Annotated in this window: 54 protein-coding genes (1 of these 54 cut by a window edge); 17 read left to right on the top strand and 37 right to left on the bottom strand. The window is 70.9% G+C overall.

Annotated features, from left to right (window positions below; translation table 11 throughout):
* Both VMD91_18600 and ychF read right to left on the bottom strand, forming a co-directional pair.
* Positions 1 to 1,116 carry the 5' portion of a Glu/Leu/Phe/Val dehydrogenase gene (locus VMD91_18600; GenBank protein HTW86088.1) on the bottom strand. It extends 162 nt beyond the left edge of the window, so only the first 1,116 of its 1,278 coding nucleotides appear in the window; the start codon lies at positions 1,114 to 1,116; its stop codon lies beyond the left edge, outside the window.
* 239 nt (positions 1,117 to 1,355) lie between these two features.
* On the bottom strand, positions 1,356 to 2,450 hold the full coding sequence (gene ychF, locus VMD91_18605; protein ID HTW86089.1) for a redox-regulated ATPase YchF: 1,095 nt from the start codon (positions 2,448 to 2,450) through the stop codon (positions 1,356 to 1,358).
* A gap of 36 nt (positions 2,451 to 2,486) precedes the next feature.
* Between ychF and VMD91_18610 the strand changes: the two genes are divergently transcribed.
* The 3 genes from VMD91_18610 to VMD91_18620 all read left to right on the top strand — a co-directional run bounded on the left by VMD91_18610 (position 2,487) and on the right by VMD91_18620 (position 4,719).
* Positions 2,487 to 2,987, top strand: a complete 501-nt coding sequence (locus tag VMD91_18610) for a bifunctional nuclease family protein (GenBank protein HTW86090.1) — start codon at positions 2,487 to 2,489, stop codon at positions 2,985 to 2,987.
* Positions 2,988 to 3,173: 186 nt separating this feature from the next.
* Entirely contained in the window at positions 3,174 to 3,983 is an 810-nt protein-coding gene (locus tag VMD91_18615; protein HTW86091.1) for an S-methyl-5'-thioadenosine phosphorylase, read from the top strand.
* A gap of 10 nt (positions 3,984 to 3,993) precedes the next feature.
* A complete protein-coding gene (locus VMD91_18620) occupies positions 3,994 to 4,719 on the top strand; it encodes a hypothetical protein (protein HTW86092.1) in 726 nt (241 codons plus the stop codon).
* Here VMD91_18620 and VMD91_18625 read toward each other — a convergent pair.
* Positions 4,716 to 5,729 carry a DNA polymerase III subunit gene (locus VMD91_18625; protein ID HTW86093.1) on the bottom strand — a complete coding sequence of 338 codons (1,014 nt, stop codon included), beginning with the start codon at positions 5,727 to 5,729 and terminating at the stop codon, positions 4,716 to 4,718. The genes VMD91_18620 and VMD91_18625 overlap by 4 nt on opposite strands.
* Entirely contained in the window at positions 5,726 to 6,343 is a 618-nt protein-coding gene (tmk, locus tag VMD91_18630) for a dTMP kinase (GenBank protein HTW86094.1), read from the bottom strand. Before tmk ends, VMD91_18625 begins: the two co-directional genes overlap by 4 nt.
* 60 nt (positions 6,344 to 6,403) lie before the next feature.
* Here tmk and VMD91_18635 point away from each other — a divergent pair, with 60 nt between their 5' ends.
* Complete coding sequence (locus VMD91_18635) at positions 6,404 to 8,533, top strand: methyl-accepting chemotaxis protein (GenBank protein HTW86095.1); 2,130 nt, start codon at positions 6,404 to 6,406, stop codon at positions 8,531 to 8,533.
* Positions 8,534 to 8,554: 21 nt separating this feature from the next.
* Here the strand turns inward: VMD91_18635 and VMD91_18640 are convergent, their stop codons facing one another.
* The gene (locus VMD91_18640; protein ID HTW86096.1) at positions 8,555 to 8,935 is read right to left on the bottom strand and encodes a hypothetical protein; all 381 of its coding nucleotides are present in this window, start codon (positions 8,933 to 8,935) and stop codon (positions 8,555 to 8,557) included.
* 347 nt (positions 8,936 to 9,282) lie between these two features.
* Here VMD91_18640 and VMD91_18645 point away from each other — a divergent pair, with 347 nt between their 5' ends.
* Positions 9,283 to 12,057 carry a BTAD domain-containing putative transcriptional regulator gene (locus tag VMD91_18645; GenBank protein ID HTW86097.1) on the top strand — a complete coding sequence of 925 codons (2,775 nt, stop codon included), beginning with the start codon at positions 9,283 to 9,285 and terminating at the stop codon, positions 12,055 to 12,057.
* 72 nt (positions 12,058 to 12,129) lie between these two features.
* Here VMD91_18645 and VMD91_18650 read toward each other — a convergent pair whose 3' ends face one another.
* The gene (locus VMD91_18650) at positions 12,130 to 13,713 is read right to left on the bottom strand and encodes a R3H domain-containing nucleic acid-binding protein (protein ID HTW86098.1); all 1,584 of its coding nucleotides are present in this window, start codon (positions 13,711 to 13,713) and stop codon (positions 12,130 to 12,132) included.
* Positions 13,714 to 13,918: 205 nt separating this feature from the next.
* Here VMD91_18650 and VMD91_18655 point away from each other — a divergent pair, with 205 nt between their 5' ends.
* Entirely contained in the window at positions 13,919 to 14,371 is a 453-nt protein-coding gene (locus VMD91_18655; GenBank protein HTW86099.1) for a MaoC family dehydratase, read from the top strand.
* Here VMD91_18655 and VMD91_18660 read toward each other — a convergent pair.
* The 7 genes from VMD91_18660 to VMD91_18690 form a co-directional block, all read right to left on the bottom strand.
* A complete protein-coding gene (locus tag VMD91_18660) occupies positions 14,349 to 15,323 on the bottom strand; it encodes a nitronate monooxygenase family protein (GenBank protein HTW86100.1) in 975 nt (324 codons plus the stop codon). The two genes, VMD91_18655 and VMD91_18660, sit on opposite strands and share 23 nt — an antisense overlap.
* Before the next feature lie 34 nt (positions 15,324 to 15,357).
* Complete coding sequence (locus VMD91_18665; protein HTW86101.1) at positions 15,358 to 15,603, bottom strand: hypothetical protein; 246 nt, start codon at positions 15,601 to 15,603, stop codon at positions 15,358 to 15,360.
* A 158-nt stretch (positions 15,604 to 15,761) separates the two neighbouring features.
* Complete coding sequence (locus VMD91_18670; GenBank protein ID HTW86102.1) at positions 15,762 to 16,205, bottom strand: cytochrome c; 444 nt, start codon at positions 16,203 to 16,205, stop codon at positions 15,762 to 15,764.
* 25 nt (positions 16,206 to 16,230) lie between these two features.
* Entirely contained in the window at positions 16,231 to 16,683 is a 453-nt protein-coding gene (locus VMD91_18675; GenBank protein ID HTW86103.1) for a hypothetical protein, read from the bottom strand.
* Between the two features lie 26 nt (positions 16,684 to 16,709).
* Positions 16,710 to 17,627: an NAD(P)-dependent oxidoreductase gene (locus VMD91_18680; protein HTW86104.1), complete on the bottom strand. Its 918-nt coding sequence runs from the start codon at positions 17,625 to 17,627 to the stop codon at positions 16,710 to 16,712.
* Positions 17,628 to 17,643: 16 nt separating this feature from the next.
* On the bottom strand, positions 17,644 to 18,480 hold the full coding sequence (locus tag VMD91_18685) for a transporter substrate-binding domain-containing protein (GenBank protein HTW86105.1): 837 nt from the start codon (positions 18,478 to 18,480) through the stop codon (positions 17,644 to 17,646).
* Positions 18,477 to 20,306, bottom strand: coding sequence for a methanol/ethanol family PQQ-dependent dehydrogenase (locus VMD91_18690; protein HTW86106.1), 1,830 nt, complete (start codon positions 20,304 to 20,306; stop codon positions 18,477 to 18,479). Before VMD91_18690 ends, VMD91_18685 begins: the two co-directional genes overlap by 4 nt.
* A 143-nt stretch (positions 20,307 to 20,449) precedes the next feature.
* Here VMD91_18690 and VMD91_18695 point away from each other — a divergent pair, with 143 nt between their 5' ends.
* The gene (locus VMD91_18695; GenBank protein ID HTW86107.1) at positions 20,450 to 21,148 is read left to right on the top strand and encodes a response regulator transcription factor; all 699 of its coding nucleotides are present in this window, start codon (positions 20,450 to 20,452) and stop codon (positions 21,146 to 21,148) included.
* A 36-nt stretch (positions 21,149 to 21,184) separates the two neighbouring features.
* On the opposite strand, the gene VMD91_18700 is transcribed toward VMD91_18695, so the two are convergent.
* The 8 genes from VMD91_18700 to VMD91_18735 form a co-directional block, all read right to left on the bottom strand.
* Complete coding sequence (locus VMD91_18700; protein HTW86108.1) at positions 21,185 to 22,696, bottom strand: aminotransferase class I/II-fold pyridoxal phosphate-dependent enzyme; 1,512 nt, start codon at positions 22,694 to 22,696, stop codon at positions 21,185 to 21,187.
* A gap of 55 nt (positions 22,697 to 22,751) precedes the next feature.
* On the bottom strand, positions 22,752 to 23,183 hold the full coding sequence (locus tag VMD91_18705; GenBank protein HTW86109.1) for a hypothetical protein: 432 nt from the start codon (positions 23,181 to 23,183) through the stop codon (positions 22,752 to 22,754).
* Positions 23,180 to 23,365: a hypothetical protein gene (locus tag VMD91_18710; protein ID HTW86110.1), complete on the bottom strand. Its 186-nt coding sequence runs from the start codon at positions 23,363 to 23,365 to the stop codon at positions 23,180 to 23,182. Before VMD91_18710 ends, VMD91_18705 begins: the two co-directional genes overlap by 4 nt.
* Positions 23,366 to 23,392: 27 nt before the next feature.
* Complete coding sequence (locus VMD91_18715; GenBank protein ID HTW86111.1) at positions 23,393 to 23,923, bottom strand: HNH endonuclease; 531 nt, start codon at positions 23,921 to 23,923, stop codon at positions 23,393 to 23,395.
* Between the two features lie 185 nt (positions 23,924 to 24,108).
* Positions 24,109 to 24,717 (bottom strand): pyridoxal 5'-phosphate synthase glutaminase subunit PdxT, encoded by a 609-nt coding sequence (gene pdxT / locus VMD91_18720; GenBank protein HTW86112.1) that lies wholly within the window; start codon positions 24,715 to 24,717, stop codon positions 24,109 to 24,111.
* 2 nt (positions 24,718 to 24,719) lie between these two features.
* Positions 24,720 to 25,625, bottom strand: a complete 906-nt coding sequence (gene pdxS / locus VMD91_18725; protein ID HTW86113.1) for a pyridoxal 5'-phosphate synthase lyase subunit PdxS — start codon at positions 25,623 to 25,625, stop codon at positions 24,720 to 24,722.
* Between the two features lie 80 nt (positions 25,626 to 25,705).
* Positions 25,706 to 26,143, bottom strand: a complete 438-nt coding sequence (locus tag VMD91_18730; GenBank protein HTW86114.1) for a hypothetical protein — start codon at positions 26,141 to 26,143, stop codon at positions 25,706 to 25,708.
* A 15-nt stretch (positions 26,144 to 26,158) separates the two neighbouring features.
* Entirely contained in the window at positions 26,159 to 28,591 is a 2,433-nt protein-coding gene (locus VMD91_18735) for a hypothetical protein (protein HTW86115.1), read from the bottom strand.
* A 79-nt stretch (positions 28,592 to 28,670) separates the two neighbouring features.
* Here VMD91_18735 and VMD91_18740 point away from each other — a divergent pair, with 79 nt between their 5' ends.
* The 4 genes from VMD91_18740 to VMD91_18755 all read left to right on the top strand — a co-directional run bounded on the left by VMD91_18740 (position 28,671) and on the right by VMD91_18755 (position 32,353).
* Entirely contained in the window at positions 28,671 to 29,543 is an 873-nt protein-coding gene (locus VMD91_18740; GenBank protein HTW86116.1) for a hypothetical protein, read from the top strand.
* Positions 29,540 to 30,307 (top strand): nucleotidyltransferase family protein, encoded by a 768-nt coding sequence (locus tag VMD91_18745; GenBank protein ID HTW86117.1) that lies wholly within the window; start codon positions 29,540 to 29,542, stop codon positions 30,305 to 30,307. Before VMD91_18740 ends, VMD91_18745 begins: the two co-directional genes overlap by 4 nt.
* A 32-nt stretch (positions 30,308 to 30,339) precedes the next feature.
* Entirely contained in the window at positions 30,340 to 31,011 is a 672-nt protein-coding gene (locus VMD91_18750) for a hypothetical protein (protein HTW86118.1), read from the top strand.
* Positions 31,012 to 31,165: 154 nt separating this feature from the next.
* On the top strand, positions 31,166 to 32,353 hold the full coding sequence (locus tag VMD91_18755) for an NAD-dependent epimerase/dehydratase family protein (protein HTW86119.1): 1,188 nt from the start codon (positions 31,166 to 31,168) through the stop codon (positions 32,351 to 32,353).
* Positions 32,354 to 32,404: 51 nt separating this feature from the next.
* Here the strand turns inward: VMD91_18755 and VMD91_18760 are convergent, their stop codons facing one another.
* Positions 32,405 to 32,974, bottom strand: coding sequence for a UbiX family flavin prenyltransferase (locus tag VMD91_18760; protein HTW86120.1), 570 nt, complete (start codon positions 32,972 to 32,974; stop codon positions 32,405 to 32,407).
* Between the two features lie 88 nt (positions 32,975 to 33,062).
* Here VMD91_18760 and VMD91_18765 point away from each other — a divergent pair, with 88 nt between their 5' ends.
* From VMD91_18765 to cysQ, 5 genes are all read left to right on the top strand, one after another.
* Positions 33,063 to 34,901 carry a PD-(D/E)XK nuclease family protein gene (locus tag VMD91_18765; GenBank protein ID HTW86121.1) on the top strand — a complete coding sequence of 613 codons (1,839 nt, stop codon included), beginning with the start codon at positions 33,063 to 33,065 and terminating at the stop codon, positions 34,899 to 34,901.
* A 378-nt stretch (positions 34,902 to 35,279) separates the two neighbouring features.
* Positions 35,280 to 36,323 carry an Ig-like domain-containing protein gene (locus VMD91_18770; GenBank protein ID HTW86122.1) on the top strand — a complete coding sequence of 348 codons (1,044 nt, stop codon included), beginning with the start codon at positions 35,280 to 35,282 and terminating at the stop codon, positions 36,321 to 36,323.
* Between the two features lie 108 nt (positions 36,324 to 36,431).
* Positions 36,432 to 38,654: a UvrD-helicase domain-containing protein gene (locus VMD91_18775; GenBank protein HTW86123.1), complete on the top strand. Its 2,223-nt coding sequence runs from the start codon at positions 36,432 to 36,434 to the stop codon at positions 38,652 to 38,654.
* Positions 38,655 to 38,715: 61 nt separating this feature from the next.
* Positions 38,716 to 39,681, top strand: coding sequence for a GNAT family N-acetyltransferase (locus tag VMD91_18780; GenBank protein ID HTW86124.1), 966 nt, complete (start codon positions 38,716 to 38,718; stop codon positions 39,679 to 39,681).
* A 7-nt stretch (positions 39,682 to 39,688) separates the two neighbouring features.
* Positions 39,689 to 40,510, top strand: coding sequence for a 3'(2'),5'-bisphosphate nucleotidase CysQ (gene cysQ / locus VMD91_18785; protein ID HTW86125.1), 822 nt, complete (start codon positions 39,689 to 39,691; stop codon positions 40,508 to 40,510).
* Here cysQ and dinB read toward each other — a convergent pair.
* The 10 genes from dinB to VMD91_18835 form a co-directional block, all read right to left on the bottom strand.
* Positions 40,473 to 41,513 carry a DNA polymerase IV gene (gene dinB / locus VMD91_18790; protein HTW86126.1) on the bottom strand — a complete coding sequence of 347 codons (1,041 nt, stop codon included), beginning with the start codon at positions 41,511 to 41,513 and terminating at the stop codon, positions 40,473 to 40,475. The two genes, cysQ and dinB, sit on opposite strands and share 38 nt — an antisense overlap.
* 19 nt (positions 41,514 to 41,532) lie before the next feature.
* The gene (locus VMD91_18795) at positions 41,533 to 41,844 is read right to left on the bottom strand and encodes a PilZ domain-containing protein (GenBank protein ID HTW86127.1); all 312 of its coding nucleotides are present in this window, start codon (positions 41,842 to 41,844) and stop codon (positions 41,533 to 41,535) included.
* Positions 41,845 to 41,856: 12 nt separating this feature from the next.
* Complete coding sequence (locus VMD91_18800) at positions 41,857 to 42,165, bottom strand: PilZ domain-containing protein (GenBank protein ID HTW86128.1); 309 nt, start codon at positions 42,163 to 42,165, stop codon at positions 41,857 to 41,859.
* Positions 42,162 to 43,016 (bottom strand): deoxyribonuclease IV, encoded by an 855-nt coding sequence (locus VMD91_18805; protein ID HTW86129.1) that lies wholly within the window; start codon positions 43,014 to 43,016, stop codon positions 42,162 to 42,164. Before VMD91_18805 ends, VMD91_18800 begins: the two co-directional genes overlap by 4 nt.
* A gap of 7 nt (positions 43,017 to 43,023) precedes the next feature.
* Positions 43,024 to 44,277, bottom strand: a complete 1,254-nt coding sequence (locus tag VMD91_18810; protein ID HTW86130.1) for a DEAD/DEAH box helicase — start codon at positions 44,275 to 44,277, stop codon at positions 43,024 to 43,026.
* A complete protein-coding gene (gene scpB / locus VMD91_18815; protein HTW86131.1) occupies positions 44,274 to 44,954 on the bottom strand; it encodes an SMC-Scp complex subunit ScpB in 681 nt (226 codons plus the stop codon). The genes VMD91_18810 and scpB overlap by 4 nt, the downstream gene beginning before the upstream one ends.
* Positions 44,944 to 45,702 (bottom strand): segregation/condensation protein A, encoded by a 759-nt coding sequence (locus tag VMD91_18820; GenBank protein HTW86132.1) that lies wholly within the window; start codon positions 45,700 to 45,702, stop codon positions 44,944 to 44,946. The genes scpB and VMD91_18820 overlap by 11 nt, the downstream gene beginning before the upstream one ends.
* Positions 45,703 to 46,188, bottom strand: a complete 486-nt coding sequence (locus VMD91_18825) for an NUDIX hydrolase (protein HTW86133.1) — start codon at positions 46,186 to 46,188, stop codon at positions 45,703 to 45,705.
* A gap of 87 nt (positions 46,189 to 46,275) precedes the next feature.
* Positions 46,276 to 47,583, bottom strand: coding sequence for a M56 family metallopeptidase (locus tag VMD91_18830; GenBank protein HTW86134.1), 1,308 nt, complete (start codon positions 47,581 to 47,583; stop codon positions 46,276 to 46,278).
* Positions 47,584 to 47,612: 29 nt separating this feature from the next.
* Positions 47,613 to 47,987 carry a BlaI/MecI/CopY family transcriptional regulator gene (locus VMD91_18835; protein HTW86135.1) on the bottom strand — a complete coding sequence of 125 codons (375 nt, stop codon included), beginning with the start codon at positions 47,985 to 47,987 and terminating at the stop codon, positions 47,613 to 47,615.
* A gap of 301 nt (positions 47,988 to 48,288) precedes the next feature.
* On the opposite strand from VMD91_18835, the gene VMD91_18840 reads away from it, so the two are divergent.
* Positions 48,289 to 51,375 carry an AAA family ATPase gene (locus tag VMD91_18840; protein ID HTW86136.1) on the top strand — a complete coding sequence of 1,029 codons (3,087 nt, stop codon included), beginning with the start codon at positions 48,289 to 48,291 and terminating at the stop codon, positions 51,373 to 51,375.
* Here the strand turns inward: VMD91_18840 and VMD91_18845 are convergent.
* From VMD91_18845 to gcvT, 5 genes are all read right to left on the bottom strand, one after another.
* Entirely contained in the window at positions 51,361 to 52,917 is a 1,557-nt protein-coding gene (locus VMD91_18845; GenBank protein ID HTW86137.1) for an ABC transporter substrate-binding protein, read from the bottom strand. The two genes, VMD91_18840 and VMD91_18845, sit on opposite strands and share 15 nt — an antisense overlap.
* Before the next feature lies 1 nt (position 52,918).
* Positions 52,919 to 54,427 carry an aminomethyl-transferring glycine dehydrogenase subunit GcvPB gene (gcvPB, locus tag VMD91_18850; GenBank protein ID HTW86138.1) on the bottom strand — a complete coding sequence of 503 codons (1,509 nt, stop codon included), beginning with the start codon at positions 54,425 to 54,427 and terminating at the stop codon, positions 52,919 to 52,921.
* Positions 54,408 to 55,832 carry an aminomethyl-transferring glycine dehydrogenase subunit GcvPA gene (gene gcvPA, locus VMD91_18855; GenBank protein ID HTW86139.1) on the bottom strand — a complete coding sequence of 475 codons (1,425 nt, stop codon included), beginning with the start codon at positions 55,830 to 55,832 and terminating at the stop codon, positions 54,408 to 54,410. The genes gcvPB and gcvPA overlap by 20 nt, the downstream gene beginning before the upstream one ends.
* Before the next feature lie 16 nt (positions 55,833 to 55,848).
* Complete coding sequence (gene gcvH, locus VMD91_18860; protein ID HTW86140.1) at positions 55,849 to 56,238, bottom strand: glycine cleavage system protein GcvH; 390 nt, start codon at positions 56,236 to 56,238, stop codon at positions 55,849 to 55,851.
* A 61-nt stretch (positions 56,239 to 56,299) separates the two neighbouring features.
* Complete coding sequence (gcvT, locus tag VMD91_18865; protein HTW86141.1) at positions 56,300 to 57,412, bottom strand: glycine cleavage system aminomethyltransferase GcvT; 1,113 nt, start codon at positions 57,410 to 57,412, stop codon at positions 56,300 to 56,302.

Raw genomic sequence — 57,412 nt, forward strand, 5'->3', positions numbered from 1 at the left:
TTTCCAGAAGTAGCCCTGGCGGTCTTGAACCCACTCGAAGTACGACACGGTCACGCCGCCGGCGTTGGCCACGATGTCGGGGATGACGGTGATGCCGTTGCGGGCGAAGACGTGGTCGGCTTCGGGCGTCGTCGGCCCGTTGGCACCCTCGACGATCAGCTTCGCCTTGACGCGCGCGGCGTTGTCGACGGTCAGCACCTTCTCGAGCGCGGCCGGCACGAGCACATCGCACGGCACCTCGAGCATCGCTTGGTTCGACATCCGCTCGCCGCCGCGATAGCCGTCCAGCGAGTGGTGCTCTTGCGCGTACGCGATCGCGCCGGCGACGTCGACGCCCTTCTCGTTGACGTAGGCGCCCGTCACGTCGCTGATGCCCACGATCGTGCAGCCGGCGTCGGCGAACATCTGCGCCGCGATCGAGCCGACGTTGCCGAAGCCTTGTACCACGATCTTCGCGCCCTTGGGATCGATCCCCAAACGCGCCATCTCGTCGAGTGCGACGATGCTCACGCCGCGCCCGGTCGCCTCGACGCGACCGCGCGAGCCGCCGATGTCGAGCGGCTTGCCGGTCACCACGCCCGGCACGTTCATGCGGTGGTGCATCGAGAAGGTGTCCATGATCCACGCCATGTGCTGCGGCGTCGTGTTGACGTCGGGCGCCGGAACGTCTTTGTCGGGACCGATTACTTCGACCAGCTCAGCGGCGTAGCGGCGCGTGATGCGCTCGATCTCGGAGGTCGAGAGCGTGCGCGGGTCACAGGTGACGCCGCCTTTGCCGCCGCCGAACGGCAGATCGACGACGGCGCACTTCCAGGTCATCCAGAAGGCCAACGCGGTGACCTCGTCGAGCGTCACGCCGGGATGGAAGCGGATCCCGCCCTTGGCCGGCCCGCGCGCGAAGTTGTACTGCACGCGGTAACCCGTGTAGACCTCGAGTTGGCCGCTGTCGCGCTGGAACGGTATCGAGAAGATGATTTGGCGCGATGGGTGGGTGAGGATCGCGCGCATCCCGGGATCGAGGTTGAGCAGCGCCGCCGCTTCGTTGAAGTACGCGATCGCGTCGCCGAAGACGCTGACCTCGCGAACGGCGGTAGTACCCGGTACGGCTGTGGACATGAAGAGAATGGCCTCCTGAGCCGTCCTGCGTCTTTAGGACATTTAGCGAAAATACCTTGACCGCGACTCGCCATTTGGACCACGACGGCCCGGGTCGGAACCCCACGTCCCAGCGAATCAGGCGACGCTCGCTTTGCTCGCCGAAGCGTGCGTCCACGTTCATGGCCCGCCTGGGCACCTACTCGCTCTTCGCCGGGTTGCCTTACAGATCGGCCTGATTCGCAACTTCCTGATCCGGTCTAGACGTTGAAGCGGAACTCGACCACGTCGCCCTCTTGCATGACGTAGTCCTTGCCTTCGGACCGCAGCTTTCCGGCGGCGCGGATCGCGTCCATCGCCTTGAGGGTCACGTAATCGTCGTACGAGACGATCTCGGCGCGGATGAAGCCGCGCTCGATGTCGGTGTGGATCTTGCCGGCCGCTTGCGGCGCTTTGGTTCCCTTGGCGATCGTCCAGGCCCGGGTCTCCTTCGGGCCGGCGGTCAGGAACGTCATCAGGCCCAGCAGGTCGTACGCCTCGACGATCAGCCGGTCCAGCCCGCCGGCCGTGATCCCGTAGTCGGCCCGGAACATCGCGACGTCGTCCTCGCTCATCCCGGCGAACTCCGACTCGACCTTGCCGTTGAACGCGATGGCCCGGCTGTTCTCGGTCCGCGCGTGGGCCATCACCGTCTCGGCCATCGGCCCCAGCGTCGCGATTTGCCCCTCGTCGACGTTGGCGACGTAGAGCATCGGCTTGGCGGTCAGCAAGAACGACTCGCGGGCCAGGCGCAGCTCCTCGGAGTCGGGCGGGAAGGCGCGGGCCGGCTTGCCGGCCTCCAGTGCGGCGACCAGGCGCTCCAGCGCCTCCAGCTCGGGAGCCTGCTTGGGGTTCGCGCGGACCTCGCGGGCCAGCTTCTCCCGGCGGCGCTGCAGGGTGCCCAGATCGGCCAGCGCCATCTCGATGGCGATGATCTCGATGTCGCGCAGCGGGTCGGGCGCGCCCTCGACGTGGGTGACGTTGTCGTCGGCGAAGCAGCGCACCACCATCGCGACCGCGTCGGTCTCCCGAATGTGCGAGAGGAAGGCGTTGCCGAGCCCTTGACCGCTGGCAGCCCCCCGGACCAAGCCGGCGATGTCGACGAAACGCATCGTCGCGGGGACGATCTTCTCCGACGCGTTCAGCGCCGCGAGCGCGTCGAGCCGCCGGTCGGGCACCGGGACCTCGCCGACGTTCGGCTCGATGGTCGCGAACGGGTAGTTCGCTGCCAGCGCTTGCGCTGAACGCGTAAGCGCGTTGAAGATGGTCGACTTGCCCACGTTGGGAAGCCCGACGATACCGCACGACAATGCCACGGAGCGCCTTCGTACGCGGCACCGAAGGATTCGCCCTTGGACCTCCCGGAGTATGCGGGGATGCGGCAGATGAAGGTCGACAAGCTGGGGATCGATCTCCTCACGCACGACCCCGTCGTCATCCTGAAGGACCTCGAGGGCAAGCGCTACCTGCCGATCCTGATCGGCCCGTTCGAGGCGACGGCGATCGCCTTGGCGCTGGAAGGCACCTCGGTCCCGCGGCCGCTCTCGCACGATCTGATGCGCAACTTGCTCGAATCGCTCTCGGCCAAGCTCGAGCAGATCGTCATCCACGACATCAAAGAGTCGACGTTCTACGCCAAGCTCGTCGTTCGGACCAACGGCGACGTCCAGGAGATCGACGCGCGTCCGTCCGACGGGATCGCGCTGGCGCTGCGCATGCAAGCGCCGATCTTCGTCAGCGACAAGATCGCACTCGAGGAGACGGTCCCCGACAACAAACCGGCCGAGCCCGAAGAACAGCAAAAATTCAAGAAATTCATCGAAGAGCTCAAGCCCTCGGATTTCTTAGAATAGTGGACGTGGGCGGCGCGCTAGTCTAACGGCGCTCCGCCCCTGGCTCCGCGCCCCCCACGCTTCGCGTGGGGCCCCCGGACCGCCGCGCGCGGCGACATCGAGCCAAGGGGACGTTCCCCGAGGCCGCGCGCGAACTCGTCCCGCTCAGGCGGACTTTTTTGCTTTCGCGTCTTACCTTACGGCGCGATGTACACGACGACTGAACGGGCTGAGATCGGGGTCTATGGGGGCTCCGGGTTCTATTCGCTGATCGAGAATCCGCGTGAGGTTTGGGTCGAGACGCCCTACGGGTTGCCCTCGGACAAGATCGCGCTCGGCGAGATCGCCGGCAAGAAGGTGGCGTTTCTGCCGCGCCACGGCAAGGATCACCGCTACCCGCCGCAGTCGATCAACTACCGCGCCAACGCCTGGGCGATGAAGGCGCTGGGCGTGACCCGCATCATCGGCCCGACCGCCTGCGGCTCGCTGCAGCCGCACGTGAAGCCCGGCTCGATGGTCGTCGCCGACCAGATCGTCGATCGCACCACCGGCCGCAAAGACACGTTCTACGACGGCCCGATCACGACGCACGTCTCGTTCGCCGATCCGTACTGCCCGCAGCTTCGGCCGATCGCGATCGACGCGCTGCGCGGCCTGGGGATCGACACGCACGACCACGGCACGATCGTCATCATCCAAGGACCGCGCTTCTCGACGCGTGCCGAGTCGAAGTGGTTCAGCTCGCTGGGCTGGGAGGTCATCAACATGACCAACTACCCGGAGTCGTATCTCGCGCGCGAGCTCGAGATGTGCTACGTCAACATCTCGCTGATCACCGACTACGACGTCGGTCTGGAAGGCGCCGGCGGCATCCAGCCCGTCTCGCACGCCGAAGTGATGAAGGTGTTCGCCAGCAACAACGAGCGGGTGAAGGCGGGCATCTTCAAGATCATCGAGAGCATGCCGGCCGAGCGCAGCTGCTCGTGCGGCGACGCGTTGGCCGGCGCGCGCGGGTAAACGGCGCATCATGAAGCGCGCACCGCTGCCCGGCGTCGACCCGTCGATCTACCTCGCGGCGCTGCCGCTGCTGGTGCGCAACCCCTCGATCGTCATCGTGCCGCTGCTGATGGCGGTGATCGGGATCCTGGTCGGCCGCCTGTTCACGCCGGGCGGCGCCGACCTGGGCGGCATCACCGGGGGCATCCTGCAGCTGTTCGTGTTTCTGCTGATGCTGTTCGGCCTGGGCACGGCGTGCATCATCGCCGACGACGCCTGGCGTCACGGGCGCGCCTCGTTCGAGAACGGCTGGGTCGAAGCGCGCCGGCGCGCACCGGAGATCCTGATGGCCGCGATCGGCGTGAGCTTCGTGCTCGCGATCGGACAGTACGCGAGCGCGCTGCTCGGCGCGATCGGGTATCTGCTGTTGGCCGCGGCGGCCTTCTTCCTCATCTTCGCGATCCCGGCGGCCGCCGTCGGCGGCGTCCCCGGCGGCGCGGCGATCCAGGTCTCGATCGACCGGGTACGCGCGAACCCGCTCTCCGCGGCGCTCGCGACGATCGTCACCATCGGCCTGGTCATCGTGGTCACGCCGATCCTGACCGGGCTCGTGTTGACGTGGCTGGCGCCGTATCTGACCGGCTTTTCCGTCATCGGCTCGCTGATCGAAGCGGTGTTCCAGGCGATCTTCGTCAGCTACTCGGCGCTGATCGTCACCAAGAGCTACACCGACGCCGCCTTCGGCCGCCGTTTCTAGCCGCTTGCGCGATCCGCACGCGCCGGCGCGAGCGCCATTCGGACCAGGTCGGCGACCAGCGGCGGGCTGACGTTGGTGCGCGCGATCCGATCGGCGTCGCCCAGCGCGGTCAACAGCCGCACGTACGCGGCCGGCTCGCGAGCCGGGAGCTGCGCCAAGCGCGCGCGCTGATCGGCGGCGAGCAGCGGGACGCTGCCGCCGAGCTGCAGCGCGACGTAATCGCGCGCCAGCGTCTTGACGGTCTCGAGGCCGGCTTCGAGCGTCGGGCGCGTCGCCCAACCCGCGGCGTCGGCCGCCTCACCCCGCGCGGCGGCGAAGAACCACTCGACGGCGGCGTCGCGCGTCGCGCCTTCGCCTTCTTCGAGGAAGGCCAGCGCGCGCGTCGCGCTGCCGTTTGCCACCGCGGCGGCCTGCCGCGCGTCGTCGGGAGCGATGCCGGCGCGCAGCAGCACGTCAACGACCTCGTCTTGCGCCAGCGAGGGAAACGTCACTTCGACCAAGCGTGACTTGATCGTCGGCAGCACGCGGCCCGGCGCGTAGCTCGTCACGATCAGCACGACGCCGGCCGGCGGCTCCTCGAAGAACTTCAGCAGCGCGTTGGCGGCCTCACGCGTGAAGTCCGCGTCGCCGAGCACGAACACGCGCATCCCGCCGGCGTACGAGTGCAGCGAGAGCTGCCGGACCAGATCGCGCGCGGTCGGCTCGTCGCTGTCGTGAAAGCCGCTGCCGTCGCGCTCGCCGATCTTGAGTTGCCCCTGCGCTGCGTAGAAGTCCGGATGCGTTCCCGCCGCGAAGCGCGTGCAGCCGGTGCAATGACCGCACCAGCCGAGCAGCGTGCGCTTGGGGGTGACGCACAGCAGCGACTGCGCCAGCGCGCGCGCGAACGTCTTCTTCCCGACGCCCTGCGGACCGCTGAACAAGTAGCCGTGCGCGAGCGTGGCGGTCGTCAGGTGCTCGAAGAACGCGCGCGGACCGGCCGCGCCGATGACGTCGAAGGTGCCGTCGATCATGGGTGCGCGCTCGCGCGGCGCTGCTCGAGCACGGCGCGGGCGGCCGCCCGGACGTGGTCCGGCGGCGCCACGCCGTCGAGCACATGGATGCGCGGGAACCGCTTGGCCAGCGCGAGATAGCCCTCGCGCACGCGCTGGTGGAACGCGTCGTCCTCGCGCTCGAGACGGTCGGCGCCGCCGCGGGCGGCGACGCGCGCGCGAGAGAGCTCGACCGGGATGTCGAGCAGGAACGTGAGGTCCGGTGCGATGCGGCGCGTGGCGGCCAAGCAGATCTCCAGCAGCCCTTCCACGTCCAACCCGCGGCCGTACCCTTGATACGCAACGGTGGCGTCGAAGAAGCGGTCGCACAGCACGGTCGTCTCTGCCTTCAAGGCGGGCGCGATCCGTTCGGTGACGAGCTGCGCGCGCGAGGCGTTGACCAGCATCACCTCCGCCAGCGGATCGACCGTGTACCGCGGGTCGACGAACAGCGCGCGCACGGCGTCGCCGAACGGCGTCCCGCCGGGCTCGCGCGTCACGACGACCTCTTCGCCGCGGGCGCGCGCGTCGGCCGCCAGCGCCGCGATCAGGGTCGATTTCCCGGCCCCTTCGATTCCCTCGAACGTAACGAGCACGTTTGGCCGGTTCGCGTCCGGGGGGAACGGCGCCCCCATCGCGGGGAAACGAGCGGTTCCATGGAGCGCTACCGGGCGGTGGCGGCCCGCTTTGCCCGACGCCGCCTGCTCGCCATCGTCATCTCGTTCCCCGCAGCTCTGATCTTCGTCACCTTCGTCGGCGTGTTCACCGTGCCGGAAGCAGAGGCGTGCTTCGGGCTCGCCGCGCTGCTGACGCTGATCGTGCCGATCTACCAGACGATCGCGCTGCGCCGCGCACTGGCTCCCGTCCGCCGCGCGCTGACCGAAGGGGCCGGCGACGCACCTGCGATCGCCTCCCGCCTGCGCGGCCTGGTCCCGCACTTCGTGATCGCGTGGTTCCTCGCGTTCCTGGTGATCCCACTGATCGCGGTCCCGCTCGGAAACGGTCTGGTCGGCCTGCCCTCGGCGCAGAACCTGGTCGTCGGCGTGCTGGGGACGCTGCTGTGCTGGGCGATGTACGCCTCGCTGTTGAGCCTGGCGCTCGAAGAAGCGCTCGCGACCTGGGCGACCCTGACGGCCGAAGCGTTGCATGCTCAGCTGCCGCCGCCGCGGGTCACCGCCGGCGGGATCGCCGGCCGGATCATCCTGGTCGTCACCGTCACCGCGGTCTTCGTCACCACCGTCACCGGCGCGATCGCCGTCCGCGGCGAGAGCAACGATCGCACGCTGGCCTTCGCGCTGACGTGCGTCGTCGTGATCGCGTACGCGTTCTTCGCCGCGCGCTTCCTGGCCGACGCCATCGCCGCGCCGCTCGGCAAATTGGCGCGCGCGCTCGATCGCGTCGCCGACGGCGACTTCGAAGCGCTGTCCGAGCTGCGCACGCTCCCGCGCACTTCCCACGAAGTCGGGATCGTGCTGCACTCGCTGGCGGGCGCCGAAGCGTCGCTGCGCGAGGTCTCGCACGCGGCCGTGCGGCTGGCCGACGGCGACCTGGCGACCACGATCACGCCGCGCGGCGAAGGAGATTTCCTCACCGCGGCGCTCGCGCGGTTGCTCGGCGCCGTGCGCGACGTGCTGCGCGACGCACGCGGCGCCGCCGGCGCGCTCGACGCCGGCTCCGCCGACGCCGACGCGAACGCCGCCGAGCTGCGCGCGGTCAGCAGCGGCATCGCGGACGACCTCCAGGCGACCTCGGCCAGCGTCGAAGAGCTCGAACGCACGACGATCGAGGCCGGCGCCGCCAGCGTCGACGTCGCGCACGCGGTCAGCACCGTCCAAACCTCCGCCGACCGTCTCGAAGATCTGGTGCGCGACACCGCCGCCGCCCTGGAGCAACTCGCCAGCTCCGTCGAGCGCAGCGTCGAGATCGCCGGGACGATCCGCGCGCTCGCGCACACCGCCGAGGACGTCGCCACGCGGGCCGGCAACGCCCTCTCGGACGCGACCGGTTCCGGCGAACGCGCCGCCCTCGCCCTCGGCTCGACGCTCGAAGGGATCGAAGCCCTCCACGAAGCGTCCGAGCGGATCGGCGCGATCACCGAGACGATCGACGAGATCTCGGATCAGACGAACCTGCTGGCGCTCAACGCCGCGATCGAGGCGGCGCGCGCCGGCGACCACGGGCGCGGCTTCGCCGTCGTCGCCGACGAGATCCGCGGCCTGGCATCGCGCGCCGCGCAAGCCAACGCCGAGATCGCCGCCGTCGTGCGCGACGTGCAGCGCCGCACCGGCTCCGCCGTCGCTTCCACGCGCGAAGGCAACGAGGCCGCGCGCGCGGCACGCGCGGCAACCGGCGCCGCGTCGGACGCGCTCGGTGCGATTCGCCGCGACGTCGGCGAGGTCGCGCGCCGCCTGGACGACGTCGGTCACGCCAACGACGAGCAAAAGAGCACGACCGAGGCGCTGATGCGCGCCACGACGGCCGTCCGCGAGCAAGCCGCGCAGAACCGCACCGTCGCGGACAACCTCAGCGCCCTCGCCGAGCACCTCGCGCGCGCGGCCTCGGAAGGCGCCGACGCCTCCACGCACACCCGTTCCCGCGTGGCCGCGCTGGTGCAGGCCGGCGAGACCGTCGCCAGCGAGGCGGCCGCGCTGCTGCAGATGACCGGCACGCTGCGCGACGCCTCCGCCCGGCTCAACGCGGCGATCGCGCGCTTCCACGACGACCTGGTGCCGACGGCCGAGGTCGGCGCGTTGCGCGCGCCGACGGGCCAGCTCGCCCTGCGCTGAAAGAGCGGTACCCGGGCGCCGTCACTGCGGAACGAACGTACGCGCGCCGGCGTCGTACCGCAGGTGCAGGCGCCCGCCGGCCGCCGGTGAGATCAGCAGCGCGTTCGACGGTACGACGGGCGCGAAAGCGAAGCGCCGCACGCCGCGCCCGACCCAGACGTGCAGACGCGGCACCGGCGCGAAGTCGGCCGAAAATCCGGCCGGCAAGAAACTCGCGGTGACCACGTCCGCGGCGACGACGCCGTCGAGGGTCGCGGCCTGCAGCAGACCGACCAGCGCCGGCGTACGTGCGTCGTTGCGAACCTCGTAGTGCGCGGTGGGCGTCCCCGGCGCGAGATCCCCGGGGCCGAATCGCGTGCCGGAAAATGCGTAGCTGCGGCCGGGGAGTGCGCGTCGAACCACCGCATCGAGCGCCGGGCGCCGAGCGTCGCCGTTCGGTAGACGACCGCCGTACAGACCATAGCCGTCAGCCCATGCGACGCAGGACCGCGAACGGACGGGAAACCGCAGCCAGATCGCGCTGGGGTCGCTGGCCGCGCTGCAACGGGCAAGGAACACCTGTGCGCCGCTATCCGCCAGCGCGCTCGCACACGCCGGCGCGAACTCCACCACGAGTCGGTAGATTACCGGCACGGTCGCGAGCGGTGAAGTGCCCGCCGGCGTCGTACTCTCGGGGCGAGAGGGAGCACCGTCGGCGTGTGGTGACTCGCGAAGCGGCATCCGATCGACTGACCGAGCTGGTCCGGGTTATGACGGACCGGCGCCCGCGCGTCCTCGTGGTGACGGCGCCCGCCGGCTACGAGAAGAACGTGTTCGTCGCCCGGTGCTCCGCCGCGATCGGCGCGGGAACGGTCTGCGATCTGGGCGACGGCGCCGCTCCCGACGAGGTCGCCGGCGCGATCCTCGACGCGCTCGTCGCCGCCGACGTCTCGACCGCGTCGCGCAACGCCGTCGACCGGCTCGTCGCCGGCCGAACGGAGGGGACGACGCGCGAAACCCTGCGCCGGCTGTGGCCCTTCGCCGCGCGCGACGAGCTGGTCGTGCTCGACGACTGGGCCGGCAATCTCGCCACGCCGTCGGGTGCCGAGCTGTTCGCGGAGCTGGTCGCGACCGCGCACCCGCAGCGCCGGCTGGCCATCGTCGCGCGGCACACGCTGCCGCCGGCCCTGCACCATGCCCTGGCCGAGCTCGACGTGTTGGCGGTCGGCGAAGCGGAGCTGGCGCTCGCGGAAGCCGACCTCGCCGCCGAGGCCGCCGCGCTCGGCGTCGGCGAGGAGGCGGCCGCGGTGTCGGCGCTCACGCACGGCTGGCCGCTGGTCTCGCGCGCCTTCCTGCGGCTGCGTGCCGGCGGCGCGCCGGACGAACTGTACGAAGCGGCGGCGAAGCTCGACCGCGCCACGCTGCTGCCGTTCGTCGTGCATCGCAGCGTCGCCGCGCTCACGCCGCTCGCGCGCGATGCCCTGGCCGCCGCGGCGGTGCGGCGTGCCATCAGCCATCCGGACCTCATCCGCGTGCTCGGCGAGGAGTGCGACGACGCGATTTGGGCGACGCTTCAGGCGCTGCCGTTCGTCGCGACTTCCGGCGAGCGGATCGTGGTTCATCGCGTGGCGCGCACGGTGCTGCGCGAGCGGTTCGCCGTCGCCTTCGAGACGGCGTACGAACGCACGCTGCGTTCGCTGGTGGGTGACGGCCGCTACACCGAGGGAGCTCACGTCGCGCTCGACGTCGGCGACGGCACGCGGGCGGCGGCGATCATCGACGCCGCCCCGCCTTACACCACCGCGCCCGTCCCCTTGCGCGAGTATGTGCGTATCATCGATCGGCTCGACAAGACGCACATCACGCGGTTTCCGAACCTGTGGGTGGCGACGATCCCCTACCGCTGTTACGCCGTCGATGCGGCGACGTACGCGCGCGAGTCGGAGACGGTCTACTACTGCTTGCCGGCCGGTGCGCCAGCCGACCTGCGCGCGGCGACGCTGATGATCCTGGCCTCGGCGTACGTGAACCTCGGCCGTCTGAGCGAAGCCGACGCCCTGATCGAAGACGCGCTGCACGGATTCGCGGCCGAGCCGTCCACGGCGCGCGCCTCGCTGCTGAACTTCACCGCGTCCCTGCGCGGCATCGAAGGCCGCTTCGTCCTGGCCCGCGCGCTCGCCGCGCAGGCCGTCCAAATCTCGCGCGATCGCTTCGGCGAAAACCAGACGCTGCACTACATCGAGGCGCACGAGGCGGCGTATCGAGGACGGTTCGACCGGGTCACCGTCATCATCGACGAGCTGCTGCGGAGGCGGCGCGACGAGGAGCTGCCGCTGTACCTCGCCTACGTCGCGATGAATGGCGCCGTGTTCGCGTGGGTGAACGGCGACGACGCGGCGTTCGACCGCTACGAGACGATCTTCGAGAACACGCTCACGCCCGCGATCGAGGTCGGCATGGCGCCGCTCGTGGACGCCGCGCGCGGACGCCCGGTGCGCTTGCCGGAGGAGAACGCCTGGCCGCTGATCGCGGCCGGCGCACAGCTGTATCGAATCGGCCACGCGGCGAGCGCCGACGATGCGCTCGACGCGGCGCGCCAGGCGGCGCGCGCGGCGGATCGTCGCGGAGAGCCGTACTTCCGACTGCTGGCGTACGTCGCGCTGTTCGAGTTGGGCGACGAGACGGAGCGCGAACAGGCGCGCGCCGCGATCGGCGCGATCGCATCGGCCGTCGAAAGCCCCGAGCTCCAGGCCGCCGTCGGCGGCCTGTTCGCCGGCGGCGACCTCGGGATGCTCGATGCCTACGTTCGCCGGCGCGTCCGGCGCGAGCGCGTCAGCCGCGAGCCGCACGTCGCGATCGAGCTGTTGGCCGGACGCGTCACGCGCGACGGAGCGGACGTGCCGTTCAGCGACAAAGAGTTCGAGCTGCTCACGCTGCTGGCGGCGACGCCGGGACCGGTCAGCCGCGACCGCATCGGCGAGGCGCTGTGGGACCACCTCGATCCCGAAGAATGGGCGAACAATCTCAAGGTGACGATCTACCGCATCCGTACGCGCTTGGGGCGCCGCGACGCGATCGTCGCGGACGGCGGCCGGCACCGCCTCGCACCGACGATCGAGATCGACCTGCGGCGCGCCGAGACGCTGGTGCGCGGCCGGTCGAGCACGCTCGACGACGACGTCCGCCGCGCGTTGCAAACGATCGTCGATACCCATCGCAACGGCATAGCTTCTCGCTATGAGCGGTACGCCTGGTCGCACCAGCTCGTCGCGCGCATCGCGGAGGTCGTGGGCACGGCGGCGGCCACACTCGCCGCGGACGCGCTGGCACGGGGGGCGACCGCCGAGGCACTGACACACGCGAGCTACGCCTCCGGGATCGACCCGCTCGACGAACGCGCCTGCGAGGCCACCATCCGTGCCCATCTCGCGGCCGGCGACCGAGATGCCGCCCGCCGCGAGCTCGCTCGTTACGGAACCTCGCTGCGGCGCGAGTTGGGCAGTGAGCCGCCCGCGCATCTGGTCGAGCTGGTACGACCGGTGTAGCGCGACGCACAAAGAACGGGCCACACGTAAAGCGTGCGGCCCATCGGTTACGGCGAGGTTACAGGGGCGAAGCTAGAGGTCGGGGCCCTTGAAGATCTTGACCCGCCGATTCGGCTCGAGCCCGGTCGACCGCGACTGCAGCCGGTATCGCTCGGCCAACTGATGCTGCATCCGCCGCACGTAGGAGGTCTGCGGCGTCAGCTCGACCGCCCGCGAGTCGAGCAGCACCTGATAGACGGCCTCCTCCGCCTCGCGCATGGCGATCTCTTCGACGTCGATGGACGGCAGGTTGAAGACGTCTTTGAGCGCCGACTGGATCTGCGTGGTCGTGTTGGTCTTGATCGAGTAGATCGGAACGTTCTCGGCCGCGATCTGCTTGAGCCGCTCGGACTCTTTGCGTTCGAGCGTCTTGAGCGTCAGCACGACGTCGGCGTCGTCCCACTTGCGCGCGATGTTGGCGTGCACGCGCAGGTTGTGCACGGCGCGCTCGATCTTGTTGCGCGAGACCCCGTACGGGAAGATCATCAGCGGCTTGGAGTCCTCGTCGACGCTCTCACCGGCGGCGCCGAAGATCGCGTGATCGTCGTCGCGCGGCTGCTGCGTGAGCGAGCGCACCTTCTCCGAGGCGATGGCTTCGGGGTTGGCGTGCTGGAGGATGTCGATCGCGCCGCCGAGCGTGCGCTGGCGCACCTCGGGCTGCGGCGTGTAGCCGCGCAGCAGCGCGTCGACGACCTCGGCGACGTTCTGGTGGATCGCCAGGCGGTCGCGGTCTTGGATCTCGACGATGACGTCGAAGGTCGGCGGCTGCTTGCGCTCGAGGACGGTCTTGCGCGTACCGCGGCGGCGCGCTTCTTCGTCGGAGAGCGTGACCGCGCTGATCCCGCCGAGCAAATCCGAGAGCGTCGGATTCATCAGCAGGTTCTCGAGCGTCTGCCCGTGCGCGGTGCCGATCAGCTGCACGCCGCGCTCGGCGATCGTGCGGGCCGCGAAGGCTTCCGCCTCAGTGCCGATCTCGTCGATGACGATCACCTGCGGCATGTGGTTCTCGACCGCTTCGATCATCACGTTGTGCTGCAGGTGCGGATCCGGAACGGGCATGCGGCGCGAGTGACCGATGCCGGAGTGCGGTACGTCGCCGTCGCCGGCGATCTCGTTCGAGGTGTCGACGATCACGACGCGCTTGCGGTCTTCGGCCAGGACGCGCGCGCACTCGCGCAGCATCGTCGTCTTGCCGACGCCGGGCCGTCCGAGCAGACAGATCGACTTACCGCTGCGCACGACGTCGAGCACGATGTCGATCGTGCCGTACACCGCCCTGCCGACGCGACACGTCAGTCCGACGATGCGTCCCGTGCGATTGCGAATCGCGCTGATACGGTGCAGGGTCTGCTCGATCCCGGCTCGATTGTCGCCGCCGAACGGCGAGAGTCGGGACACCACGTGCGCGATATCTTCCGCGGTCACCGGCGTCTCGCCCAGGAACACGAAATCGTCCTCGAAACGTGCTTCCGGCGCGCGGCCGAGATCGAGCACGACTTCGATGACGCGTTCGAGGTGGGGGAGACGGACGAGCGCTTGGCGGATCCCGAGGGGGAAGATATCGAGGAGCTGCGTCAGCTCCCGGTTCGGCACGAAGGACTCGGCGTTAACGGCCAACGTGTCTCCTCGTCGACGTCTGATTTTCTGGCCGCCGCTCCCGTCGCCGGAAGTCGCGACGGGAATGAGCCTTCCGCTCCGGCGGGTCGATTACCTGGAGCATCGTCATTTCGCATACCCGGCTTGAGCCCGAACGTTTCGGCGGTCGCCCCGTGCCCGAGGAAGCGCGCGGACCGCGCGCGCCGGCCGGCGAACGCGCGCCGGTATGCCGCGCCGTTATTTCGAAGACTACGTCCCCGGCTCGTCCGCCGAGCTGGGCGCGCTGACCGTCGACCAGGACGAGATCATCGAGTTCGCCCGACGCTACGATCCGCAGCCGTTTCACACCGATCCCGAGGCGGCGAAGGCGACGCCGTACGGCGGCCTGATCGCCAGCGGCTGGCACACCTCGGCGATGATGATGCGGATGGTCGTCGAGCACTTCGTCGACGGAGAGACCAGTCTGGGCTCGCCCGGACTGGGCCCGATTCGCTGGCTGCGTCCGGTCCGGCCGGGCGACGTCCTGCGCGTGCGCGCAACCGTGCTCGAGGCGCGCCGTTCGCAGAGCAAACCCGACCGCGGCACGATCACGATCGAGGTCGACGTCGTCAATCAGAACGACGAGGTCGTGATGAAGGTCGAGAACTGGCTGGCGATCATCCAGACGCGACCGGCGTAGCCGTCAGCGCGCGCAGCGCCGCGTCGTACTCGCGGACGAGCCGCGCGACCAGCTCGGCGGCGGTCGGCACGCGGTCGACCACGCCGATCCCTTGACCCGAGCCCCAGATGTCGCGCCAGGCCTTGGCCTCGCGCGTCGAGCCGAAGTTCATCGCCGACGGATCGCTGAGCGGCAAGTTGTCCGGGTCGAGACCGGCGCGTTCGATCGACGCGCGCAGATAGTTGCCGTGCACGCCGGTGAACAGGTTGGTGTAGACGATGTCGGCCGCGCTCGAGGCGACGATCGTGTCCTTGTACTCGGCCGGCGCGTGCGCTTCGGCGGTGGCGATGAAGGCCGAGCCCACGTAGGCCAGGTCGGCGCCCATCGCGCGCGCCGCCAGCACCGAGCGGCCGTTGGCGATCGCGCCCGAGAGCGCGAGCGGGCCGTCGAACCAGGCCCGGATCTCTTGCACCAGCGCGAACGGTGACCAGGTCCCGGCGTGGCCGCCGGCGCCCGCGGCGACGGCGATCAGCCCGTCGGCGCCCTTTTCGATCGCCTTGCGCGCGAAGGTGTCGTTGATGACGTCGTGCAGCACGATGCCGCCGTAGGAGTGGATCGCCTCGTTGACCTCGGGCCGCGCGCCCAGCGAGGTGATGACGACCGGCACCCGGTGCTCGACGACGACCTGCAGGTCGTGCATCAGCCGGTCGTTCGACTTGTGGACGATCAGGTTGACGGCGTGCGGCGCCGACGGGCGCTCCGGATGCGCGGCGTCGTGCGCGGCGCGCGCTTCCTCGATGCGGCTCAACCACTCACTGAAGAGCGGGGCCGGCCGAGCGTTGAGCGAGGGGAAGGCGCCGACCACGCCCGCCGTGCACTGCGCGATGACCAGGTCGGGCTGCGAGATGATGAACAGCGGTGCCCCGATGACGGGGACCGCGAGCCGAGCGGGCTCGAGCGCGCCGGAGAGCATGCGCTCTCGTTGCGCGCCTCCGCTCGCCGTCCTGCTATCCGGCTTGTCGGGCCTCGCTGCGTAAGGTTCGCAGCGAATCGGCGTACGCGCCGAACCACAAATCGAGCAGCTCCGCGTCGGAGGCCTGGCGCATCCGCGGATCGCCGGCGGCCGCGGTACGCAGCACGCCGAGAATACGCCGGTTGCTCAAACGACCGAACTTATACCGAAGGGTGCGCCGAGCCACCTCGCGCGCGTCCTCTCGGAGCACCTGATCGAACCCATTGACGGAGAAATCCATCGCGGGCCTCCTTCCGCGACCGTATCGTGTCGCCACCCGCGCGACGATACGTCATTGAATACCCTTTCTTCCGCAAAGGCAGCCTGGTTCCCGCAGCGGGGCCGTTCAGCTTCGGCCAAACCGGCGGTTGCGGAGCGTCCATACAGCCGAACGAGCGGTCACTTGTACGAGCGCACCAGCACCTTCGAGGCGTTGGCGGAGGCCCAGGTCAGCGCCGTGGAGCCGGCCGGATAGCCGTTCTGCTTGAGGATGTAAGCGAGCGCGGCGACGTACTGGTCGTGCGAGAGGCTGCCCGGGTCGTTGAACGGCATGTTGGTGGTGATGTACCCGAACATGTCGCCGACCGTCAGGTGGGTCTTGGTGCCCAGCGTGGTCAGGTTCGGGCCGGAGAGCGGCGGGCCGGCCCCGCCTTCGAGCGCGGCGCCGTGACAGAGGGCGCACTTGCCGGCATAGACGGCGGCGCCGGTCGCGGCCTGACCGGCCGTGTAGAGCGCCGGGGCCGCCGGAGCGGCGCCGCTTCCGCTGGGCCGGAGCAGTGCGCCGGTCAAGAGGGCTGCAGACGAAAGGGCCGCGACCAGCGCGGCCCGGGAGAACTGGGACAATGCGTACTCCTCGGGGAGGGGGCGTTCAGCGCGAGACCTGCGCGTACAGCTCGTCGAGATCTTCGAGCATGTTGAGGGTGACGGCGTCGTTGATGGAGCCGTCCTTCACGCCCGAGGCGCTGCGCATGTTGCCGGCCAGATCCGGCGCGTGGTTGTATCCGAAGATCGCGTCGTTGTGCGCTTGGATCTTCTCCTTGCTGAGCGTGCCGCCGTTCTGGTCGACGACCCACTGTTCGAACTGGACGTACGTCGGCTTGCGCGTCTTGATGTACTCGATCACACGATCGCGGTTCAGGCCGAGCCCGTCGATCGTCATTTGGTCGAAGCCTTTGCCGCACGAGTCGTAGTCGTCGGGTAACACGCCGGCGTTCGCGAGCGTGAGCTTTGCCCACAGACGCGGAAGGTGGACGGCGCCGAGCGGTCCGGCCGTACCGGAGCTGATGAGCGGGACGACGCGAGTTCCGGACGCGGTGTTCATGACAGACGCCTCCTGGCGAGAAGTGTTCAAGCGTGGTTGAGGTGACGGGCGCGGCGCGAGGGAAAGGTGAGCTCGGCCACGCCGGACTTGTCGAGCGAGTCGCCCAGACCGAGCGCGACCAGGCGGTCGAACTGCGCTTTGGTCTGGGCCGCGAGCGGGAGATCGAGGTCGCGGTCGCGCGCCAGCGCGAGCGCGATGCCCGAGTCCTTGGCGGCATGCGCCGCCGAGAAATAGACGTCGTGCTCGCGATTTTGCATGTCCTCGCCGTCGGTCTCGAGGACGCGCGAGTTGGCGCCGGTTTGCGCGAAGATCTCGCGCAGCATCGCGAGGTCCAAGCCCAGCGCCTCACCCAGGCCGAGCCCCTCGGCCAGCCCCGCGGTGTTGATGTTCATGACCATGTTGACGAGCGCTTTGACTTGCGCGGCGCGGCCGGCTTCGCCGACGTAGCGCAAGCTCGAGCTCAGGTCGCGCAGCAGCGGCTGCAAACGGTCGAAGGCCTCGCGCCGTCCGCCGATCATCAGGTAGAGCGCGCCGTTGCGCGCCTGCGGGATCGAGCTGGCCATGCAGGCTTCGATGCTGCTCGCCCCGCGGGCCTCGGCGCGGCGCTGCACCTCGCCGTGGATGGCCGGCGTCACGGTCGCGCAGTTGACGAACGTCTTGCCGCGCGCGTCCGCGAGCAGCGAGTCGCCCGTCTCGGCGAAGATCTTCTGCATCGCGGCGTCGTCGGTGACGACGGTGATGACGACGTCGGCCCCGGCCGTCACGTCGGCCAGCGCGTCGACGGCCCGCGCCCCGGTCTCCTTGGCGACCTCCTTGGCCGCGTCGGGACGCACGTCGTAGACGGTGGCGATCGGGTACCCGAGATCGTGCAGGCGCAGCGCCATGTTGGCGCCCATCCGACCGGCCCCGACGAGGCCGATGCGAGGCTTCGTGTCCGCGTTCACGGTGGCAGTGGTGCTCCTATTGCGTGGCGACGTCGCTCGGTCGGTAGAGCCGAACGCCGTATTGGGCGAGGATGCCGGTCAGCTCCGCACTATGATTGGCGATCACCTGGTCGAGCCGCGCGGCCAGGGTGTGATCGTCGGGCCGCGTCGCCATCGACATCGGAAACGCGTACTGCTCGGGCGAGCCTTGCGAGCGCGCGTTGGGCACCGCCACGACCTCCAAGTTGGGACGGCTGCGCAGGAAATAGCCGATCGAGGGTTCCCAGGTCACCGCGACGTCGACGGTCCCGCGTTCGACCGCGTCGAGGATCTCGGCCGGCGAGGTCCCGTCCTCGTCCCCGATCTCGAACGGCGTGGCGTGCGTGATCAAGGTGCGCAGCTTGAGTCCGGTCTCCGCCGGCGTATCGGTCTCGAACCCGATGCGGAGCGAGCGCAGCTCCGGTGAGTCCATCGAGGTGATGTCATAGTGCTTCGCGCGCGGATAGACGAACACGTACGAGGAGACGTAGTAGGGGTGGGTGACGGCGAGCCCGTCGATCGCGTACGGCACGTCCATCAGGACGTCGCACTTGTGCGCGCGCAGCGTCTGGCGCAGGAACCCGTCGAAGCCGTTGGGGCCGCGTTCGGTCTGCCAGGTGAACCGCACCGGTTCGCCGAGCGCCTTGCCCACCGCGAGCGCGACGCGGTTCTCGAAGCCGCCGCCGCTGCGCGAGGAGAACGGCAGGTAGTTCGGATCGGCGCACACCCGCAGCACACCGGACCCGGCTCCGCTCGCGGCGCCGACCGGCGACGCCACGAGCGAGAGCGCGAGTGCGGCTGCGAGCAGCCCGATGCGCCTGATGCGTCCGCTCACAAGGAGAAGACGACCAGGTCGCCACCCAGGTTGGTGTAGCGGGAGAGGTCTTGGGCAGCGTTGACCGCACCCAGGCCCGCCGTCGGCTCCGCGAGCCCGGCCGCCAGACCGATGCCGGCCCAGCCGCCGACGCCCGACATGAGCGCGACGTACTGCTTGCCGTCGTGCATATAGGTGATCGGGTTGGCGATGATGCCCGAGGGCATCTTGAACTTCCACAGCAGGTTGCCGGTCTTGGTGTCGACCGCTTTGAACCAACCGTCCATCGTGCCGTAGAACGCGACGCCGCCGTTGGTGGTCAGCACGCCGCCCCAGGCCGGGAAGCGTTCCTTGTCGGTCCACACGATGTGGCCGTCGCTCGGATCCCAGGCGATGACCGCGCCGCGGTTGCCGCCCGGACCGGGATACATCTTGACGATCGCGCCGACGAACGGGAAGCCGCTCTTGTACTTGACCGCGAACGCCTTGTAGTCCATGCAATTGTGGTTGGTCGGAACGATGAAGTAGCCGGTCTGCGGATCGTACGAGGCGGGCTGCTGATCCTTGTTGCCCATCGCCGCCGGACAGATGTTGCTGACGTTGACGCCGGCGCGCGTCCCGTAGGCGGGATTGAGGACGGGGCGTCCGGTGGCGAGATCGATGCTCGACGCCCAGTTGACCGACGGGTCGAACTTCTGCGCCAGCAGCAGCTTGCCGTTGCGGCGATCGAGCTCGTAGCCGAAGCCGTTGCGGTCGAAGTGCACCAGCGCCGGGACCGTCTGATCGCCCTTCTTGAGGTCGACCAAGATCATCTCGTTGATGCCGTCATAGTCCCACTTGTCGTGCGGCGTCATCTGATACGCCCACACGGCTTGACCGGTCTCCGGCTTGCGCGCGAAGATCGTCATCGACCACTTGTTGTCGCCGGGCCGCTGCGTCGGGTTCCACGTGCCGGGGTTGCCCGTGCCGTAGTAGAGCAGGTCCAATTGCGGATCGTACGAGTACCAGCCCCAAGTCGTGCCGCCGCCGACCTTCCACTGATCGCCGTGCCAGGTCGCCGTGCCTTGGCCCTTGGGACCGCTGAACGACGAACCGATCAGCACGTCGGAGTCGGGGCCCATGCTGTACGCGCGCCAGACCTTGTGGCCCGTCGCGAGGTCGAGCCCGGTCAGGTAGCCGCGCACGCCGAACTCACCGCCGGAGACGCCGACGATGACGCGGTTGCCGACCACCAGCGGTGCGGCGGTCGTGGTCTGACCGCGCTCGGGATCGTCGTTCTTGAAGTCCCACACGACGTGGCCGTTCTCGGCGTTCAGCGCGATGATCTGACCGTCGAGCGCGGCGGCGATGATCTTCCCGTCGCCGTACGCCACGCCGCGATTGACCAGGTCGCAGCACGCGACCGAGACGGCGAACGCGTCTTGCTTGGGCGTGTACTGCCACTTGATGTGGTAGTCGGTGAGATCGACCGCGTAGACGTGATTGGGATACGCGCTCTCGAAGTACAGCGTGTCGCCGATGACCAGCGGCTGGCCTTCGTGCCCGCGCGTCGCGCCGGTGGACATGGTCCACGCCGCCTTCAGACCGCTGACGTTTTGCGTGGTGATCTGATCGAGCGTGCTGTGCCGCGTGTTCGCGTAGTTGAGGCTGGGCATCACCCACTGGTTGGGGTCTTGGCTCATCTCCGCGAGCGAGAGCCGTTGATGGCCCGACGCGACGTTTTGGGCTACGTTGGATGCGGCGGGTTGCGTTTGGTGCGCGCCGGCCCGACCGATGGTCAAACCACCGATCAGGGCGCTGCCGGACAACGCCGCCACCAGAAGTGCGGCGAGAGCCTGACGCTTCATGAATGCCGACCTTTCAAATGAACGATGAACGGGCGGTCCGGACTCCCCCCACGATAGGACTGCGGGCGCCGAGCGACAAGTCATCCGTTTGGTGGAGGGTACTTTCTTCCGCCGCTGCGCCGATGCGAGGGAGATCAGCGCCAATGACGACCAGCACAGACGAGCGTCAAGCCGACGGTAGGGTTCCGCAGGCTGCGGTCACCGTCGCGGTGGTCGTCGAACGCCCGACGACCCGCGAGGCGATCATTCGCGTTCTCGCCACCGATGCGGGCATTCGCGTGGTCGGTCAGGCCGACGATTTGGCGAGCGGGCTGGCGTTGCTCGACCAGCAGCGCCCGCGCGTCGTCGTCGTCAACATGCGCCTGGGCGGTACGGACGCACCGGGCGTCGTCTTCATTCGCGCCGCCAAGGAGCGGCATCCGGAAATCGGCGTGCTCTCACTCAAGCGCCGCGTCGACGAACATCTCTTGCGGACCGCGCTCGACGCCGGCGCCGACGCCTGTTGCCTGGCGACGACGCCCGAGAACCGGCTGCGCAGCGCGATCAAAGCGGTCGGCGAGGGCGCGACCTGGCTCGACCCCGAGATCTCGCGCATCCTGCTGCACCCGGTCGTGCGGCGGCCGGTCGATCCCCCGCGCGACGACGAGGGCATGCACCTCTCCCCGCGCGAGCACGAGATCCTCCAGCTGCTGACCGAAGGCTACACGAACGACGAGATCGCAACCTCGCTGCGCTGCTCGGAAGCGACGATCAAGACGCACCTCGTGCACGTCTTCACCAAGCTCAACGTCCACGATCGCGTCAGCGCCGCCGTCGCCGCGCTGCGCCGCGGCATTATTTGAAGGCCGAACGCGCCGGCTTCGCCAACGGCGAGGCCACTACCGCACGACGCGGATGAAGCGCAGCTCGTCGTCGTACGGACCCTGCATCTTGACGCCGGCCTTCTTCTCGAGCGTCAGATAGTCGATCACTTCGGGGGTGATCTCCTCGCCCGGCGAGAGCACCGGGATGCCGGGCGGATACGGCGTGATGACTTCCGCGCAAATGCGCCCGGCCGAGGACTTGAACGGCACGAACTCGGTCGCGGCCAAGAACGCGTCGCGCGGCAACAGCCGAATCGGCGGGATCTTCGGCAGCTGATAGGTGCCGGTCTTCATCCGCCGGTCGAGCACGCCCGAGGGCGAGAAGATGTCGACCGGACGGTCCTCGCGCGCCAGCTCGCGCACCCCGTAGACCAGCGCGTCGGAAGCCTCGCTCGTCGTGCCGATCGTGTAGAGCGCGACGACGTTGAACAGGTCGGCCAGCTCGACCTGAACGTTGTAGCGCCGGCGCAGGATCTCTTCGGCCTCGTAGCCGGTGTAGCCGAGCTCCTTGACGGTGATGGTGATCTTGGTCGGGTCGAGATCGAAGACGCCCGGCCGTCCCTCGAGCTCTTCGCCGAAGCAGTAGACGCCGGGGATCTCGTTGAGCTCGGCGCGCGCGTGGTTGGCGATCTCGATCGTGCGCGAGAGCAGGGCCGGACCGTCGAGCGCCATCTGCCGGCGCGCGACGTCGAGCGAGGCCACCAGCACCAGGTTGGGGCTGGTGGAGAGGAACAGCTTGTAGACGGCCTTGAGCCGGTCGAGCTTGATGCGATTGCCCTGCACGTGCAGCATCGCCGTCTGCGAGAGCGAGCCGAGCATCTTGTGCGTCGAGTTGATGCACATGTCGGCGCCGGCTTGCATCGCCGAGAGCGGCAGCGCCGGGTGGAAGTGGAAGTGCGGACCCCAGGCCTCGTCGACCAGCAGCGGGACGTCGTGCTCGTGCGCGACCGCCGCGATCCCCTCGAGGTCGGCGGCCACGCCGTAGTAGGTCGGTGAGACGACGTACACCGCCTTCACGTCCGGCTCGCGCGCCAGCGTCGCGCGGACGGTCTCCGGCGTGACGGTGTGATCCATGTGCAGGTTCTCGTCGACTTCGGGCTGCATCCAGACCGGCGTCGCGCCCGACATGATCAGGCCGCCCATCGCGCTCTTGTGCGAGTTGCGCGGCAGCGCCAGCTTGTCGCCCGGGTTGAGCGCCGCCATCATCATGCACTGGTTGCCGCTGGTCGAGCCGTTGATCAGGAAGAAGCTCTGGTCGGCACCGTAGCACGCGGCGGCCAGCTCTTGCGCCTCGACCAGCGCCTCCTCGGGCTGCAGCAGGTCGTCCAGGCCCCGGATCTGGGTGAGGTCGATCGCCAGCACGTTGTCGCCGACGAAGTCGCGGAAGGCCCGCTCCATCCCGATCCCCTGCTTGTGACCGGGCGTATGGAACGGGATGACGCCCGCGTCGACGTAGTCGAGCAGGACCTGGAAATACGGCGCACGCGTCTGGTCCAGCGCGCTCGCGTGGGGATCCCGGCTCGTCACAACGCGACGGAGTATACCGCGCGCGAGGCGCCGCCGTCGATGGCTCTCGACGGCCTCAGCGCTCGGCCGCGGGGACCTCGGGCGCGAGCGCCGGGCGCGGTGCTCCGCCGGCCGGCCGCGCCGGCGCCGGCTCGGGCGGGTCGGGGTGGACGGTCAGCCGGATGTAGAGCCCGTCACGCCCGCGGCTGGTGACCTCGCGCAGGCGCGCTTCGCGGTCGTAGACGACCCGCACCCGGCGCCGCGCGTCGAAGGTGCGGCGGTCGCCGGTCTCCGGATCGACGTGGACCGGCAGCGGTACGTCGCCGTTCGCCTCGACGAACTGATCGACCGCGTCGTGGCTGATCTCGACCGTCACGAAGCCGTTGGAGTAGCGCAGGGCCAGCTCCGGCGTCGTGCCGATCTCGATGACCGGCTCGAGCTTCTGGCGCTTGCGCGCGACGCCCAGCTTCTGCGGCGCGACCGGGGTGCGCTCGACCCGGCGGATCATCCGCGCGCCTTCCCGTCGGGCGGCACCAAGCCGCGCTCGACGGCGATGTCGACCAGCGTCGCGCGCGCGCTGCGCTCGGCCTCGTCGGCGGCCCGCAGCGCGTCGGCGATCTCGGCCGCCGTGGCGGGACGACGATAGAGGACGCGGCCGGCCGCATCCGTGACGGTGACCCAGGCGTCCACGCTACCTGCCGTCCTTGGCGGTAGTGCTCACGCCTCGATCTTCTCCTCGATCGACACGTTGTACAAGAACAAGAACTTCTTCCACTCGCCGGGCAAGGTGTTCCGCTTGACGCGGATCCACGGTATATATTTCGGCGCTTTGGGCTTGCGCTTGAGCAGCATGTTGGCGTGCTCGGGGGTGCGGTTGTTCTTGCGGTTGTTGCAGCGCATGCACGCGCAGACCAGGTTTTCCCAGGTCGACGGGCCCCCTTTGCTGCGCGGGACGACGTGGTCGACCGTCATCATCCGCTCGCCCTTGATGCCGCAGTACTGACAGGTGTAGTCGTCGCGCAACAGGACGTTCTTCTTCGTCAGCGCGACCTTCTGCATCGGGCGCTTGATGTAGTAGAGCATGCGGATGATCGAAGGCAGCTTCATCTCGTAGCTGGTCGATTTGATGAACGCGTCGCGCCGGTGGACGATCTCTGCTTTGCCCGAGAAGATCAGCTTCACGGCGCGCTGGAACGAGGTGATGTTCAGCGCCTCGTAGGTGAAGTTCAGGACCAGGACGTCGTTCACGATCGCTCCCGTGTGGAAGTGCGCAAGCGGCGAAAAAGCGAGAAGCGAGGCATCAGACTGCCTCGCTTCTCGATGAACTCGTGACGATGTGACGGCGCGGACTGCGAGATCCGCTCCATTGCGTCGGCCTGCGCCTTGGAGCGGCGCCTACGGACGTCATCGTCATCTTGGGCCGGGAGTTCGCCTCAGGCGGCGAGCGGACCCTTCGGCACGGCCGCCTCGACGATCGCCAGGAAGTAGGCGTGGACGCGATCGTCGCCGGTCAGCTCGGGATGGAACGAGGTGCCCAGCAGGTTGGCTTGGCGCACCATGACGCCGTGCCCGTCGCGCTCGGCCAGCACCTCGACCTGCGGTCCGACGCGCTCGATCCAGGGCGCCCGAATGAAGATCGCCGGGAACGGCGCCTCGCCGAGGACGGGAATCGCGAGCGGCACCTCGGCGGAGTCGACTTGGCGGCCGAACGCGTTGCGGCGCACGGTCACGTCGAGCAGTCCCAGCGTGGGCTGCGGCAAGCCGGCGACGTCGTGCGCGGCCACGATCAAACCCATGCAGGTGCCCCAGAGCGGCATCCCGGCCCGCGCCCGCGCCCGCACCGGCTCGGTCAGCTCGAACCGCTCGAGCAGCCGGATCACCGTCGTCGACTCACCACCCGGGATGACCAGCGCGTCGACCTGCGCCAGATCGGCCGGCGTGCGCACCTCGCGGACGCGCGCGCCGGCCCGTTCGAGCGCGTGCCGGTGCTCGATCACGTCCCCCTGCAGCGCCAAGACGCCGATGGTGGCGGGCTGGGACACGGTCAGTTGCCGCGGGTCGCCAGGAGCTGCTCGGGCGCCAGGGTGCGGATGTCCAGGCCGTCCATCGCCTTGGCTTCCTCGGGAATCGACTCGTGGGCGCGCAGGACCACGTCGGGATCTTGCCAGTGGGTCGTCGCGTCGACGATCGCGCGGGCGAACCCGGCCGGGTCGGTCGACTTGAAGATCCCCGAGCCCACGAAGATGCCCTCGGCACCCAGCTCCATCATCAGCGCGGCGTCGGCCGGCGTTGAGACGCCGCCCGCGCAGAACAGCACCACCGGGAGCTTCTTGTGCTCGGCGACGTCGCGGACGAGCTCGAGCGGAGCGCCCAGGTCGCGGGCACGCGCCACCAGCTCCTCGCGCGGCAGCGCGGCCAGCTGCGCGATGCCGTCGCGGATCGCGCGCATGTGCCGGACCGCCTCGACGATGTTGCCCGAGCCGGCTTCGCCCTTGCTGCGGATCATCGCCGCGCCTTCGGCGATCCGCCGCAGCGCCTCGCCCAGGTCGCGCGCGCCGCAGACGAACGGGACCGTGAACGGCGTCTTCTCGAGGTGATAGAGGTCGTCGGCCGGGGTCAGCACCTCGGACTCGTCGATGAAGTCGATGCCCAGCGCCTGCAGCTGACGCGCCTCGCCGAGGTGGCCGATGCGGACCTTGGCCATCACCGGGATGGTGACGGTGTCCATGATGCGGCGGATCAGCGCCGGGTGGCTCATGCGCGCGACGCCGCCGGCGGCGCGGATGTCGGCCGGGATGCGCTCGAGCGCCATCACGGCGACCGCCCCGGCCTCCTCGGCGATCTTGGCCTGCTCGGGGGTGACCACGTCCATGATCACGCCGCCCTTGAGCATCTGCGCGAGGCCCCGCTTGACGGTCTCGGTCCCGGTCTGCTTCGTCTCTCCGTTCATCTCCGCTCCATTGTCTCGGCCCGAAAGGCCTCCATCAATGCGGACAATAGGCACACCCCGCGGGTTGCGGGCACAGCAGACTACGGAGGGACGGCGCCGTTGACGGGGGTGTCGCTCGGTTCGGGCGTGTTCTCGTCCGGCTCGTGGGAGGCGATCGGCAGCGGGAGCGGCGGCGAGGTATAGGCGGGCGGGACCGTGACGGTGGGCCGCGGGCTCGGCTTGGGGGTGGGCGTCGGCTTGGGCGTCGGGGCCGGGGTGTGCGTCACCCGCGGGTCGGGGAAGGCCGGGTCGGTCGCCACCGCGGTGACCTGCAGCCGCTTCCAGTCGTGGAGGTTGCCCGGATCGGTCGGGCTCGGCTGCGGCACCGGGGTGATGTTGAGCCCCGCCACCGGCATGCGCTGTTCCGATTGCAAGAGTGCCCGGTTACCCAGCTTTTGGCCGATCAGGATCGAGACCAGCAAGACGAGCGCCCCCGCGACCAGGAGCGCCGAAAGCCCGGGGCGGCGGCTCGGCGGCACGGCGGCGGGCTTCGGTCAGGCCCGGGCGGCCGCCTCTTGGGCCGGCCGGCTGGCCATCGCGTCGATCAGCCGCGGCTCGCCGATCAGGATCTCGGCCATCCGTCCGGCCTCGACCCGCTTGCGGTAGGCTTGCCCGCGGAACTGCAGCACGACGTCGCGCCCCCGGTCGAGGTCGTTGCAGACGAAGATCCGGACCGCTCCGGCGGCGTCCTCGAAGGCGACCGCGGCGACCTCGACCGGCGAGGTGCGGATCTCGTCGGAGACGTCGCGGCCGGCGTAAAAGACCTGATACGGCTCCTCGGCCGAGGCGAAATCCATGTCGCCGACCACCATCGCGCGCTCGGCGTCGATGACGTAGCTGTGCCGCCGCCCGCCCCAATGCACGCGCACCGCGGCGGCCCAGCTCCAGTGCGCCGGCAGCAGCGGGACCAGGTGCGGGCGACCGCTGGTGCGGTAGCCGTCCAGGCCGCAGGCGGTCTCGGCCAGCGCCCACAGGTACTTGGCGCCCGTCCACGGCGAGAGGTACATCCCGCGATTGGTCAGCGAGCCGCCGTCGAACCACTCGCCGAACTGGCCCGGGACGGTGTTGCGGGCGACGCCCGCCTCCATGCTGGCGTAGATCGCCTCGAGCCAGTGCGCGGCCTGCGCGGGCTCGCCGTTGCGCGCGAGCGCGACGGCGTACCACAGGGTGAGGTCGGGCCACACCCCGCCCAACAGGCCGAAGCCGTGCGAGGGGAAGTACCAGGCGTCGGCCGTCGAGATCGTGCGCAGCCCGACGGCGGTGGTGAAATCGGCCTCGCCCAGGCGTTTGAGCATCGCCGTGCGCGCGTGCGGCTCGGCCACCTCGAACAGGATCGGAAAGACTTCGTCGGCGGTGAAGTCGTCCTGGTAGTTGCCTTCCTTGTCGTAGTTGAGCACGAAGGCGTGCGTGTCGGCGTTGTAGAGCTTGGCCAGCATCGCGTCGCGCAGCGCGGAAGCGGCCTGCGAGTACTTCTCCCAGGCGAGGGGATCGTCGACGATCGCCGCCATGCGCGCCGTCGCCTCGAACGCGAAGTACGCCTCGGCGTTGATCTCGGTGACGGCGCCGTCGAGCGTGTAGTACGGGATGATGTTGCGCCACGAGGTGATCCCGAACATGTCCACCCCGGCCGCCTCGCAGAACAGCAGCCCGTTCGCGTCGCGCTGCGAGAGCATGTAGTCGGCGATCCTCGTCACCAGCGGGAAGACGGCGCGCAGCCAGTCCTCGTCGAGCGTGGCGTTGAAGTGGTGCAAGATCGCGATGATGTGCAGCGGCGTGTCGTCGTTGACGTTCAAGTCGTAGAACGTCTTGAAGCCGCTCACGCCGCGCACGTACTCGACCACCTGTCCGCTCGGCTCGAGAAAGCGGTTGAACAGCTCGATCGCGTCGCGCGAGAACTCCGGCAAGAAGTAGTCGTAGCCGTGCACGAACCACGAGGTGTCGCGCGAGACGAGGATGTCGGAGGGCGGCGAGTTGGTCGAGCCCCAGCCCTGCGGATACTCCTTGATGACGCGCAGCATGTTGCACTTGGCCCACACCGCGCCGCGGTTGACGACGGCCGAGGGCGTGAGCAGCCGCGCGTCGGCGAGCTTGGCGGCGAAGTAGCGCTGCGTCGCGTCGAGCGCGTCGGGATCGTGCAGCAGCTGCTCGAGCACCGGCTTGGAGCGCGCGTCGCCGTCCTTGTGGAACACGACCGCCAGCCGCAGCGACTCGCGCGCCCCGGGCGCCAGATCGATGCGGTACTCGAAGGCGCCGAAGATGCGGCTGCTGGAGAACTCGGCGAGCTGCGGGGTGACCTCGTCGAGGTGCTCGTCCTCGCGCAGGGTGCCGTCCTTCATCCCCTGCAGCAGCATCTGCTCGCGCAGCGCGACCACGGCGGCGTGGGGAGCGCGCGAGCCGCCCCACCAGCGCACCGCGCCCGACTCCTCGCCGTAGGAGCGGATGAAACGTTCGCCCGCGCTGGCGCGCACGTGCTTCTCGGGCTCGCCGTAGAAGCGCTGCCCGATCAGCAGCGCCCACGGAAAGACGCGCACGCTGGCCGGGGTGGCGGCGGCGTTGTGGATCGCGACGTCGACGACGAAGGCGACGACGCGATCGTGCGCGGGACCGTGCGGCACGTAAAACGTCTCGCGCACGCGCAGGTCGGGGTTCAGCGCGAACTCCGCGATCTGCGCGTACGGCAGGAAGGTGAACTCGCGTACGATCTGTTGCGGAAACAGCGTCGGACCGCCCTGCGCGCGGTAGGCGATCTGGTGCGCGCCGAAGATGATCTGGTCGGTGTCGGCGTCCCAGAGGCCGCGGATCCCGCCCTTGGGCGTCGACGAGCAGAACGTCTTGTAGTTGCCCAGCGACATACCGAACGGCGTTTGGTCCTCGCGGAGGACGTATGCGCTCAGCTCGTTGCGCTGCGCGTCGAAGGTCGGTCCCACGGCTGTGGGGTCTACCCGAGACCGCGCGCCACGGCCTCCTCACGGGGAGCGCCGCCCGCCGAACGGAACAAAGAGCCCGGTGAGGCTGCAAGCGCCTGCCAAGATCAACCTGACGCTCGAGATCCTCGCGCGCCGCGAGGACGGCTACCATGCGCTGCGCAGCGTGATGGTGCCGATCGCGTTGCACGACGAGATCGCGATCGCGCCGGCGCGGCACTTCGCGTTCGCGTGCGAACCGCCGGCGCTCGCGCCCGACAACCTGGTGGTGCGCGCCTTCGCGGCGGCCGGCCTGGCCGACGCGCCGCTGGCCGTCACGTTGCGCAAGCAGGTGCCCGTCGGGGCGGGGCTGGGCGGCGGATCCAGCGACGCCGCCGCGATCCTACGCGCGGCGATGCGCGGGGAGTTCGGCGATGCGCGAGCCGGCGATTGGCTCGCGGCGGCGCGCGCGCTCGGCTCGGACGTTCCGTTCTTCCTGGTCGACGCGCCGGCGCTGGTCGAAGGGACCGGCGAGCGGGTGACGGCGTTGGGCGCGCCGCCGCCGTGGTGGATCGTGCTCGCGGTTCCGCCCGCGCACGTCGCGACCGGACCGGCCTACGCGCGCTTGGCCGAGGTGCGCGCGCTGCACCCCGCGCCCACCCGGCCGCGCGGCGGCTCGGCGACGATCCGCTGCGGCGAAGCGTTGCAACGCGCCGACTACGCGGCGGTGCTGGCGGCGATGACCAACGACTTCGAGCCGATCGTGCGCGAAGCGTATCCGCTGGTCGACGCGACGCTGCACGCGCTCGGCGACGCCGGCGCGCCGGGCCGCGCGATGCTCTCCGGCTCGGGCGGCGCGTGCTTCGCACTGTTCGCCGACGAAGCGTCGGCCCGCAGCTTCGCGCCGCGCGTGCGCGCGCCGGCCGGGACCGCGCTGCACGTGGTGCCGTTCGCGCCCAGCCGGAGCTTCCGGTGAGCGCGCTCGACGCCGTCGTGCTCGCCGGCGGCCGCCCGGACGCGGTTGCCGCGTTGGCGCCGGGCGCTCCCAACAAAGCTTTCGTGCCGATCGCCGGCGTGCCGCTGGTGACGCGCACAATCGCCGGGTTGCGCGCCTCGGCGCGCGTCGACCGCATCGTCGTGGTCGCGCCGCCCGAAGCCGCCGCGAACCCGGCGCTGGCCGGCGCCAGCGAAGTGCGCGGGGACGGCGCGACGATGCTGCTCAGCTTGCGCTCGGGTCTGGCCGGCTTCACCGAGGACGCGCTGGTGCTGGTGGCGGCCTCCGATCTGCCGGCGCTCGACGCGGCCGCGGTCGACGAGTTCGTCGACGCCGCCCGAGCGCGCGATCTCGACCTCGCCTACGCCTGCGTCGAACGGCGCTGGCATCTGGCGAGGTATCCGGAGTTTCCGCACACCTGGGCGCGCATGCGCGAGGGACGTTTCTGCGGCGGCGGGTTGGTGGCGCTGCGCCCCCGCACGCTGGCCCCGCTGGCGGAGTTGCTCGACGCGCTCGGCGCCGCGCGCAAATCGCCGCTGCGGCTGGCGGCGCTGCTGGGCTGGGACGTCGCGGCGCGCTTCGCGTTCGGCCGGCTCTCGATCGCGGGCGCCGAAGCGCGCGCCTCACGGCTGCTCGGCGGCGCGCGCGTCGGCGCGATTCGCTGCACCCAGCCGCAGGTCGCGCTCAACGTCGACCGCGTCTCCGACGTGTCGTTGGCGAACGCACGCTTTCGGCAAAGCGGGTGAACGCGGCGCGGCGTGCCTGCGTTGGTCTGGACATGCGCGCCGCAACCTTGCTGTTGGCCCTCACCCTGACGGGCCAGACGCCCGCTCCGGCGCCGGCGGCGAGCGCCGCGCCGAGCGCCGCGCCGGTCGCCGACTGCACGCCGCGCACCGAGCCGCTGGGCGCGATCGGGCGCGCCAGCGTCGTCACCTTCACCGGCGCCGTGTACGGCGACCACGTCTGCGCGCTGGTGCTCAACCTCGCCGACGACGGCTACCGCGCGTCGTTCGCCGCGGCGTCCGGCACGGCGCCGATCGAGGTCGCCTTGACGCCCGGCGCCGGCGGTTCGCTCGGCATCGACGCCGGCGGCGCGCTGCGCGCCGTCCCCGGCGCGCCCAGCGCGAGCGACGCGGTCGGCGTGGGCCCGTTCATCATCGCGCCCGGCGGCACGTTCGCCGCGCCGGCCGGTGCCAACGACGAGCAGCCGCTGGTGGTGCTGGCGTACGCGGGGCAGCGCATCGTGCTGCTGGCGACCAGCGCCGTCACGCCGGTCGATCTCGCCGACGCGTTGCAGCGCCAACCCGACCTGTTCGGCATCGTCGCGCCCGAGCGCGCGATCGTGCTCGCGCACGGGCCCGGCTCGACGATCTCTGTGCGCTTGCACGCTACGATACTCGGAACGCCACCGCCGACGGCGCAGCTGATCGCGATCGCGCCAAGACCTTAGAATTTCCTGGGAAAGGCTGCCGTCCGAGCGCCCTTCTCAGTTTCTTCTCAGGCGGAGCGGGCAAACCGTAACAACAGCGTGCCTGCGTGGCGAAGAGCTAGGGCTCTCTTGCTAGCGCCCGCTCATTCCCGGAGACGAAAGGACCTCGAGCACGATGCGAATCTTGGTGATCGGCGGAGACGGCTATTGCGGCTGGGCCACCTCGCTGTACCTGTCGAACCAAGGCCACGACGTGGCGATCATGGACAGCTTGGTGCGCCGCGAATGGGATCGCGAGCACGGGCTCGACTCGCTCGTGCCGATCGCCTCGGCACGGCGCCGCGTCGACGAGTGGAAGCGGCTGACCGGCAAGACGATCCGCTTCGAGCAGGCCGACGTCACCGACTACCAGGCCTTGTGCACCATGATCGACGAGACGCGCCCGGAGGCGGTCGTGCACTTCGGCCAGCAGCGCAGCGCGCCGTTCTCGATGATCGACCGCGAGCACGCGATCCGCACGCACCTCAACAACACGGTCGGCAACATGAACGTCCTGTGGGCGCTCCACGAGCGCGCGCCGCAGACGCACCTGGTCAAGCTCGGCACGATGGGCGAGTACGGCACGCCGAACATCGACATCGAAGAAGGCTTCATCACCATCGACCACCACGGGCGCAGCGACACGCTTCCGTATCCCAAGCAGCCGGGGTCGTTCTACCACCTGACCAAGGTCAGCGACAGCGATCAGATCTACTTCGCCTGCCGGGTGTGGAAGCTGCGCGCGACCGACCTCAATCAGGGCGTCGTGTACGGCACCTACACCGAAGAGACGGCGGCGTCGCCGGCGCTGGCGAACCGCTACGACTACGATCACGTCTTCGGCACGGTGCTCAACCGCTTCTGCGTGCAGGCCGCGCTCGGCCACCCGCTGAGCGTCTACGGCAAGGGCGGCCAGACGCGCTCGTTCCTCGACATCCGCGACACCGTGCGCTGCATCGAGATCGCGGTGACGAACCCGGCGCAGCCCGGCGAGTTCCGCGTCTTCAACCAATTCACCGAGATGTTCGGCGTCGAGCAGCTGGCGGAACGCGTCAAAGGCGTCGCCGGCACGCTGGGTCTGGACTGCACGATCGCCCACGTCGCCAACCCGCGCGTCGAGCGCGAAGAGCACTACTACAACGCGATCAACACCAACTTGCGCTCGCTGGGGCTCGAGCCGACGCTGCTCAGCGACGAGACCATCGCGGGGCTGATCCGCCAGGCCGCGGAGCACCGCGCGCGCATCGACCTGAGCTTGATCCCGCCGCGCGTCGAGTGGAGCCGCCACGAACCGACCGCGGCCCTGCGCGCCGCGGCTTCGTGACGGCGGCTGGGGCGTAGCCCGAACGCGACGGCTTCGCGGAACGCGAAGCCGCTACGCGCCAGACCAGCGCCGGAACAGGCCGGCGTCGATACCGAACTGATCGAGGGCCTTGCCGACCGTGTGGTTGACGAGGTCCTCGAGCGTTTTCGGGCGCGCGTACCAGCCGGGGATCGGCGGCAAGATCACCGCGCCCAGCTCGGCCAGCTGCGCGAGCGTGCGCAGGTGCCCCAGGTGCAGCGGCGTCTCGCGCGCGACGACCACCAGCCGGCGCTTCTCCTTGAGGCAAACGTCGGCGGCGCGCACCAGGAGGTTGGCGTTGAAGCCGTACGCGATCGCAGAAGCGGTGCGCATCGAGCACGGGATCACCAGCATCCCGTCGGTGTGGAACGAACCCGACGAGATCGCCGCCGCCACGTTGTCGTCGCGGTGGACGACGTCGGCCAGCGCTTCGAGGTCGGCGGCGGTCCAGTCGGTCTCCAGCTCGATCGTCTGGCGCGCCTGCTCGGAGACGACCAGGTGCACCTCGAGCTGCGGCACGGCGCGCAGCGCGCGCAGCGCGGCGAACGCGTAGACGCTCCCGCTGGCGCCCGACACTCCGACGACGAGTCGCTTGGTCTCCACCCTCCACCCTTTCCACGCCCGTCCACAGATCCCGGGAGCGAGCGCGGCGCCGGGGGTCGGCCGGCCGCTCCGCGGCGAAGATGACGGCGTGCTCCTGGTCGACGAACGGCGGTTGCCGGCGGACGGTGCGTTGGCGCCGGCCGCGCTGCTGAGCCGTCTGGTCGGGCGGCGCGTGCTCGGAAACGGCGCCCGCCGCGCGATCGTGCGCCGGCTGGCGGCGACCCGCGAGGACGTGGTCGTCGCCGCGCACGTGCGCGCCAGCGCCTCGTTCGCGGCGCGCGTCGTCGACGCGCTCGACCGCGGCGCCGTGCCGCCGTCGCTCGAAGCGCTGGCCAATCACGTACGCACGCTGACCAGTTTCGCCGAGCTGCTCGACGTGCGCGCCGCGCTGCACCTCGCGCTGGCCGACGGGCTGCGTTTGAACGCCGAGGTGCTGCGCGTCGACGCGCTGCTCTTGAGCGACGCCGACGACGCGTTCGCGTGGCGCCGGCTGGCGGCGCTGGCCGGGGTCGCGTGCGAAGCCGTCGAGCTGGGTCCGGCGGTCCCGGCCGCGCTCGCGCTCGACGCCGTCGCCGGCGTGCAGGCGCTCTTGCGCTTCGCCGACCGGCAGCGCGACGCCGACGCACGCGCGGCGCTGCTGGCGCCGCAGAGCGGCGTCGCTCCGGACGAAGCGGGCGCGCTGCTGGCCGCCGCCGGCGAGCGCAGCACGCTGCTCGAGGTCATCGCGAAGGGAGCGTCGGCCGACGCGACCCGCTTCGCGCACGGCTTGACCACGCTCGCCGACGCGTATCGTATCCCCGACGCCTCGGCGGCCGGCGTCCTGGCTGCGGCCTGCGCCGCGTTTCCGATCGCCGATCCGGCGACGCGCGCGGCGCTGGTGCGCGTCGCCGCCGACTTCGACGAAGCGCGCGCGTTCGCGCCGGCCTGGCAGGCCGACGACGTGCTGGCCGAGATCGACGCCGAGCTGGGCGACGCGACGCGCCGCGCCGAGCGGCCGCCCGACGTCGCGCCCGCGCCGCAGCTCGCCGACGAGCCGCCCGAACCCGTTCGCACGCGCAAGCTCTCGTTCAGCGCGTCCTCGCTCAACGCGTACGCCGAGTGCAAGCGCAAGTGGTGGTTTCGTTACGCCTGCGCCGCCGTCGAGGACAAGGGCTCGTCGGCGTCGTTCTACGGGATCGCGTTTCACGCCGCGTTGGAGGACTTCCATCACGTGTACGCGCGCTTCGACGCCGTCGACGCGCCGGCGCTGGCGATGTTCCTGGACGGCTGCGTGAACGGCGCCTTCGACCGCTACCGGACGCGCTTCGACGCGCCGGTCGAGTTCGAGCTGCAGAAGCGGCGCGCGCGCCGCACCGCCAAGAAGTATCTCAGCTGGCTGCTCGAGCGCGCGCGCCGTTCGCCGTTCGCGGTCATCGGCTGCGAGACGGAAACCGACATCGAGCTGGGCGGTCACCGCTTCATCGGCTATATCGACCGGCTCGACCGCGACGAACGCACCGGCACCGTCACCGTCGTCGACTACAAGACCGGCTCGATCGCGACCAGCGCGCAAGAATATCTCGACGCGGTGCGGTCGTTCCACGAGTTCCAGCTGCCGTTCTACTACTGGGCGCGCACCGCCGCCGGCGACGTCGTCACCAAGCTCGCGCTCGTCCCCCTCAAGGATGCGCTGCTCGACGTCGTCCCGGTCGAGCTCGAGGTCGTCACGACCTCACGGCCGCCGCGAGCGAACGGCAGCTACGGCGAGATCTCGGTGGCCGAGCTCGAGCGCGCGCGCGCGCGGATGATCGCGCTCGCTGACGAGCTCTCGCACGGTGAGCGCGCGATGTTTCCGGCCACCGACGATCCGGACGCATGCCGCTATTGTGCGTACGGCAACGCGTGCAGAGAACGTCCACGCGTGCTCGAAGAACGGTTCGGTCGCTGACACTTCACCGACGGGGCGGCCTTCTGCTGCACGCAAAATAGTGATGCACGGAGTGTCATTGTGCGTTTTGTCGCAGGCGATTCTCGGTAGTTGAAACGCTACCCGAGCAAGTCGTTCGGGCAAGGAGGCCACACTTCGGTGCATCTCACACGGACGACGTCGATCGCAGCGACGATCGTCGCTGCCGCACTCTTGGCGAGTTGCGGCGGCGGCGGAGTCGGCGGCGGAACGTCTCGCCCAATCCCAGCCACCACACCGACACCCTCGTCGAGCGCCAGCGGTATCACCGCGCTCACCGGACTCGCCGCGGCGCCGCTCGCCGTCGGCGACACACGCGCATTCACACCGTCGGAATCGGGTTATAGCGGCGGTTACACGGTGACCTCGTCGGCGCCGAGCGTCGCGAGCGTCACGCCGTCGTCGGGTACCGGACCGTTCACCGTCAAGGGACTCGCGCCCGGCACGACGACCATCACGACGTCCGATACGAACGGCCACAGCTCGAGCGTACCGCTGACCGTCAGCGCCACCGTCGGTTTCGGTTCGCTGACCGCGACGCCGGCGAACACGCAGCTCACGACCGGCGAGACGACGCAGTTCACGCCGAGCGAGCCCGGCTATTCCGGCACCTACACCGCCACCTCGTCGAACCCGGCGGTGATCACCGTCTCGCCGGCGTCGGGGACCGGGCCGTTCACGCTGACCGCGGTCTCGCCCGGAACCGCGACGATTACCGTCGCCGACCAGAACGGACACAGCGCGTCGACGACGTTGACCGTCACCGCGCCCGGCAGCACGCCCGCGCCGACCAACGCTCCCAGCGGCACGCCGACGACCGCACCGAGCGGTAGTCCGACGACCGCACCGAGCGGCAATCCGACGACCGCACCCAGCTCGAGCCCGACCTCGACGCCGACGAGCGCGCCGATCTCGTTGACGCCGGTCGCACTGACGGTCGACCTCAACCAGCTCGCGAACGTCGCGGAAACGGATTCGACCGGCGCGACGCCGACCACCAGCGTCGCCAACCCCGCGACCGCCACCATCGTCTCGACCGGCAGCGGTCAGTACGAAGTGGTCGGAAATCAAGCCGGCAACACGACCATCACGTTCAGCGATCCGAGCGGCAACACGACGACGCTGCCGGTCACCGTGCCGGCCTCGCCGCAGCCGGTCATCCAGCTCAACCCCACCGGCGTCAACGACGGCGCGGCCGGGCTGGGCGCCACCGCCGTGACGCTCTCGCCGACGGAGACGGGATATACCGGACCGTTCACGGCGTCGAGCAGCAACGCGTCGGTCGCGTCGGTCTCGCAGGTCGGCAACACGTTCGTCGTGGCGACGGCGAACCCGGGCTCGGTGATCATCACCGTGCGCGACGACCAGGGGAACTCCGCGAGCATCGGTTTCACGGTGCAGTAGCTTCTCCACTCCGTCCACAGCGATCCACAATCGGGCCCGGCGCACGGGGACGGGGTGCGCCGGGCGAGAACCGCGTCGGGTGATCCTCGACGCCTTCGGGACGGCATCGTGATCGCGGCGCTCGGATTGGAGCGAGCGATCGCGCTGCCCGCCGCGCACGGCCTGCTCGCGTTCACCGGGCCGCCGGCGAGCGGCAAGACGGCGGCACTGGCGCGGCGCTTCGCGGCGTTGCGCGCCGCCGATCCCGATCTCGCCGGCGCCGCGATCGTCACGGCCGCGCGCGCCGAGGGCGCCCGCGCGCTGGCCGCCCGCATCACCGCGGAGTGCGGCATCGCGGTGCGTGGTGCGACGCTCGACACGTTCGCGCTCGAGCTGCTGCGCGCGCACCCGTTCGAGACCGGGCTCGCGCTCGACCTCGAGCTGGTCGACGCGCTCGACGCCGAAGAGATCTTCGAGCGTGCCGCCGCTCCGCTGTTCTCGGCCGAGTGGAGCGACTGGCTGGGCACCGAGATCGATCCCGAGATCGCCGGACTGCGCACGCCCGACCGCTTCGCGGACGCGGTCTTGCGGTTGATCCGCAAGCTGCGCGACGCCGGCATCGACGACGAAGCGTTCCTGACCGCCGCCAAGCGCGGCGCGGCGACGTTCTACGCGAATCCGCCCAACCTCGCCTCGCCGGCGCTGGTCGCGGCCACCAAGGACGAGCATCGTGCCTCGCTCGCCGTCGACGGCTCGGAGCTGGACCGCCAGCGCCGCCGCGAGCTCGACTTGGCGAAGATCGTCGCGCGCTTGTACCGCGCGTACGTCGACGAGCAGGTGCGGCGCGGCTGCCTGACCGCGGTCGACGCGCTGGTCGAAGCGACGCGGCTGCTCGAGACGCAGCCGGCCATCGCGCGCGCGCTGCGCACCCGGCTGCACGTCGCGTTCGTCGACGACGCGCACGACCTGAGCGCGGCCGGCTTGCGCTTCCTGCACGCGCTGTTCGGTGACGCGCTGCACGGCGTGACCGTCGCCGGCGATCCGAGCGCGGCGACGCAGACCTTCGCCGGCGCGCGGCCCGAGCGGATCTTCGGGCACGCCACGACGACGGTCGCGCTGCCCGGCGGCGCCTTGCCGCCGCTGATCGCGCAGGTCGCGTACGCCGTCATCGACGCCGACCCCGCGCGCCCGCTCCCGCCCGGCGAGGCGGTGCGGGTGGTGCGCGCGCGCGACCGCCTCGCCGAAGCGGAGACGATCGCCGAGCGCGTCGTCACGCTGCTCGCGAGCGGCACGCCGCCCGGCCGTATCGCGGTGCTGCACCGCACGCTGCGCACGCTCGGTGCCTACGAGGAAGCGCTGCTGGCGCGCGACGTCCCGCTCGCGCTGGCCGGCGATCCGGTGCTGTTCGCGCGTCACGACGTGCTCGACGCGCTCGCGCTGTGGTGGAGCGCGGTCGACCCGTTCCGTCACGTTTGGCTGCTGCGCGCGCTGCAGACGCCGATGGTGCGCCTGTCCGACGCCTCGATCGCGACCTTGTGCGGCGAACCGGCCAGCCCGCAACCCGCGCTCTTCACCCTGCCCGACGACGACCAAAGCGACCGCCGCTGGGACCGCCGCCGCGATCTGCGCCTGGCGACGAACGTGCTGCGCGGCGAGCGCGACGACGATCTCGGAGCGGTGGCGCGCGAACGCGTGCGCGCGTTCCGCGAACGCCGCGCGCGCTGGACGGGCTGGCTGCGGGCGACCGACGTCGCCGGCGCGGCGCGCGCGATCGCCGAGGACGGCGGGCTGTTCGCGCCGTTGGCCGGCGAGACCGCGGCGCGCACGCGCTTCCGCGTCACGCTGGTCGAGCGCGCGATCGCGCAGCTCGCCGCCTACGCCGCGCGCCACCCCTTCGCCGACCTGGGCGCGGCACTGGCGTACTGCGACCGGCTGGCCGCGGCCGAGGGCGGTCCGGAGCTGATCGACGAACGCGACGACGCCGTCGTCGTCGCCTCGGTCGAGCGCGTCCTCTCGCGCCGCTTCGCGCACGTCTTCGTCGTCGACGCGCGCGCCGGCGCGTTTCCGCCGTACTACGTACCGGACGCGTTCTTGTTCAGCCCTAGTTACGGGATGATCCCGAAGGAGAACGCCGGCGACGCGCCGGCGGCGCGCACCGCGAAGTTCACCTGGTACGAGCACCACGCGAAGCCGCGCGCGGCATACGTACGCGAGCAGCGGCGGCTGTTCGCCGCCGCGCTCGGACGCGCCGACGAGACGGTGACGGTCTCGGCCGCGGGCCGTCCGACCCGCGGCATCGCGGCGCCCGAGCTCGCGCACGAGATCGAGCTGCTGCTCGCGAACCGCGCCTAGTGGCGGACGCGAACCTCCCGCTGCGCCACCGCGAGCATTACCCGGGAGACCTATCCGCATCGTGCTGCGCCTCGCACCCCTGAGCACCGACGCCTACGTCCGCGACGTGCTGCCGCACTCGGCCGAGCTGTGGGCGGGCGCGCGGAGCTTCGACGAGTACGCGGCCGAGCTGCGCGGCATCGCCGGTTCGGCCTGGGGGCGGCGGCGCTTTCGCACCGTCGGCTTGTGGGTGGGCGACGAGCTGGTCGCCTCGTGCAAGCGGTACGATCGCGTGCTGCGCTGCGGCGATCGCCGCTACCGCGCCGCCGGGATCGGCGCCGTCTTCACCCCGCCCGCGCTGCGCGGGCGCGGGTACGCGACCGCGCTGCTGGGCGCGCTGCTCGACGCCGAGCGCGCCGCGGGCACGGCCTTCGCCTACCTCTTCAGCGACATCGGCGCGACGTTCTACGAGCACCTCGGCTTCGTGAAGCTGCCCGCGCGCGCGTTCTCCCTGCGCGCCGACGGGCTGGCCGGACCGCGGGTGACGGTCGAGACGCTCGGCGCGGACGACGACGCGGCGATGCGACGGGTCTTCGCCGCCAGCGAGGCGCGCCGGCACTTCGCGTTCGTGCGCACGCCGCTCGAATGGGAGTGGCAGCGCCTGCGCGCCGCATCGCGCGAGCACGGCTCGCCGGTGCTGCGGCTGGGCGTCCGGCGCGGCCGGGCGCTGGCGGCGTACGTCGTCGGGCGGCGCATTCCGACCGCGGACGTCTTCGCGCTCGACGAGTTGGCGCTGGCCCGCGCGCAGGATGCGCCGCTGCTGGGCTCGCTCTTGCGCGCGGCCGCCGGCGACCTGCGCAAGATCGGCGGCTGGCTCCCCCCGGCGCCGCTGCGCGGCGCGCTGCCGCGCGGCGCGGTCCGCCCGCGGCGCAGCAGCCTGACGATGGTCCTTCCGCTCGACCGAACCTTCGCGGCCGCCTGGCGGGAGACGCTGCCCCGGGTCGAAGCGGACGCTGCAGATCCGTGCTGGGCTGCCGATTACCTCTAAGGTGGGCTTGACGATTCTTGAACCGAAGGCCGGCCTCGAGCCGATCGACCGTTTGCTCGTCGACGTCCAAGCGGCGTGCGTGCGAGCCGGGGCGGCGATCTTGGCGTTCGCGGCCGGCGACTGCACGGTGTGGACAAAGGACGACGCCTCGCCGCTGACCCAGGCGGACCTGGCCGCCAACGCGATCCTGCTCGCGGCGCTGGCCGAGCTCGACCCCGCGACGCCGGTCATCTCCGAGGAGAGCCCGCGGCCCGCGGGCCCGGCGCCGGCGCGCTTCTGGCTGGTCGATCCGCTCGACGGCACGCGCGAGTTCCTCAGCGGCAACGGCGAGTACACGGTCAACGTCGCCCTGGTGGACGAGGGGACGCCGGTGCTCGGCGTCGTCCATGCGCCCGCGCTCGAACGCACCTACGCCGCCGCGCGCGGCCGCGGCGCGACCCGCACCGACGCGCACGGGACGCGGCCCATTCACGTCCGTCGCGAGGGCGCGCTGGTGGTGGTCGCGAGCCGCTCGCACCGCGGCGCCGAGCTCGAGCCGTTCCTGGCCGCCTTGCCGCCGCACGAAACCGTCACGGCCGGCTCGTCGCTCAAGCTGGGCCTGGTGGCGGACGGGACGGCGCAGCTCTACCCGCGCTTCGGTACGACCTGCTGGTGGGACATCGCCGCCGGCCACGCCGTGGCGGTCGAAGCCGGCGCGCAGGTGGTGACGTTCGCGGGCGCGCCGCTGCGCTACGCGGGCAGCGACGTGCGCAACCCCTCGTTCGCGTGCACGGCTCTGCCGGTCGAGCTGGTCACAACAGCCGCAGCTCGCGCGCTTCTTCATCCGTAAGCGACGCCACCCGGGTCCCCAGCAGCCGGATCGGCGTTCCGGCGACCTCGGAGCGCTGCCAGCACCAGCGCGCGGCGTCGTGGATCGCGTCGGCGTCGTTGGTCGCGACCGCCAGCGTCGTCTGCCGGCCGGTGACGGTGAAGTCGGCGCGCTTGATCTTCACCCCGACCGTCTGCGCGCGCAGTCCCTTGGCGAGCAGATCGCGCGCCAGCTCGTCGGCCTGCTCGCGAAGCAGCGCGTGAATGCGCTGCTCGTCGGTGACGTCGTACTCGAAGGTCTCCTCGGTCGAGATCGACTTGCGCTCGCGCGACGGATCGACGGCGCGCTCGTCGATCCCGCGCGCGAGATCGCGAAAGAACGGCCCGCTGCGGCCGAACAGCGCGTAGAGCGCCTCGTCGGCGAGCACCGCGACGTCGCCGATGGTGCGAATCCCCGCCGCCTCCAAACGCGGCTGCGTCTTCGGACCGATCCCCCACAGCCGTCCGACCGGCATCGGCGCCAAGAACGTCGCTTCGCTGCCCGGCTCGACGACCGTCAAGCCGTCCGGCTTGCGCAGATCGCTGGCGATCTTGGCGATCATCTTGCCGCGCGCGACGCCGGCGCTGGCGGTCAGCCCGATCTCGGCGCGAATGCGCGCGCGCACGCGCTCGGCCAGCGCGCACGCCGCCTCCAGGTCGTCGGTACGCGCGTCGACGAACGCCTCGTCGAGCGAGAGCCCTTCGACGGCGCGGCCGTCCTCCTCGAAGATGGCGAACACCGCGCGTGAGGCCTCGCGGTAGCGGGTGAAGTCGGGCGGCACGACGACCAGCTGCGGGCACAGCTCGCGCGCGCGGTACAGCGGCATCGCGGAACGCACGCCGAACGGCCGCGCTTCGTACGACGCCGTCAACACGACGGCCCGGCGCGAGGAGCCCGAGATCGCGAGCGGCACGCCGCGCAGCGACGGATCGTCGCGTTGCGCCACCGACGCGTAGAAGGCATCGAGGTCGAAATGGACGATCATCGTACGACCGTCCCCCGGATCATGGAACCCCGAGCGCCTCGCGCACGTAGGCCAGCGCGTCCGCGCCGACCTCCATGAAGGCGACGGCGAAGCCGCCCATCGCGCTCGAGCGGACGATGCGGCTGGTGATCTCGTGCCGCTGGCCGGCGCCTTCGAGCACGATCGTCAGAACGGTGTCTTCGGGGAACGTCTCGCCGGCCACGAGCAGCAGGCCGGTGCGCGAGATGTTGTCGATGGTGCCGGTGCGCTCGGGCTGGTCGCCGTAGCGGTAGCGCACGGGCATGCTGACCTTGACCCGTTCGCTGGCTCGCCGGTTACCGTCGTCGCTCATCCGCTCCTCCGATCACGGCACGCCGAGTGCCTCGCGTACGTAGCGCAGCGTCTCGTCTTCGACGTGGACGAAGGAGACGCCCAGTCCGCCCATCGGTGCCGTTCGCACGACTTCACCGACGATGGTGTGCTCCGCGCCGGCTTGGTCGTGGAACGCGATGCGCAGGTGCGTTCCCTCGGCCATCGCCTCGTCCGCGATCAGCAACAGCCCGTTGCGCGAGATGTTGTCGATCCGGGCGGCGCGCTCGTCCGGCGCGCCGTCACGACGGTAGCGCGCGGCGACGTCGACCTTTACGCGGATCGCGGTGCGCCGATCGTTCATACTCCCACTCCCTCCATGAGCGTGCGAATCGCGGTCACGTTGCGGACGTCGTCGGCCTCTTCGCCGGGCGTCTCGAGGATCGCGATCTTTCCTTGCACTCCCGGATGCGCGACGATCGCGCGGAACCCTTCGATCCCGATGCGTCCCTCGCCGATGTGGTGATGGCGGTCCCGGGCGCCGCCCAGCTCGACCTCGGTGTCGTTGAAGTGGAACATCACGACCCGGTCGAGTCCCATCTCGCGCTCGACCTCGTCGAAGAAGCGCGCCACGCCCTCGCGCGTGTCGAGCGCGTAGCCGGCGGCCCAGCTGTGCGCGGTGTCCAGACAGACGCGCAGGTTCGGGTGGCCGACGGTACGGATGAACCGACCCAGCTCCTCGATGGTCCCGCCGCACAGCTGACCCGCGCCCGCGCTGTTCTCCAGCACCAGGTACACGTTGGGGTCGATCCGCTCGAGCGCGTGCTCGAGTCCGTCGACGACGGCGGCGAAGCCGGCGGCGCGGTCGCGCTTGCCGTACGAGCCCAGGTGCGTGTTGACGTACGCGACCCGGCCGACCGCGGCCACGGCGAGATCGTTCTCGAGCAGCTTGAGCGAGCCGTTGCGCGTCTTGGGGTCCTCGCTGGCGAGGTTGATCAGATACGAGGTGTGGATCGCGACCGGCGCGATCCCGGCGGCCTCGCGCATGTTCGCGAAGCGGGTGAAGGCCGGCGCGTCGATGGCGCCGACCCGGTACGTCTTGGGGTTCCCGCTGAAGAACTGCAGCGTGGTGCAGCCCAGCTTGGCCGCATACGCGACGGCGGCCTCGTGACCGCCGCCGACGCGCACGTGCAGACCGTAGCGCAGATCGGTCACCGCTCGGTCAACGGCGGCGGCCGAAGTCGAACTGGCGCGCGCGCGTGCCGCGCGGCATGAAGCTCTTGGCCCGCCCGCTGGGCACCATCGCGCGCGAGGGGTTGCGCTCGAAGGTGGTCGAGGTCATCAGGACCGCGTCGGAGGGCCGTTCGCGGCGGCCGACGCGGCCGATCAGCTGCTCGACCTCCGACTCGCCGAACGCGTCGGCGTCGGTGATGACGATCAGATCGGCGGCCGGGATGTCGATCCCGCTCCCGACCAAGTTCGTCGCCGCCAGCACCGCCGGTGCTTGCGCGCGGAACTTGTTCATCATCTCGACGCGCGTGCCGACCTCGTTGACCTTGACGCCCTTGCGGCGATTGCGGCTGCCGTGCTCGTGCGTGTCGGCCATGTCGCCGCGCAGCTGCTGCACGGGGATGCCGTAGGTGTGCTCGAGCCGTTCCGCCAGCCGCGGGACGTCGCTGCGCGTGCGGCCGATGACGAACACCCGTGAGCCGCGCGCGAGGTGGTCGCGAATCAGCGCGTCGGCGCGCGAGAGCTGCTCGGCGGGCGGCTCGCCCCACACGCCTTCGACCTTGTGGATCGTCGTCGGCAGCACGTCGAACGGCATCTTCTTCATCGAGACGACGCGCGAGAGCGCGCCGATCCGTTCGAGGAAGCGGCGCAGCTCGTCGGGCGTCGCGGTGGCGAAGATCATCGGGCAGTCGAGGTCTTCGAGCAGCCGCAGGTGCTCGCGCTCGTCGAACGCGTTGACGTCGTCGATCACCAGCAGCGCGCTGCGATCGATCATGTCCCAGTAGCGCTCGATGGTCAGCATCATCGCCGAGCCGACGACGATGTTGATCGTCCCGTCGGCGATGCCGTTTTCGACCGCGCGGCGCTCGGCGGGCGACGCGCCGCCGTGGATCTGCCCGACGCCGATGCCGGTCCCCTCGAGCCGTTCGGTCAGATAGGTGTAGTGCTGGCGGATCAGATCGCGCGTCGGCGCGACGACCACGCCGTAGCCGCCGTCGGTGGCGAGCACGGTGTCGACCAGCGTGCGCATCAGGACTTCGGTCTTGCCCGAGCCGGTCGGCGCCTTGAGGAGAAACTCATAGTGGCCCTCGTCGAGACCTTCGGCGAGAGCGAGCACGGCGTTGCGCTGGTCGACGGTGAGCCGGAACCGCTCACCGGGTTGGATCAGCTCGTGGGTCAGCGCGACGCGCTGACAGTTCTGGTCGATCCGCGCCCACGTGGCGGCGGGGTCGAGACGTGCGGTCATACCGCTGATGGCTGGGTCTCCGTTTCTTGGGGTGATTGCTCGGCCGCCGCGTCCTCGACGTCCGCGACGCTCTCGGACTCGATCGACGCGATCGCGTCGGCGGCCGGCGTCGTCGGTACCGTCGGAATCGGCAGCGCGAGCTCGAGCGGGCCGGCCGCGGTTTCGAGGTCGATGGTCGGCAGATCGTCGAGCCGCTTGAGGCCGAAGGCCTCCAGGAACTCCGGCGTCGTCTTGTAGAGCATCGGCCGCCCCGGCGACTCCTTGCGGCCGGACTCGGCCAAGAAGCGACGGTCGACCAGGGTCGCGATCACCGAGTCGGCGGACACGCCGCGGATCTCTTCGATCTCACCTTTGGTGCAGGGTTGGGTGTAGGCGACGATGGCCAGCGTTTCGAGCGCCGCCGGCGAGAGATTGGTCTTGGGGGGCAGCAGATACGCTTCGACGACCTCGCGCGCCGCCGGCGCGCTCGCGAAGCGGTAGCCGCCCGCGATCTCGCGCAGCACGACGCCGCGATGCGCGAACTCCTCGTCGATCTTCTGCAACGCGACGCTGACCTCGGCCTCTTCCGCGCCGGTCAGTTTCGCCAATTGCTTGATCGAGAGGGCTTCGCTGGCGACGAAGAGCAGCGCTTCGCAATCGCGCTGCAGTTTGCCGGTGTCGACGAGTTCAGGCTGCACGGTCTTCTTCGGGGACGGGGAGGATCGCGATGTCGGTGAAGGCGTCGCTCTGCTCGACGCGCACGCGGGCGCGGCGCACGAGCTCGAGCACGGCGAGGAACGTCACGATGATGGCGACGCGATCGAGGTTCGCGCACAGCGCGAAGAACGACGCGCGGCCGTCGCGGCGCACGGCACGGGCCACGGCTTCCATCTGCTCGACCAGCGAGACCCGTTCGCGGACGATCGTCCGCTTCTCGGGCTTCGCCGCGCGCAGTGCCGCGGCCAGTGCTCCCGCGAGCTTCGCCGCGTCGATCTGATAGCGCTGCACGAACTCGCCGGTCGGGTCGCCGCCCTCGCTGCGCAGGTAGAAGGCCGAGGCCTCGGCGGCCCTGGCCTTGAGGTCGGTCCCGGCGTCACGGTACTTCGAGTAGGCGATCAGCCGCTCGCGCAAGCGCTGCTCGACCGCCTCGGCCGACTCCTCCGGATCGCCCTGGAACTCGACCGGGATGGGGGGCAGCAGGGCCTTGGACTTGAGGAAGACCAGCGTCGCGGCGACGACGAGGTAGTCGGCCGCCAGCTCGACGTCGAGCGCCTCCATGGCGTGGACGTAGGCCAGGTACTGGTCGGCGACGCGCGCCAGCGGAACGGTGGCGATGTCGAGCTGCTGCTCCTTGACCAGGTTCAGCAGCAGGTCCAACGGACCGTCGAACACGTCGAGCGAGACGCGCAGCGCGCGCTCGTCGACGACGGGGACCGGGGCCGACAATTACGCGCTCGTGTCCCTCACCGACGGTCCGGCGGTGACGGTCTCCGGCTCGAACTGGCCGGCGCCTTCGCGCTCCAGCCACTCCAGGCCCAGGTCGACCAAACGCTTCTCGTTGATGTACTTGAGGGCTTTCTTGGCGGCCTTGATCTCGAACCAGCGCGCCTCGTCGACCTCGTGATCGTGGTTGGCCGTGTCGCCCGAGAGGTAGCGCATCAGGTAGAAGTGGACGTCCTTCTTGTGCTTGGTCCGGTTCAGGAAGAACCAGTAGTGGATGTCCGAAAGCTTGGTCAGGATCTCGGCCCAGCAACCAGTCTCCTCACGCACTTCGCGCAGGGCCGCTTGCTCGTGGGTCTCCTTCGGCTCGACGTGTCCCTTCGGCAACGACCAGACGCGCGGTTCCCCACGGCCGATCAAGAGGGCCTCCAAACCGTTTCCGTCCCCACGCAGGACCAGCCCGCCGGCGGAGACCTCGTATTTGATGCGCATCGTTGCCTTCAGATAGATCCAGCCCGACGTCCCGGGCTGGTTCTTCCAGTATAGCGTGCCGGCCCAAGAAGGGCGCCAGCCCCCGGCCTAGGGCGAGGGAGGGTGCGAGAGCCTGATCATGGCCGCTCCGCTACGCGGAGCAGCCGAGCTCGTCACGTCGCTCTCGTCGGTCGCGATCGGCCCGACGCTCGGCGCTCCGCCAGCGCTCCCCACGATCGCTTCGGCGTCCCGAACGACCGCGGCCTGCGGCCTGAAGCTTCGGCGCGGCGTCGGCGGCAGCGCGGCGACCTGCGGTGCGGCGGCCGCCGCGAGACTCCCGGCGCGGCGCGGACGGCTCGCGCGCGGCACGCTCGGCGGCGCGGGCGCGAGGGCCGGGTGGGCGGCGGGGCGCGGGAGCGCGGCGGCGGGCGGCTTCGCCCAGGCGAGCTGGACCGGGCGAGCCCGATGGGCCGGCCGCGCGTGCGGGCGATGGTGCGCGATGCGAAGCCGGCGGTGCGGCGGCGCGAGGACGGCCAGCTGCACGGGCCGCTCGGCGACCTGCGGCGCGCGCGCGGCCGGAACCGCCAGCAGGGTCACGCCCAGCACCGCCACCGTGCCGGCCGCGCCGGCGGCGACGCCGAGGGCGCGGGCGAGGGGGCGCAGGACGACGGCCGGGCGCAGCAGGCGTTCGACCCGGATCGCGACGTGCGAGCGGCGGTTCCACAGCGCGAGCGCGGCGTCGTCGGCCGCCGGAACGGTCGCCAAGCGCAACAGGCAGGCCGCGTAGCGGTGCGCGCCGCCGGCGGCCGCGGCGTCCTCGTCGCTGGCCAGCTCGCGCTCGAGGTCGAGCGCGCGCCCGAGGATCCACAGCCCCGGCAGCCACCACCCGGCCCGGGTGAAGACGCTCTGCAGCGCCTTGGCCCAGTCGTCATAGCGGCGCAGGTGCGCGCACTCGTGCTGCAGCACGGCGCGCCACTCGCCCTCGTCGACCCGCCGGCGGAAGCCGGCGGGGACGACGATGGCCGGGTGCAGGTAGCCGATGGCGGTCGGGCTGCCGACCCGCGCGGAGACGCCGATCGGCGCGCCGCGTACGCCGGTCTCGCCGACCGGGAGCGCGCGGCGCTTGATGTGGCGCAGTCGCACGACGTCGAGCACCAGCTCCACCAGCAGCACCGCGGCGATCAACAACGCCGCGCCGAGCAGCGGGACCGCGGTCCCGCTCAGCAGCGTCTCGGCGGCTGCCGGCGGGGCGGCCGGCGGCCGCAGCTCCGCGACCAGCCAGGCCAGCGGCGCCACCATCAGGCACAGCCCGAACGAGGCGGTCAGGACGCGCGCGCGCGCCGCGGCGCGGTCGAAGGCGCGCGCGGTCAGGACGGCCACGGCGGCCAGCGCGAGGCTGGCACCGAGGCCGACCAACGCCGCCGTTTCGACGGCGGCGGGCCCGCTCAGGTGTGCTCCTCGAGCAGTGCGCGGAGCCGGCGCTCCTCGTCCGGGCTCAGCCGCTCGGAGTCCAGCAGGTTCAGCATCAGCGCGCGCGCCGAGCCGTCGAAGAACGTGGTCAGGATGTTCTCGACCACGCTGCGGCGGGCGTCGTCGCGTTCGACGCGCGCCCGGTAGACGTTGGCCTTGCCGCGCACCGTGTGCCGCACGTAGCCCTTGCGCTCCAAGATCGTCAGCGTCGAGAGGACCGTCGTGTACGCGATCGGCCGCTCACCCAGACGCGCGTGGATCTCGGCGACGGTCCCGCTGCCCAAATCCCACAAGATGTCCATGAGACGATACTCCGCCTCGGTCAGCGTCGGGGAGGTCCGCCTGGCCATGGCCCCGGGATACGACGCACCTCCGTATTTCCCCGTTAGAAAACCGCGCGTGCAACGGCCGAGCAGACGAAGACCGCCGTCTCTTCCGAGACGACGGCCTCCGTGGCTCGGTCCGACACCCCCGTGCCGGACACGTCTTATGGCGCAAGGCCGGCGCGCGAACGTGCAACCGTGTGAGCGGCCGGGCCGGGCTCGCCTTCCCCGGTGACGAACGTGCGCACACGCAGGCGGGTCGTGAGGGATGGTGCCTCGCCTCGGTCAACGCTCGGTCAAATCGCCCGCAGGGAAAGATCACCACCCCATGCAGAGCTCCTACCTCCGTACGTTCGGAGGCTTTCAGCTCGTCATCGGTGCCACGGAGATCCCACGCCCGCCTACGCTCAAGGCGTGTTCTCTCGCGGCCTATTTGATCTTGAGCGGCGGCGCGGCGATCGGGCGCGAGCGCCTGTTGGAGCTGCTCTGGCCGGAGATCGATCCCGAACGCGGCCGGGCCAACCTCAAGACCGCCATGTGGTCGTTGCGCGACGTGTTGCGCAAAGGCGGCTGCGATCCCGACGCCTTTCTCAGCCGCGAGCGCAGCGTCGTGCAATGGATCGCGCCGACCACCTCCGACGCCGCGCACTTGTTGCGCGTCGATCCCGCCGGCCCCGTCGAAGCGCTGGCCGAAGCGGTCGGACTCGTCACCGGCGAGTTCCTCGAAGGCATCTTCGACGAATGGGTCGTGCTGCGGCGCGAAGAGCTGGCGCGGCGCTACGACGCGCTGGTCTGCGCGCTGTTCGTCGCGCGCCCGACGGCGGAGACGGCGCGACTCGCGCTTCAGCGCGATCCCTACGACAGCGGCGCCGTCCGCGTCCTGGCCGACGAAGAACGCCGCGCCGGCCGTACCGCGCGCGCGCTCGACCTGATCGAAGCGCATCGCACGGCGCTCGACGAGCTGGGCGAGTCGCTGGCGCCGGATCTGGCCGCGCTGGTGCAGACGCTGCGCGCCGCCGGCCGCGAGGACGCGGCCGGCCCGAGCCTGCCGTTCGTCGGCCGCAGCGACGCGTTGGCGTGGTTGGAGACGCGCGCGGCGGAACGCGAGGGCCGCGCGTGCGCGCTCGTCGTCGGCGAAGCCGGGATCGGGAAGACCAGCTTGCTGCGCGCGTTCGTCGATCGCTTGCGGCGCGCCGACCATACCGTTCACGCGCTGGCCGCGCTGCCGCACGACGCGCGTCCGTTCGAGCCGTGGAGCTCGCTGCTCGAGGCGCTGACGGGGACGACGCAACGCGCGGTCCTGGCCGACGTTCGCCACCCGGTCACGAGCGCGCTGGCCGGCGCGCTCGCCGATGCGCTCCCGACCGGCGCGGTGCTGGTGCTCGACGACGCGCACTGGCTGAGCGGCGACGCGCAGGCCGTGCTGCGCGACGTGGCGCCGCAGCTGCGCCGCAAGGGAGTCGTGCCGGTGGTGGCCACGCGGCCCGACGCCGCCGAGGCCCTGCGCACGCTGCTCTCCGTCGAGAGCGGTGACGAGCTGCGGCTGCACCCGTTGACCCGCGAAGACGTGTTGGCCGCGCTCGACGTGAGCGTCGAGGGCGACGTCGGCGAGCTGGCCGACGCGCTCCACCGCCGCTCCGACGGCGTTCCGCTCTACGTCGCGCACCTGGTCACCGAGCTGGGCCGCGCCGGCGTGCTGGCGCGCAGCGCTCAGCGTTGGCGGCTGGTGCGGACGATCGACGCCGGCACGCTTCCGACCGACTCGCTGCGCGCCGCGATCGCCGCGCCGTTGCGCGCGCTCGGCGAGGACGCCGTGCTCGCCGCCGCCGCGCTGGCGATCGAGCCGCACGCCGACGACGACGATCTGTGCGCCGCGTTGGGCTGGGAGGCGGCACGTTTCGACGCCGTCGCGGAGAAGCTGATTCGCGCCGAGCTGTTGGTGGAGCGCCCCGACGGTTTGGCCTTCGCGCACGACCTGGTCGCGCAGGTCGCCGGAGGACTGGCGACGCGGCGCACACGCTTGGCGCTGCACCGCGCCTTCGCGGCGCGCGTCGCCCGCTGGCCCGACCGCGAGGCACCGCTGTGGACGGCGCGGCACCACGAAGCGCTGGGCGAACGCTGGGAGGCCGCCGTCGCGTACCGCCGCGCCGGCGACATCGCCCTGTACGCCGACGCCCTGCACGATGCGGTCGCGCGCTATCGCGCGGCGCTGGCGATGGTGGCGGGCCTGGTTCCCGACGAGCGCACGCGCGCGCTCGCGACCGGGCTGTATCGCGCGATCGCGAGCTCGTCGTTCCGTTTGGGCGATCGCGCCGGCGCGCTCGCAGCGGCGCGCGCGGCGGTCGACGAGGCGTGCGCGAGCGGCGATCGCAAGCTGCTGGCGCAGGCCTTCTCCACCCGCGCCAACCAGCTCGTCAGCGACGCGCCGGTCGGACTCGACGAGCTGCACGCGGCGGCCAAGGACGCCGACGAAGCGGTGCGGCTGACGCGCGAGTGCGGCGAACGCGAAGAGCTGGTCGCCTCGTCGATCACGACCGCGATCGCCTACGGCCGGCTGGGCGAGTTCGACCTGGCCGAAGCGGCGGCGCGCGAAGCGGTCGACCACGCCGTCGCGATGGAACGCTGGGATATGGCCGTCGGCGCGGCCGATCGGCTGGCGCGGCTGTACACGATGCGCTGGCGGTTCGACGAGGCGCTCGCGCAGCGCAAGCTGGCGGAGTCGTACGCCCGCCGCACCGGCTCACTGGCCGAAGGCACCGTCCACGATCTGCTGGCCGACGTGTGGTTCGCGCTCGAGCGCTACGACGACGCGCTGGCCGAAGTCGCGCTCGGCGAAGCGTCGATCGAGCACGCCGATCTGGAGACCTCGCGCTGGCGCCTGCCGCGCTGGTCACTGGCGTGGAACCTGACCGCCACCCGCTTCAACATCGTGCTCGCGCGCGGCGATCTGGACGCCGCCGAGATCGTGCTCGCCTCGCTGGTCGGCCGGCGCGGGCTCGACGCGCCGGGCACGAATCCGGCGCTGGGCATGTACGCGCTGCGTCTGCTGGTCGAGCGCGGCGATCCCGGCGCGCTGCGCCGCGCGGCCGACCTCGCGCGCGGCTTACCGCGCGACTTCGCCTTCGATCAGTTCCACTGGAGCGATCGCATCGAGCTGCTCGAAGCGCGCATCGCGGCCGGTCTGGGCGAACGCGACGCGCGCGCGCGGCTGGCGCAGTCCTTCACGCTGCTCGACGCGGATGCGGCGATCGCGCCGATGACCGCCGACCGTGCCTTCGCCGCGCTGGCGGCGGCGGCGCGCAAAGCCGGCGACGACGCGCTGGCCGAACGCGCCGCGCGGCAGTCGCAGCACTACCGCGCGCAGCGGATCGTCGGGCCGGAGCGCAAGCCGGCGCGCGCGCTACGCGTGGTCTGAGTCGATCCGCCACTCGGCGAGGTTCCACAGGTCCTCGCCGTCGGGCTGCGGAGCGACGCCGTGCAGCCGCGGCGTGCGCGCGTAGCGCCCCAGCGGCCAGTCGATCGGAACGTACGGCACGTCGCGCGCGACCCGGTTCGCGATCGCCGCGCGCGCGGCGGCGCGCGTCCGCTCGTCGGGCGCCTGGACCGCCTGCACGCACCACCGGTCGACCTGCGGATCGGCGTACTGCGCGAAGTTCTCGCCCTTGGGCGCGCGCGCCCAGCTCGCCAGCTGATCGCTGCGATCGCTGCCCGGTCCGAACGTCCAGTTCGTCAGCGCGACCTCGTAGGTGCCTTCGTACAGCGGACCGGGATCGCCGAACATCACCGCGGGGGCCAAGGCGCGCAGCTGCACGCGCACGCCGGCGCGCTCCCACGCGTCGGCGATCTGCGCCGCGCGTGCCTCCATCGACGGGCTGCCCGCCGACAGCGTCAACACCAGCGGGTGCGGATGCAGCGCGGCCAACGCGCCGCGTGCGGCGGCGAGGTCGGTGCGCGGCACGCCGGCCGGCGCGACGTAGCCGGGCTCGTCCGGCGGCACCAGCGTGCGCGCGGGCGTGGTGAAGCCGGTCGTCGCCGCGCGGCCGATGCGATCGCGGTCGAGCACCGCGGCCAAGGCGCGCCGCAGGCGCACGTCGCGGAACGGCGCGCGCTGCGTGGCGAAGCTCAGGTACACCAGCGTGCGGCCGTGCACGATACCGGTGACGAGGCCGTCGCCGAGCAGGCGCGCGTCGAAGCTCGGCGGCAGGCGCGCGTAGTCGATCTCGCCCGCGCGCAAGGCGGCGACGGCCGTGGTCGGCACCGGGATGACCAACAGTCGCACGTCGTCCAGGCGCGGCGGCGGCGCGCCGGCGGCGCGGCGCGCAGCCAGCCGCACCTCGACGCCCGGCGTCCAGCGCGCCAGCACGAACGGCCCGCTGCCGACCGGGCGGCGGTCGAAGTCGGTGCGGTTGAGGTCGACGCCCCGCAGGACGTGGGCCGGCAAGATGCTCCCGTGCGCGCCGTTGCAGAACAGCAGCCGCAGCGCGTCGACGCTGCGGTGGCGCAGCCGGATGACGACCGCGTGCGCGCCGCGCGCGCGGACCGACGCGACCAGCGCGGCCAGCTCGTCGTTGGGCACGTCGAGCTTGGGGTCGGTCAGCACGCCGTAGGTGAAGACCACGTCGTCGGCGGTGACCGGTACGCCGTCGCTCCAGCGCGCGTCCGTCCGCAAGCGGTACGTGTAGGTCAGCTCGTCGGCGGAGATGCCGCCGTTGGCGCGGCTCGGCAGCGCCTGCGCGACGTCGGGGACGACGCGCTCGCCGCGGCCGATCCGGACCAGGCCTTGGAAGAGCGCGCCCGCGATCTCGTTCTCGACGACCAGCGTCGAGAAGTCGGGGTTGAGCGAGTGCGGCTCGAGGGCGATCGCGACGCGCACCGTGCGCGGCGGATGCGCCGGCGCGCAGCCGGCCAGCAGCGCGCCGGCCAGCGCCAGGCTCGCCAGCGCGCCGCGCACGCTCACCCTAGCTCGCCGAGGGCCGCCAGCGCAGATCGGGCTGGCGCGCGGCGCGCGTCTCGTCGACGCGTCCGACCGGCGTCGTCACCGGCGCCGCCAGCAGCGCGTCGGGGTCCGTCTCGGCCTGCGCGATCAGCTCGCGGAAGGCGGCGATGAACCCGTCGAGCGTCTCCTTCGACTCCGTCTCGGTCGGCTCGATCATCAGGCACTCGGGGACGATCAGCGGGAAGTAGACCGTCGGCGCGTGGTAGCCGCGGTCGAGCAGCGCCTTGCCCAGATCCAGCGCGCGCACGCCCGTCTCGCGCTTGAGCGACTGCGCCGAGGCGACGAACTCGTGCCGGTTGATCTCGTCGTACGGCACGTCGATCACGTCGCGCAGGTGAACGCGCAGGTAGTTCGCGTTGAGCACCGCCAGCTTCGACACCTGGGCGAGGCCCGCGCCGCCGTTGGCGTAGCAGTACGCCAGCGCGCGCACCATGTGCGCGAAGTTCGACCAGAACGAACGCATCGTCCCGATCGCCTTGGGGCGATCGAAGTCGAGCGCAAAGTGCAGCTCGGCGCTCTCCTGCCAGCCCGGCGCGTCGACGTCGCGGTGATCGGCGTCGAAGGCGCGCACGACCGGCGTCGGCAGGTACTCGACCAGGTGCGCCGCGACGCCGACCGGTCCCGCCCCCGCGCCGCCGCCGCCGTGCGGGATCGAGAACGTCTTGTGCAGGTTGAGGTGCATGAGGTCGAAGCCCATGTCGCCGGGGCGCGTGTTGCCCATCAGCGCGTTGGCGTTGGCGCCGTCGTAGTACATCAGCCCGCCGGCCTCGTGCACGACGTCCGACACCTCGTGGATGCGCGGCTCGAACAGCCCCAGCGTGTTGGGGTTGGTCATCATGCAGACCGCGGTCGTCGGGCCGACGACCGCGCGCAGATCGGCCGGGTCGACGCGGCCGTGCGCGTCCGAGGGCAGCGAGAGGACGGTGAACCCGACCATCGCGGCCGAGGCGGGGTTGGTGCCGTGCGCGGTGTCGGGCACGATGACGACGGTGCGCTCCGTCTCGCCGCGGGCGCGGAAGTACGCTTTCGCGATCAGCAGCGCGGTCAGCTCGGCGTGCGCGCCGGCAGCCGGGTTGAGCGAGAACGCGGCCATCCCGAACAGCGAGCTGAGCGCGCGCTCGAGCTCCCACATCACCGCCAGCGCGCCTTGCGCGGCGTGGTCGGGCGCGAACGGGTGCAGGTCGCGCAGCGCCGGCAGGTTCGCCATCGCGTCGTTGATGCGCGGGTTGTATTTCATCGTGCACGACCCGAGCGGATAGAAGTTCGTGTCGATGCCGAACGTCTTCTGCGAGAGCCGGGTGAAGTGGCGCACGACGTCCAGCTCGCTGTTGTCCGGCAGCGGCAAGTCCTCGCGCAGCGCCTCGCGCGGGAGCAGGTCGGCCAAGTCCGGCCCCTCGGGCAGGTAGCGATTGGCGCGACCGTCCTGGCCGGTCTCGAAGATCAGGGGCGTTTCAGACGTGGGCTGCGGCACGGGCCGGAATCTCCGAGAGGGCGGTGACGAGGCGATCGACGTCGGCGCTGCCGATCAGTTCCGTCGCCGTCATGAGGATGCAGTCGTCGAGCTCGGGATAGAAGCGTCCCAGGTCCAGACCGCCGAGGATGCCGTGCCGTTCGAGCGCGACCAGCACGTCGGCGGCGCGGCCGGGGACGCGCAGCGCGAACTCGTTGAAGACCGGCCCGTCGAAGCGCGCGGCGAAGCCCGGCAGCGCCGTCGTCTTGGCGCGCAGCTCGCGCGTGCGCGCCACGTTGAGCGCGGCGCAGTCACGCAGCCCCGTCTTCCCCATCGCCGCCAGGTAGATGGTCGCGCACAGCGCGCAGTGCGCCTGATTGGTGCAGATGTTCGAGGTCGCTTTCTCGCGGCGGATGTGCTGCTCGCGCGCCTGCAGCGTGAGCACGTACGCCGTGCGGCCCTGCGCGTCGACCGACTTGCCGACCAGCCGGCCCGGGACGCGGCGCAGGTGCGCGTTGGTCGCGGCGATGAAGCCGACGTGGGGGCCCCCGTAGGCGACCGCGTTGCCGAACGATTGCCCCTCGCCCACGCAGATCTCGGCGCCCCACGAGGCCGGCGGTGCCAGCGCGGCCAGCGAGAGCGCTTCGGCGACGACCGCGATCGGAACGGCCTTGGCCGCGCTGATGCGCGCGCCGGCGCCGTCGGGCAGCGCGTCGATGACGCCGAAGACGTTGGGCGACTGCACCGCGACCGCCGCGTAGCGGCCGCTCGCGAGGGCCGCGTCGAGCCCGCTCCAATCGGTGCGGCCGTCGGCGGCGAACGGCACCTCGTCGATCTCGAGCTCGAGCCCTTCGGCGTAGGTGCGCAGCACCGCGCGATAGTTCGGGTGCACGGCCGACGAGATCAGCACGGCTTTGCGGCCGGTCGCGTTGACCGCCATGATCGCACCCTCGGCCAGCGCCGTCGCGCCGTCGTACACCGAGGCGTTGGCGACGTCCAGGCCGGTCAGCAGCGCGACGTAGGTCTGCCACTCGTAGATCGCCTGCAGGTAGCCCTGCGAGACCTCGGCCTGATACGGCGTGTACGAGGTCAGGAACTCACCGCGCATCGCCAGCGCGCCGACGACCGGCGGCATGTAGTGGCGGTACGCGCCGGCGCCCAGGAAGCTGACGTACTCCTGGGCGCTGGTACGGTCGGCGAAGCGGCGAAAGCGCTCGGCGATCTCGATCTCGCTGAGCTGCGGCATGAGGGAGAGGGGTTCGCGCAGCGCGACCGCGTCCGGGACGCGGACGAGCTCGTCCAACGACCCGACTCCGACGGCGCGCAGCATCGCCTCGATGTCCGAGGGGGTGTGCGGCGTGTAGATGGGACGACTCCGGGGCCCGCAAGCGGGCCGTTGGTGGAGAAAAGGGTGACCGGCGGGGATTCCTCGCCCCCGGGGGCTACGCCTCGGAGATCAGCTGCTCGTAGGCGGTCGCGCCCATCAGCTCGTCGATCTGGCCGACGTCGGCGAGCTTGACCTTGAACAACCAGCCCTCGCCGTACGGGTCGCGGTTGACCACCGCCGGATCGCCCTCGATGGCCTCGTTGATCCCGACGACCTCGCCGCCGACGGGGGTGAAGATGTCGGAGACGGCCTTCACCGACTCGACGACGCCGATGTTCGCGAACTGGGTCAGCGTGCCGCCGACCCGGGGCAGCTCGACGTAGACGATGTCCCCCAGCGAGGACTGCGCGTAATCGGTGATCCCGACCGTCGCGACGTCACCCTCGAGCGCGACCCATTCGTGTTCTTTGCTGTAGCGCAAGCCTGCCGGCGCGGTGTCTGCCATGTCGCGTCTAGCTAGGCTCCGGGCGACCGCGGCACCTGCCGGCGTGGCGCGCCACGCTCCGTCACGCCTTGGGGCGCGTGTAGAACGGCAGGGCGACGACGTGCGCGGGATGACGCGCGCCGCGGACCTCGACCTCGAGCGCCGTTCCTTCGACCGCGGCGGACGGGGTCAGCAGCGCGGTGGCCACGTTCTTGCCGACCGACGGACCGATCGAGCCGCTGCGCACCGTGCCGACGCGCTCGCCGTTCGCGAACACCGCGTAGCCGCTGCGCGCGGGCACCGGGCCGTCCATCACCAGGCCGGCGATGCGCGGATAGTCGCCGGCGTCGCGCTGCGCCTCGAGCGCTTCCTTGCCGCGGAAGGCGGCTTTCTGGAACTTGATCGCCCAACCGATTCCGGCTTGCAGCGGCGTGATCGTCTCGCTCAGCTCGTTGCCGTAGAGGGGCATCCCGGCTTCGAGCCGCAGCACGTCGCGCGCGCCCAGCCCGCAGGGCAAGAGTCCGTCCTCGCGCCACTGGGCCAGCAGCAGATCCCACACGCCGGTCGCGTCCTCGCCGGGCAAGAACAGCTCGAAGCCGTCCTCGCCGGTGTAGCCGGTGCGCGCGACGAGCACGGGGTCGCCGAGCCCGCGTACCTTCGTCTCGACACAGCTGTAATAGCGCATCCCGGCGAGGTCGGCGTCGACGTTCGGCTGCAGCCACTCGACCGAACGCGGCCCCTGGATCGCGATCAGCGCGCGATCGCCGTGCAGATTGTGCAGGTCGACGTCGCCGTAGCGTTCGGCGATCAGATGCTGCCACATCGCGTCTGCGTTCGACGCGTTGACGACCAGCAGCCAGCGGTCGGCGTCCAGCCGGTAGAAGATGACGTCGTCGTGCGCGCCGCCCGCGGCGTTGGTGAAGACGTTGTAGCGCGCCTGACCGGGCTTCATGTTCGCGACGGTGTTGATGGTCAGCGTCTCGGCCCACGAGCCGACGTCGTGGCCGCGCAGCTCGAACTGCCCCATGTGCGAGAGGTCGAACAAACCCGCGCGCTTGCGCACCGCGTCGTGCTCGGCCAGGATGCTCGAATACTGCACCGGCATCTCGAAGCCGCCGAAGGGGACCATCCGTGCGCCCAAGGCCAGGTGGGCGTCGTGCAAAGCGGTACGGCGGAGGGCTCCGGAGTCGGTCAT

Origin of the sequence: Candidatus Sulfotelmatobacter sp., assembly GCA_035504415.1 — a bacterium.
GTDB lineage: Bacteria > Vulcanimicrobiota > Vulcanimicrobiia > Vulcanimicrobiales > Vulcanimicrobiaceae > Vulcanimicrobium.

Bases quoted from the DNA above. Each gene is read 5' to 3' on its own strand.
- VMD91_18840 (HTW86136.1), top strand. From the start codon at position 48,289: ATGCAGAGCTCCTACCTCCGTACGTTCGGAGGCTTTCAGCTCGTCATC.
- VMD91_18825 (HTW86133.1), bottom strand. From the start codon at position 46,188: ATGCGCATCAAATACGAGGTCTCCGCCGGCGGGCTGGTCCTGCGTGGG.
- VMD91_18810 (HTW86130.1), bottom strand. From the start codon at position 44,277: ATGACCGCACGTCTCGACCCCGCCGCCACGTGGGCGCGGATCGACCAG.
- VMD91_18705 (HTW86109.1), bottom strand. From the start codon at position 23,183: ATGATCCGCCGGGTCGAGCGCACCCCGGTCGCGCCGCAGAAGCTGGGC.
- VMD91_18620 (HTW86092.1), top strand. From the start codon at position 3,994: ATGAAGCGCGCACCGCTGCCCGGCGTCGACCCGTCGATCTACCTCGCG.
- VMD91_18690 (HTW86106.1), bottom strand. From the start codon at position 20,306: ATGAAGCGTCAGGCTCTCGCCGCACTTCTGGTGGCGGCGTTGTCCGGC.
- VMD91_18615 (HTW86091.1), top strand. From the start codon at position 3,174: ATGTACACGACGACTGAACGGGCTGAGATCGGGGTCTATGGGGGCTCC.
- VMD91_18655 (HTW86099.1), top strand. From the start codon at position 13,919: ATGCCGCGCCGTTATTTCGAAGACTACGTCCCCGGCTCGTCCGCCGAG.
- dinB (HTW86126.1), bottom strand. From the start codon at position 41,513: ATGATCGTCCATTTCGACCTCGATGCCTTCTACGCGTCGGTGGCGCAA.
- VMD91_18795 (HTW86127.1), bottom strand. From the start codon at position 41,844: ATGAGCGACGACGGTAACCGGCGAGCCAGCGAACGGGTCAAGGTCAGC.
- VMD91_18835 (HTW86135.1), bottom strand. From the start codon at position 47,987: ATGGCCAGGCGGACCTCCCCGACGCTGACCGAGGCGGAGTATCGTCTC.
- VMD91_18645 (HTW86097.1), top strand. From the start codon at position 9,283: ATGACGGACCGGCGCCCGCGCGTCCTCGTGGTGACGGCGCCCGCCGGC.
- VMD91_18665 (HTW86101.1), bottom strand. From the start codon at position 15,603: ATGGATTTCTCCGTCAATGGGTTCGATCAGGTGCTCCGAGAGGACGCG.
- pdxS (HTW86113.1), bottom strand. From the start codon at position 25,625: ATGAACGGAGAGACGAAGCAGACCGGGACCGAGACCGTCAAGCGGGGC.
- VMD91_18635 (HTW86095.1), top strand. From the start codon at position 6,404: ATGGAGCGCTACCGGGCGGTGGCGGCCCGCTTTGCCCGACGCCGCCTG.
- VMD91_18695 (HTW86107.1), top strand. From the start codon at position 20,450: ATGACGACCAGCACAGACGAGCGTCAAGCCGACGGTAGGGTTCCGCAG.
- gcvH (HTW86140.1), bottom strand. From the start codon at position 56,238: ATGGCAGACACCGCGCCGGCAGGCTTGCGCTACAGCAAAGAACACGAA.
- VMD91_18675 (HTW86103.1), bottom strand. From the start codon at position 16,683: ATGAACACCGCGTCCGGAACTCGCGTCGTCCCGCTCATCAGCTCCGGT.
- VMD91_18755 (HTW86119.1), top strand. From the start codon at position 31,166: ATGCGAATCTTGGTGATCGGCGGAGACGGCTATTGCGGCTGGGCCACC.
- VMD91_18750 (HTW86118.1), top strand. From the start codon at position 30,340: ATGCGCGCCGCAACCTTGCTGTTGGCCCTCACCCTGACGGGCCAGACG.
- VMD91_18660 (HTW86100.1), bottom strand. From the start codon at position 15,323: ATGCTCTCCGGCGCGCTCGAGCCCGCTCGGCTCGCGGTCCCCGTCATC.
- VMD91_18625 (HTW86093.1), bottom strand. From the start codon at position 5,729: ATGATCGACGGCACCTTCGACGTCATCGGCGCGGCCGGTCCGCGCGCG.
- gcvT (HTW86141.1), bottom strand. From the start codon at position 57,412: ATGACCGACTCCGGAGCCCTCCGCCGTACCGCTTTGCACGACGCCCAC.
- VMD91_18800 (HTW86128.1), bottom strand. From the start codon at position 42,165: ATGAACGATCGGCGCACCGCGATCCGCGTAAAGGTCGACGTCGCCGCG.